The following is a 54,546-nucleotide window of genomic DNA, read 5'->3' as shown; positions in this document are numbered from 1 at the left end:
TCCGTCGCGCTCCCGGCCAGATTGCGGCCGGCGTGGTGATCGGCCTGCTGGTCGTCGCCGGCTGGCTCACCACCGGTTACTTCGGCGCCGACGACTTCAACCCGATCCCGGCGACCTCGCTGAGCTTCGTGGCGCCGCTGGCTGATACGCTGCAATACGTGATGTTCTCCACCGGCCTGACACTGAGCTTCGGCGTCGCGCTCGCCGTCGGCGTGCTCGCCGGCAGCGCCACCACCGCGCTGCTCACCGGCCGCTTCGCGCTGGAGGGCTTCACCTCGGCGCCGCATATGCTGCGCTCGACGGTCGGCGCCGTGCTGATGGGCTCGGGCGGCGCGATGGCCTATGGCTGCTCGGTCGGGCAGGGCCTCACCGGCCTGTCGACGCTGGCGCTGCCGTCGTTCATCGCGGTCGCCGGCATCGTCGGCGGCGCCGCACTCGGCATCCGCCGCTTCGCACCGGTCGCGGCGCTGGCGACGCGCTGAGTGTCTCACGCCAGAGTCATTCCGGGGCGCGAGCGCAGCTCGCGAACCCGGAATCTCTCTTCGAGCCATCTCGGGATTCCGGGTTCACGCGTTTCACGCGTGCCCCGGAATGACGAGCCTGAGTTTCCCTTTCGACCTGACGGCAACGTGATCACTTGGTCCCGCTGATCCTTTGGTGACAGCGGCGATCGCGGTGGTTAGTTTGCACGTCAAACAACAACCGGGGAGGATCACGATGAAGTCGCTGTTCAAGGCCGCCGTCGCTGTGGCGTTGCTGACGGTCACCGCGGTGCCGGGTTTCGCTGCCGACGCCAAGGCGCACCGGGTCGCGATCCAGGTCGATCAGAACGATCCGGCGGTGATGAACCTGGCGCTGAACAACGCCGCCAACATCATCGAGTACTACAAGGCCAAGAACGAGGACGTTCAGGTCGAGGTCGTCACCTTCGGCCCCGGCCTGCACATGCTGCGCGCCGATTCATCGCCGGTGAAGGACCGCATCAAGCAGATCGCCGAGGGCGCGTTCCCCTCCAGCATCGCCTTCGCCGCCTGCGAGAACACCAAGACCGGGATGGAGAAGCGCGAGGGCCACGCCGTCAATCTCATTCCGCAAGCGAGCGCGGTGCCGTCCGGTGCGGTGCGTCTGATGGAGCTGCAGGGGGACGGCTGGGCTTATTTGCGGCCGTAACCGCCGGCTGCGGCCGCCGCTGCAGCCATTCGCGCCAGGCGTCGAACCGGCGCCGCAGCAATTCGCGCGGCGAGCCGTCGACCAGCACCGCGATGCCGATCCGGGCGCCGAGCATCATGCCGAGAATCGCGATCGGCCACGACAGCGCCAGCATCGAGCCTGCGGTGATGCCCTGGCCGATGGTGCAGCCGCCGGTCAGAATGCCGCCGAACCCCATCAGCGCCGCGCCGGCGACGTGGCGGCGCATCTCGTGATCGTCGTCGAACGCCTCCCAGCGCAGCTCGTCGGCGCGCCAGGCGGCGAGGAACGAGCCGGCGACCACGCCGAACACCGTGCCGACGCCGAAATCGGCGAAATTGCCGGCGTTCAGCAGCCCCGCATACACCGCCTTGCCGATGGTCGAGACGAAGGTCAGGCTCTGCGGATGCACCGGCCCGGCGAACGGATCGGCGAGCCGGGTGGTGGCGAGCCAGCCGACCACCGTCAGCACGCCGAGCGCGACCCCGGCGGCGAGCAGCCGCGGCGTCCGCCGCAGCCGTTTGTCGCCGAGCGCGATCAGGCACAGCACGCCGCCGCCGAGCGCGGCGATCAGCGCCCGCAGGTCGATCCCGGTATAGTACCGGGTCAACGCGGCGAAGTCGGTACTGACGCCGTCCGGCATCGTCACGGCGAACCGTTCCAGCACGGTGATGCGGAAGCCGGACAACATCCCGCGCAGCGTCGCATAGGCGGCGCCGCCGAGCACCAGGATCACCACGAAGCTGCGGAGATCGCCGGTGCCGAGCCGCACCAGCGAGCCGAACCCGCAGGTGCCGACGAACGCCATGCCGACGCCGAACAGCACGCTGCCGATCGCGATCGAGACCAGCGGCAGCGCCGGCGCCGTGTAGTTGGACTGGTCGGGGTCGAGCTGGCCGGCGATCACCAGCGCCTGGGTGCCGAGCAGCGCGATGCCGAGCGCCAGGCCGAAAATGCGCAGGCGGCGGGTGTCGCCGCCCATCAGCGCGTCCTCGACCGCGCCGAACGAGCACAGCCGCGCCAGCCGCACGAAGAAACCGGCGACGACGCCGACGCACAGGCCGGCCAGCGCGAGCATCCAGGCGGATGCGTCCTGCATGGAGTTTCCTCGTTGGCGCGCAGGCGTGCGACAGCCGCTTGCGTCAGCTTATTGTCTTATCGGCGCGCCGCGAGGGATCGCTTACTTCTGGCCGTCCCGCGCGGACGAACAGAAGATATCATAGATCACCGAGATCACGCGACGGACGTCGTCGTTGGCGAGGCTGTAGTAAATAGTCTTACCGTCCCGCCTGGTGTCGACCATGCCGTCGTAGCGCAGCCGGGCGAGCTGCTGCGACACCGCCGACTGCCGCAGCGACAGGATGTTCTCCAGTTCGCTGACCGAGCGTTCGCGTTCGGCGAGCAGGCACAGCAGCAGTAGCCGGTTCTCGTGCGACACCGCTTTCAGGAAGTTGCTGGCCTTGCGCGCCCGGCGCATCAGCATATCGAGCTCGGGCGAGTACTCCGCGCCGTCGCGGAGTTCGTTCTCGATGTCGGGTTCGAGGATCGAGGTCATGGCGATCAGCTATCGTTTCAGTTGGCGTTGCAACATGTCATCTGCGGCATATGCACGATATCAGGTGTGGCCGCGCCGCGGCGGCGGCGTCACCTTGGCGGCCAGCGCGCCGAGCAGGCCCCAGAACGAATCGTCGTTGATATAGCCGGTGATGCGGCCGACCTCGCGGCCTTGGTCGATCACCACGAAGGTCGGGGTGAACCGCACCGGGCTCGCAAGGCCGAGGCCAGGCTCCTTGGCGTGGTCCATATTGATGCGCCGCAGCGGCAGCAGCCTGGCTTCGTCGGTCTTGGGATAGATCTGGCCGACGTCACGGTCCCAGCGCGCGCACCAGACGCAGCCGTCGCGTTCGAACATCACCAGCTCGGCCGCGTGCGCCGCCGCAGCCGATAGCTGCGCTGCACACAACAGAATCGCGCCGATGAGAGTCGATTTCAGCATCTTCTGGCCCATGATGTGATACATATAGACGAATTCGCATGTATCTTCTAGGGGCGGAAACGCGGTGGTCTCCAATATCTCGATGGTCGGCGCCTTCGGGGCCGGGGTGCTGTCGTTCCTGTCGCCCTGCGTGCTGCCGCTGGTGCCGCCGTATCTGTGCTTTCTGGCCGGCGTCAGCCTGGACCAACTGACCCGCGGTGGCGACCAGCCGGTCAAGGCGATCGATTGGCGGGTGGTGGCGTCGTCGGCCGCCTTCGTGCTCGGCTTTTCCACCGTGTTCGTCGCGCTCGGCGCCTCGGCGTCGGCGATCGGCAAGGCGGTGACCGATCATTTCGACACCCTCGGCATCGTCGCCGGCGTCGTCATCATCGTGCTCGGACTGCACTTTCTCGGTGTGTTCCGGATCGGCCTGCTGTATCGCGAGGCCCGGTTTCACAACGTCCGCCGCGGCGTCGGCTTTGTCGGCGCCTATGTGGTCGGGCTGGCGTTCGCATTCGGCTGGACGCCGTGCGTCGGCCCGGTGCTGGCGACGATCCTGCTGGTCGCCGGGGTCGAGGGCTCGGCGGCGCACGGCGCGGTGCTGCTCGGCGCCTATTCGCTGGGGATCGGGCTGCCGTTCCTGCTGGCCTCGCTGTTCTCCGGCGCGTTCATCCGGCTGATGGCGCGGCTGCGGACGCAGATGGCGACGGTCGAGAAGGTGATGGGCGGGGCGCTGGTGCTGACCGGCGTATTGTTTCTCACCGGCGCGATGCCGAGAATCTCAGGATGGCTGCTGCAGACCTTTCCCGCGATCGGCGAGATCGGCTGACGGCGCCCGGCAACAGGGAGGACAGGTGATGACGAAGGCTTGGTTGTCGCGCCGCGGCGCCATCGCGCTCGGCCTTGGTTCGCTCGGCGCGCTGTCGCTGCGCACCGCGCCGGCGGCCGCAGCAGCGCCGGTGCTCGGCGACGACGGGCTGTATCAGCTCGACTGGTATCTGCAGAGCTTTCTCGACGTGAAGGAAGATCTCGAAGCCGCCACCGCCAAGGGCAAGCGCTTCGCGATTCTATGGGGCCTCAAGGGCTGCCCGGCGTGCAAGAAGCTGCACGAGGTGCACATGCGCGATCCGGAGATCGAGAGCTACATCCGCGACAATTTCGAGGTGCTGCACCTCAATCACATCGGCGCCCGCGACGTCACCGATCTCGACGGCAACAAGCTGCGCGAGAAGGCGTTCGCGCAGGCCTACGGCATCCGCTTCACCCCGACGCTGCAGTTCTTCCCCGAAAGCTCCGCCGGCCTCGCCGCCAGGAAGCCGCAGGACCGCGAAGTCGCCCGGATGCCCGGCCTGCTCGAGCCGCCGGAATTCCTGGCGATGTTCAAATACGTCCGGCAGAAGGGCTATCAGTCGATGCCGTTCACCGACTGGCTGAAGAAGCCGGTGTAGCAACTCGTCATTCCGGGGCGCGCGAAGCGCGAGCCCGGAATCTGATGCGGGCACGGCTTGGCCGCCGCCCCGCACACGAACCTCGAGATTCCTGGTTCGCGCCTGACGGCGCGCCCCGGAATGACTCGGTGTGGCGTTTAGAAATCCAACTTGTCCTTGATCGCCTCGACGCCGGCCTTGGCGCAGGCTTCGTCGGCTTCGCCGCCGGGGGCGCCGGAGACGCCGATGCCGGCGACCAGCGAGCCGGCGGCTTCGATGATCAGGCCGCCGCCGAGCACGACGACGCCGGGCAGGTCGCGCAGGCCGGATTGCGGCATACCGGGCTTGGTCATGTTGGCCAGTTCGCCGGTGGCCGTCTTGAACGACACCGCGGTCCACGCCTTGCCGGTCGCGGTGCTGGGCGTGTGCGCGCCGGCGAAGCGGTCGCGCAGCATCGCCTGCGGCAGGCCGCTGCGGTCGACCACCGCGACCGCGACCTGGAAGCCCTGCTTGCGGCATTCGCCGAGCGCCGCCTTTGCGGCGTCGAGCGCCAGCTCCGGGCTGAGCGACTTGGTGGTCACCAGCGCGTCGTCGGCGCGGGCGAGGGTGGCGAGCGATACGCCGACGATCAGTGCGATCGCCGGGAGCATGTATCTGGTCATCGGATCGAGCCCTTACTGTCCGCTATTCCTTGTTCACCGGGGATTCCGGATCGAACAGGAACGCCATCACGTCCTTGATCTGCTGTTCGCTGAGGAAGCCGTTGCTGCCGAACCGCGGCATGTTCGAGCACGGCACCACCGCCTGCGAATTGTAGATCTTGGTGTAGGCCTGCTTGATCTCGGCTTCGGTGTAGTTGCGGTCCTTGCCGTAGTGGGTGAGGCTCGGCCCCAGCGTGCCGAACGACACTTCCGATTTCGCCATCTGGTGGCAGGCGTAGCAATTGCCGCCGTTGATGGTGTCGGGCTTGTCGGAGAACTGGCCGCCGCGGCCGTTGTTGGCGATCTTGGCGCCGGCCTTCCAGTCGCCGAGGAATTTGCCGTCGGCCGGATACACCACCTTGGTGATCTCGCGCTTCATGATCGCATCGGCGACGTCGGTCGGCACCTCGTTGCGATATTGGTTGCAGGCCCGCATCGTCTCGTCGGGGACGATCCGCTTCTGCCAGTCTTCCGGCGCCTTGCCGAACGTCGCTTTGATGTAGGCGTCGACGGTTTCGGTGGAGACCTTGTGGGCCGGCGTCGGCTTGGCGGCATCGGCGGTCTGCGCCGCAGCCTTGCTCATCGCGTCCGGCTTCTGCGGGACCGCCTTGTCGGCCGCATGGGCCGCGATCGAACCGCCGGCCAGCGCGCCGAGCGCGAGCGCCAGCACCGAGACTTTCATCCTCGTCATGCTTCGTCCTCCCTCAGCGCTTGATCGACGGCACGGCGAGCTCGCCGCCGGCCGCGATCTTGTTGAGATAAAGCGTCAGCGCGGTGATGCCGTCGGAGCCGTAGTCCGGCGCCGGCCAGCGCTGCTGGCGATAGCAGTCCCAGATCCGGTGCTGGAAGGTCCGCAGCGCGCTCTGCGACACGCGGTAAGTCGGCCAGCTCGCCATCGTCAGTTGCGCGTCCTTGCCGGGGCCCGCAAGGTAGGGCAGCCCCTGCAGGCGGATGCGCTTGCCTTCGGCGCCGTGGCAGGTCGAGCAGGAGAAATCCATCACGCCGCCGCGGCGGTGGAACAGTTCCTCACCGACCGCCGCCATCTCCTGCTCCTTGGGATGGCTGAGCTGCGGCTGGATCTTCATGCCGCTGGATTTGTTGGCAATGAACGCCACCAGATCCTCCATGTCGGAGGTCTTGCCGGGACCGGAGAAGCGGCGCGCCACCACGTCCTTGGTGTCGAGTCCCTGGATGTTCTGCATGCACCACAGCAGGCGCTGCTCGAGATCCATCACCCGGTCGGCGTCCTTGAAGTAGCGCGGCAGTTGCGCGAACGCGCCGTCCAGCTTGCCGGCGCCGAGGCCGAGATCGCAGCTTTCCAGCGAGACGTTGTTGGTGCCGCGCTTCTCCGCCCAGAGCTGTTCACCGCGGTCGACCGCGAGGAACCCGGGGTTCGACATCGGATCGGAGATCATCTCGCGATAGCGCTCGATCTCCTTTTCGCTGGCGTCCTGCGCTTTGGCGACGATCGGCATTGTGCAGAGCACAATGGCGATCACCGCCGATACAGCGGTGATGGGTCTCATGGTTCCTCCCTCCTCCGATGACCGTCTTGTGAGTTGCGGTCGGTGATACCTCGGCGCGGGCCTGGCATCTTTACATTCAAGAAAAACAATATAATGATGTTTGCGGATCATGACCGATCGCGCTTGCAATCGTCAAGCGTTACTATGGCAAGGGAAGCGAAAGACTCCCAGATGGAGGAAGTCCAATGGTGTTCATGAAGACCGAGACGAGCCGTCGCGAGGCGTTGGCGCTGGCGGGCATCGCCGGCCTTGCCGCACTGCTCGCGCCGCGGATGTCGTTCGCCGACGCGGCGATGGTCGATGCCGAGATCAAGAAGCTGTACGGCGACAAGAAATTCGACAGCGGCAAGATCAAGCTCGACGTGCCGGAGATCGCCGAGAACGGCCTGGTGGTGCCGATCACCGTCGACGTCGAAAGCCCGATGACCGATGCGGACTACGTCAAGGCGGTGCACGTGTTCGCCGACGGCAACCCGCTGCCCGGCATCGTCAGCTACAAGTTCACCCCGGCCTGCGGCAAGGCCTCGGCCTCGACCCGGATGCGGCTGGCGCAGACCCAGAACATCATCTGCATCGCCGAGATGTCGGACGGCAAGCTGTACTCGACCAAGTCGAGCGTGAAGGTCACCATCGGCGGCTGCGGCGGCTAATCCGGCAACGGCAACAAAACCAGGCGAGGAAATTCCAATGTCCGTCAAACCGACCCCGCGCGTCCGCGTCCCGACCCAGGCCAAGCCGGGCGAACTGATCGAAATCAAGACGCTGATCTCGCACGAAATGGAATCCGGTCAGCGCAAGGACGCCTCCGGCAAGATCGTGCCGCGTAAGATCATCAACACCTTCACGGCGCAGTTCAACGGCAAGACCGTGTTCGAGGCCGAGTGGAATCCGGCGATTTCCGCCAATCCGTATCAGTCGTTCTTCTACAAGGCGTCGGAGAGCGGCGAGTTCGCCTTCCTGTGGAAGGACGACGACGGCTCGGTGTACGAATCCAAGCACAAGCTGACCGTCGCCTGATCGCGGCGAGCCTGGCGACGTTCTGTTAGTTGGTCGCAGACCACCGGGAGCCGGTTCGGCTCCCGGAACGCGGACCTGCGACCCGAACCAACGGCCGCGCATCATCGCGGCGGTGCCCGACGCGGCGCGAAGCAAGGGATGAAACGATGATCTCGAGGCGGGAATTCCTGCAGGCGACGGCGGCGGCATCGGCGCTGACGGTCGCCGGCGGCCTGGGGCCGATCGGGCGGGTGGCGGCACAGCAGCGGCTGACCCAGAGCGACATCCTCAAATTCGATCCGCTCGGCACGGTGACGCTGCTGCACATCACCGACACCCATGCCCAGCTGGTGCCGCTGCATTTCCGCGAGCCCTCGGTCAATCTCGGGGTCGGCGAGGTCAAGGGTAAGCCACCACATCTCACCGACGCGGAATTCCGTAACTACTTCCACATCGCCACCGGCACGCCGGAGGCGTTCGCGCTGACCGCCGACGATTTCACCGCGCTCGCCCGCAACTACGGCAAGATGGGCGGCTTCGACCGGATCGCGACCCTGGTCAAGGCGGTGCGCGCCGAACGCGGCGACGACAAGGTGCTGCTGCTCGACGGCGGCGACGCGCTGCAGGGCAGCTGGAGCTCGCTGAAGAGCAACGGCCAGGACATGGTGGATGCGCTCGCCGGGCTGAAGATCGACGCGATGACGGCGCATTGGGAGTTCACCTACGGCGCCGATCGCGTCAAGGAGATCGCCGAGAAGGCGCCGTTCGCGTTTCTGGCGCAGAACGTCCGCGACGTCGAATGGCAGGAGCCGGTGTTCGAGGCGCGCAAGACCTTCGAACGCGGCGGCGTCAAGGTCGCGGTGATCGGGCAGGCGCTGCCGCGCACCGCCGTCGCCAATCCGCGCTGGATGTTCCCGAACTGGGAGTTCGGCATCCGCGAGGAGGACATCCAGAAGCAGGTCGACGAGGCCCGCGCCGACGGCGCCGCGGTCGTGGTGCTGCTGTCGCACAACGGGTTCGACGTCGACCGCAAGCTCGCCGGCCGGGTGAAGGGCCTCGACGTCATCCTCACCGGCCACACCCACGACGCGATGCCCGGCGTGATCAAGGTCGGCGACACCGTGCTGGTGGCGTCGGGCTCACACGGCAAATTCGTGTCGCGGCTCGACATCAAGGCCGAGGGCGGCAAGGTCGCCGACATCCGCTTCAAGCTGATGCCGGTGTTCGCCGACGCGATCGCTCCGGACCCCGAGATGGCAAAGCTGGTCGAGAAGCTGCGCGCGCCTTACGCCAAGGATCTCGCCCGAATCGTCGGCAAGACCGACTCGCTGCTGTACCGCCGCGGCAATTTCAACGGCACCTTCGACGACCTGATCTGCGATGCGATGCTGAAGCAGCGCGACACCGAAATCGCGCTGTCGCCCGGCTTCCGCTGGGGCGGCACGCTGCTGCCGGACGAGGGCATCAGCTGGGAGGCGATCACCAACGCCACCGCGATCACCTACCCGAACTGCTACCGCACCGAGATGACCGGCGAGCAGCTCAAGAACGTGCTCGAGGACATCGCCGACAACATCTTCCATCCCGACCCGTACTATCAGGGCGGCGGCGACATGGTGCGCACCGGCGGCATGGGCTACGCGATCGACGTCTCCAAGGAGATGGGCTCGCGCATCTCCAGCATGACGCATCTGGCGACCGGCAAGCCGATCGAGGCGTCGCGGAAGTACACGGTGTCGGGCTGGGCCAGCGTCAACCAGGGCACCGAAGGTCCGCCGATCTGGGAGGTGCTGGAGAAGCACGTCGCCGGCGCCGGCGCGGTGAAGATCGAACCCAACAGCGCGGTCAAAGTCTCCGGCGCGTAACCCGCGCCGCGACGGCGCACAGCCGTGTTCCACATATTCACGTATCTCGATAGAAAAGAGGCAAGCGGCATGAGTGAGAAGCCCAAATCCGACGTCCTCGATCGCCGGCGGTTTCTTGGCGCGGCCGGACTTGGTGCAGCCGGCCTCGCCGGCGCCGGGGCGATGCTGCCGTCGCTGGCCAAGGCCGGCCCGGCCCCGACGCCGGATCCGGCGATCACCGAGATCCAGGACTGGAATCGCTATCTCGGTGACGGCGTCGACCGGCGACCTTACGGCGTGCCGTCGAAATTCGAAAAGGACGTGATCCGCCGCGACGTGTCGTGGCTCACTGCCTCGCCGGAATCCTCGGTGAACTTCACGCCGCTGCATGCGCTCGACGGCATCATCACCCCGTCCGGCGTCTGCTTCGAGCGGCATCACGGCGGCATCGCCGAGATCGATCCGGCGCAGCACCGGCTGATGATCCACGGGCTGGTCGACACCCCGCTGGTGTTCACCATGGACGACATCAAGCGGATGCCGCGCATCAACAAGATCTACTTCCTGGAGTGCGCGGCAAATTCCGGCATGGAGTGGCGCGGCGCGCAGCTCAACGGCTGCCAGTTCACCCACGGCATGATCCACAACGTGATGTACACCGGCGTCACGTTGAAGACGCTGCTGGAGCAGGCCGGCGTGAAGTCGAACGCCAAATGGCTGCTGCTCGAAGGCGCCGACAGCGCCGGGATGGACCGCTCGCTGCCGCTGGAGAAAGCGCTCGACGACGTGATGATCGCCTATGCGATGAACGGCGAGGCGCTGCGCCCGGAGAACGGCTATCCGCTGCGCGCGGTGATTCCCGGCTGGCAGGGCAATCTCTGGGTGAAATGGCTGCGCCGCATCGAGGTCGGCGACATGCCGTGGCAGACCCGCGAGGAGACATCCAAGTACACCGACCTGATGCCGGACGGCCGCGCCCGCAAGTACACCTTCGTGATGGACGCCAAGAGCGTGATCACCTCGCCGTCGCCGCAGGCGCCGCTGAAGCACAAGGGCCGCAACGTGCTGACCGGCATCGCCTGGTCCGGACGCGGCACCGTCAAGCGCGTCGACGTGTCGATGGACGGTGGCCGCAACTGGGTCGAGGCGCGGATCGACGGCCCGGTGCTGAACAAGTCGATCGTGCGGTTCTACGTCGATTTCGACTGGAACGGCGAGGAACTGATGCTGCAGTCGCGCGCGATCGACGAGACCGGCTACGTGCAGCCGACCAAGGCCGAGCTGCGCAAGATCCGCGGCGTCAACTCGGTCTACCACAACAACGGCATCCAGACCTGGCTCGTGCATCCCGACGGAGTGACGGAAAATGTCGAAATCGCTTAAGGCTCTCGCTGGCCTCGCCGTCGTCGCCGCGATGACTCTGCCGCTGGCGCAGGCCGGCGCCGAGCACAAGCCGGGGCACAAGGCCGCCAAGGAGGCGGCCAAGGAGGCCAAGGCGAAAGCGCCCGCGGCGCCGGTCAAGCTCGGTCTCGGCCGCCCGGCGCTGCCGGAGGAAATCGCCGCCTGGGACATCGACGTGCGCCCCGACGGGCAGGGGCTGCCGCCGGGCCGGGGCACCGCCCGCGAAGGCGATGCGCTGTTCCAGGAGAAGTGCTCGACATGCCACGGCGAGTTCGGCGAAGGCGTCGGCCGCTATCCGGTGCTGTCCGGCGGCCACGGCACGCTGAAGGCGGACCGGCCCGACAAGACCATCGGATCGTACTGGCCGGACGCCACCACGGTGTACGACTACGTCCGCCACGCGATGCCGTTCGGCAACGCGCGCTCGCTCAGCAACGACGAGATCTACGCGCTGACGGCGTATCTGCTGAACATGAACGACGTCATCAAGGATCAGGACTTCGAACTGAACCAGGACAACCTCGCCAAGGTGAAGATGCCGAACGCCGACGGCTTCTACGAAGACGACCGCGACGTCGCGGAGAAGTCGTTCTGGAAGAAGGACCCGTGCATGAAGAACTGCGGTCCGGCGCCGAAGGTGATCGGCCGCGCGATCGCGATCGACGTCACGCCCGACGACAAGGCCGGCCCGAAGGTGGATTGACGCGCGGAAGCGGACGCCGCGGTTGTCGCGGCGCCCGCCAAGTAATCATACCAGCGGAGAAGGCTGGTCGATTAGTTCGGTTGCGCCAGATCAATGTCGATCGGCGCGTGCGGAACGACAATCCGCCGTTCCGCGGCCCCTATGGAAGATCGAGGACGAACCGACGACGGGTTGCAGTCGAGCGCGCCGCAATGACGAGGAACGCTTCTTTTGGATCTCGACCTGCTCATCGAGCGTTTCGGCGAAACCACGCTGCTGACCGCGGGCGGTCTGTTGGTGGGGCTGGCGTTCGGCGCCGCCGCCGAACGCAGCAGGTTCTGCCTGCGCTCGGCGGTGATCGAGTTCTCCGAAAGCTCGTTCGGTCCCAAGCTCGCGGTCTGGCTGCTGACCTTCTCGGCCGCGGTCGCGGCGACCCAGATCGCGATCACCTCCGGGGTGCTGGACGTCTCCGAAGCGCGCCAGCTCGCCGCCACCGGCAGCCTGTCGGGCGCGATCATCGGCGGCCTGATGTTCGGGGCCGGCATGATCCTGTCGCGCGGCTGCGCCAGCCGGCTGCTGGTGCTGTCCGGCACCGGGAACTTGCGCGCGCTGGTCACCGGGCTGATCCTCACCATCGTGGCGCAGGCGTCGCTGCGCGGCGTGCTGTCGCCGGCGCGCGAATTCCTCACCTCGCTGTGGACGCTGCCGGGCGGTGCATCGCGTAACCTGCTCACCGTGGTGCATGCCGGCCCGGTGATCGGCGCCGGCTTCGGCGTCGCCGTGCTGGTGTGGGCGGTGTGGCTCGGCTGGCGCAACCGGATCGGCATCGTTACGGGAATCGCGGCGATCGGTGTCGGCGTCGCGGTCACCGGCGGCTGGCTGGTCACCTACATCCTGGCGCAGCATTCGTTCGAGCCGACCCAGATCAAGAGCGTCAGCTTCACCGGGCCGTCGGCCGACACGCTGATGGGGCTGATCAACTCGCCCTCGGTGCCGCTCGGCTTCGACATCGGGCTGGTGCCCGGCGTGTTCGCCGGTTCGCTGCTGGCGGCGCTGATCGGCCGAGATTGGAAGTTGCAAGGATTTCACGACGGGCTCAGCATGGGGCGCTACGCATCGGGTGCGTTCCTGATGGGGTTCGGCGGCATGCTGGCGGGCGGCTGCGCGGTCGGCGCCGGCGTCACCGGCGGCGCGATCTTCGCGGTGACCGCCTGGCTGGCGTTGGGGTCGATGTGGCTCGGCGCGCTGGCGACGCACATGCTGCTCGACGCCAAAGCGGAACTCGAGGTGAAGACGGCCCCGGCGATCGAGCCGGCTCTTTCGGCGAAACAGACCGGCAATTAAGCCGGCACGCCGATAACGACTGAAGATGTCTCGGGAGGATGACGATGGCCGTGCCCGGCCGATATTTCGACCGTTCGGATTGTGCCCGGTTTCCGGCGCGGCAGGCTGCTGTCGCGTGGCGCGCCGTGCTGGGCGCCGCGGCGATGCTGCTCGGCTGCGCGGCCGCGGGCTCGGCGGTCGCCGGCGGCGACCGCGAGCTCGGCGAATATCTGTCGAGCGAATGCGTCACCTGCCATCAGATCAGCGGCCGGTTCGACGGCATCCCGTCGATCGTCGGCCGCGACGAGCCGGAGCTGGTCGCCGCGCTCACCGAATATCGCGACAAGGTCCGCGACAATCAGGTGATGCGGGCGATCGCCGCCAAATTCAATGACGAAGAGATCGCCGCGCTCGCGAGCTACTTCGCCAGTATCGAAAAACAACAAATCGAGCGCACCGCGGACCGGAGTGGAGACATCCGGTAGTCGACGACACACAACCCGTTTTGGAGGGGACGACATGAGGATCAATCGACGCCAGTTCTCGGCTGGCTTTTTGGCGGCGGCCGGCGTGGTCGCGATGCCCGGCGTGCTGCGCGCGCAGGCCAAGCCGCGCGTGGTGGTGATCGGCGGCGGTCCCGGCGGCGCCACCGTGGCGAAATACGTCGCGCGGGATTCGCAAGGCGCGGTCGAGGTCACCATGATCGAGCCGCTGGAGACCTTCGTCACCTGCTTCCACTCCAACCTGTATCTCGGCGACATGCGCTCGTTCGAGTCGATCAGCCACGGCTACAAGCTCGGCGGCTACGGCGTGAAGCACGTCCGCCAGTTCGCTGCGGCGATCGATCGCGACAAGAAGGAGGTCAAGCTCGCGGACGGCTCCACCGTGCCGTACGACCGGCTGGTGGTGGCCCCCGGCATCGACATCAAGTTCGACTCGGTGCCCGGCTATTCGGAAGAAGCCGCCGAGATCATGCCGCACGGCTGGAAGCCCGGCGCCCAGACCAAGCTGGTCAAGAAACAGCTCGACGCGCTGCAGGACGGCGCGACCATCGTGATGGTGGCGCCGCCGAATCCGTATCGCTGCCCGCCGGGCCCGTACGAGCGCGTCTCTGTGATGGCCAAGGTGCTGAAGGCCAAGGGCCACAGCAAGTCCAAGATCATCGTGCTCGATCCCAAGGACAAGTTCTCCAAGATGGCGCTGTTCCAGGAGGGCTGGCAGAAGCACTATCCCGGCATGGTCGAATGGATGGACCCGAAGATGCACGGCGGCATCAAGGGCGTCGATCCGAAGGCGATGACCGTCACCACCGATTTCGAGACCATCAAGGCCGACATGGTCAACGTCATCCCGGCGCAGATGGCCGGCAAGATCGCGCGCGAGGCCGGCCTGGTCAACGAAACCGGTTATTGCCCGATCGACGCCACCAACATGAAGTCGTCGATCGATGCCAATATCTACGTGCTCGGCGACGCCTCGATCGCCGGCGCGATGCCGAAATCGGCGTTCGCGGCCAACAGCCAGGCCAAGGTGGTGGCCAATGCGGTGCGCGGCGAACTGACCGGATCGCGCACCTTCCCGGCGCGTTATGCCAACACCTGCTGGTCGGTGGTGGCGCAGGACGATACGGTGAAGATCGGCGGTCGCTACGAACCGAAGGACGGCAAGATCGCCGAGATCGAAGGTTTCGTGTCGAAGACCGGCGAAGACGCCGGCATCCGGCTGCAGACCTCGGAAGAGAACCTGGGATGGTATGCCGGCATCACCGCCGACATCTTCTCCTGACGCCCTCGCGGGCCGGCGCCTCGGCGTCGGCCCGCTGCCAATTGCGGAGCGATGACGTGTCCAAGCCGAACCTGATCAGCCGCCGCGGCGTGATCCGCGCCGCCGCGGCGGCAACGGCGATGTTCGCCTGTCCGGTGATCGCCAAGGCCAAGCCGCGGGTTGTGGTGGTCGGCGGCGGCGCCGGCGGCGCGACAGCGGCGAAGTATCTGCGTCACGGCAGCGATGCGATCGACGTGACGCTGATCGAGGCCAATCGCCGCTACGTCACGCCGTTCACTTCGAACCTGTATCTCGGCGGGCTGAAGCCGTTCGAGACCCTGTCGTTCGGCTACGAAGGCGTCGCTGCCCACGGCGTCGGCCTGGTGTTCGATCAGGTCGCGGCGATCGATCGCGCCAACAAAGAGGTGCGTACCGCCGGCGGCGCTCGGCTGGGTTACGACCGGCTGGTGCTGTCGCCGGGCATCGATTTCCGCTGGGACGCGGTCCCCGGCTATTCCGAAGCCGCCGCCGAACGGATGCCGCACGGCTATCGCGGCGGCGCGCAGTTTCAACTGCTGAAGAGCCAGCTCGATGCGCTCGGCGACGGCGCGCTGATCGTGATCATCGCGCCGCCCAATCCGTATCGCTGCCCGCCGGCGCCCTACGAGCGCGCCTCGATGATGGCGCATGCCCTGAAGAGCCGCGGCGTGAAGAACGCCCGCATCGTGATCCTCGACGCCAAGGATCACTTCGCGATGCAGACCTTGTTCATCGACGGCTGGGAGCGACACTATCCCGGCATGATCGAATGGCAGGACCCGACCATCCACGGCGGCATCAAGGCGGTCGATCCGAAGGCGATGACCGTTACCACCGATTTCGAGACCCACAAGGCGGCGCTGGTCAACGTCATCCCGCCGCAGATCGCCGGCAGGCTCGGCCGTGACGCCGGTCTGGCCGATGACAGCGGGTTTTGTCCAGTCGACGCCGGCACCATGGCGTCGTTGATCGATCCGGCGATCCACGTCATCGGCGATTCCGCCACCGGTGGCGAGTTTCCGAAATCCGGCTTCGCCGCCAACAATGAAGGCAAGATCGCCGCGATGATCATCCGCGCCGATCTGGTCGGCGACCGCCGGATGCCGGTGCGCTTCACCAACCACTGCTGGAGCGATCTCGCGCCCGACGACGCGATCAAGAACGGCGCCCGCTACACGCCGCAGGACGGCAAGATCGTCATGTCGGACCCCTATACCTCGCAGCTCGACGAAAGCCCGCAGCTTCGCGCCAAGCAGGCGCGGGAGGCGGCCGGCTGGTATATCGGCATGACCACCGATATATTCGGCTGACCGAATGTCCGCCGACGAGTTGCAATGACCGGTTCCGAGGGCGCCCGCCCGAACAGACTGCCGTGGCCGCCGATGCTGCTGGCGATCGCGGCGATGGCCGCGGTCGGGCTCGGCGTGGTGCTGCCGTTGCCGCTGCCGCGGCACGATTCGGTGGTGTGGGCCGGTTATCTGGTCGCCGCGCTGGGCCTGTCGATCGACGGCTGGGCGATCCTGACGATGCGCGCCGCCCGCACCAACGTGCTGCCGCACCGCGCCGCCGACCGGCTGGTGACCTGGGGACCGTTCCGGGTCAGCCGCAATCCGATCTATCTCGCCAATACGCTGCTGCTGCTCGGCATCGGCCTCGCCTTCGGCAACGGCTGGTTCGTGCCGCTGGCGCTGCTGACGGCGGTGCTGGTCGACCGGCTGGCGATCCGCCGCGAGGAACGCCATCTTGCGATCAAATTCGGAAACGCCTGGATCGAATATGCGGCGGCGACGCCGCGCTGGCTGATCCGCTGAGCCATCACCGAGGGAGAGTTGAATGACGACGTTGAAGCAGATGATGGAAGCCGCCAACGCCGCGGTGCCGCGGGTGAGCGTCGACGACGCGCGCCGGCTGATCGAGCAGGGCGCGCTGGTGGTCGACGTTCGCGACGCGCCGGAGGTCGGCAACACCGGCAAGGTCGCCGGCTCGCTCAACATCTCGCGCGGCATGCTGGAATTCCGCGCCGATCCGGACTCGCCGTTCCACGACAAGCACCTCGCCAAGGACCGCACGGTGATCGTGTACTGCGCCTCCGGCGGCCGTTCGGCGCTGGCCGGCAAGGTGCTGAAGGATCTCGGCTACGAAAAGGTGTTCAACCTCGGCGCCTTCAAGGACTGGGCCGAAGCCGGCGGCGCCGTCGAACAGCCGATCGAACGCGGCATGTAGGCGGGGATCGCGCCTGCGCAGAAGGCTGGGCAGGTCGGCGACAACTCCGTCGTTGCGAGGAGCGAAGCGAAGCAATCCAGCTCAGTGCAGCACGCTGGACTGCTTCGCTTCGCTCGCAATGACGCTGAGCTTGAGGCGCCGGCCTCTCACCGCTTCTTCGTTTTTGCGGTCTTCGCTTTTGATTTCGTCGCCACGGACGTCGTCGTTTTTGACGTCGCGCTCTTAGCCTTCGCCGTCTTTTTCGTCGGCGTCTTTGGCTTCGGAGCTTTGGCCTTTGCAGCCTTGGCCTTTGAAGTCTTAGTCTTTGAAGTCTTCGCCTTTGCAGCCTTGGTCTTGCCGGCCGCCGACTTCCCTGCGGTGCTTGCAGCCTTCTTCGCACCCGACGTCGCGCCGGCCTTCGCAGCTGTCCTGCCCTTGCCCCGTGCCGGCTTGGCCAGAGGCTTGGTGAATTCGGCCAGACCGGCGCGCGCTGCGGCTTTGGTCACGGTGGCTTTGACCGGGCCCGCCACCAGCCGGCGCACCGCGCGCTTGGCGGCGACCTTGGTGATCTCGACCGCGCCGTCCACCACCATGTCGATCAGATTGTCGACCAGCGGCACGCGCTTGTCGGAGGATTTGCGCGGCGCCGCCGCGGCCTTGTCCTGGTTCGGCGCCTGATCACGCCTGCTGTCGTCGCTCACGCTGTCGTCCACGTTGCTGTCTCCCGCGCTCGGCCCGGCTAGGAACGTTTCAGTCGACCTGCCTTTGACCTGGATTGCAAAGGTGTCGGCAGATGACGGGCGAAGAGCTGAATTGGTTCCAGATCGCGGTCCGCGTTTTGTTCCTCGCGGCGCTGTTCGCCTATGCGGCGATCGTCGGCGTCCGGCTGCTCGGCCGGGTCGCCGGCCTCTTCCGCCGCGGCCCGCGCGTGGTGCGCCTGCGTAAATATCGCGCCCTGGTGCGGCAGCGGGATTGACGTCCCGAATTGCAAAATATGATGTCTGTTGTAAGTTGTCGCTCCACGAACTATAGTTCGTGGAGCGATATCCGTGCGCGTCTTCAAGACCAAGGCGTTCGCCCGGTTTGCTCGCCGGGAGCGGATTTCCGATCCGCGCTTGCTGGATGCCGTACAGCGCGCCGAGCGAGGGCTGATCGATGCCGATCTCGGATGCGGCGTGATCAAGCAGAGGATCGCTCGGCCGGGGGAAGGACGGTCCGGCGGGCTCCGCGTCTTGGCTGCTTGGCGACGGACGGCGCGAGCGGTGTTCTTGTTCGGCTTTGCCAAGAGTACGCGCAGCAATATCGACGACGACGAACTTGCGACCGCTCAGGAGATCGCTCAGATCTGGCTCGACGCTGATCCACGGGCGATCGCCAAGGCCCTTGCGGATGGGATCATTGTGGAGATCGACATTGACCACGAAGAAGAAGGTTAGTCCCCTCACCAAGGTGCTGCTGGAAACCGCCGGCGACATGCGGGGATCGGGGCTGATGGACGAGGCCAGCTACGACAAGATCACCGTGCGCCACCTCGGAGAGACCGATCTACCGGCGCTTCAGCCGATCAGCGGCGCGCAGATCAAGGCGATGCGCGAGCGCGCGCGGCTCAGTCAGGCGGTGTTCGCGCGCTATCTGAATTTGACTGTCGGCTACGTGTCGCAGCTCGAGCGCGGGGCCAAGCAGCCGACCGGCGCAGCGTTGGCGCTGCTCAATCTGATCGAGCGCAAGGGAATCGATGCGATCCGCTGAGCGGTCGCCGGCGGCGTTACTTGGTCAGAAACTTCCACGCCACCACGATCGCGCACAGCGCGGCGAAGATCAGCAGCGCCGGCACCGGACGGCGGGCGCCGCTCGGCGACACCGGGCGGGCGCCGCGGTCGGCGGTCCGGGTCACCTTCGGCTTCTGCGGCTTCTTGAACCGCACTACGTTGTCGACCGCTCCCTCGCTGCGGTCGGCAGGCGCCGGCGAGCGCGGCTCCGGCTCCGGCGCATCGCCGGTGCCGCCCATGTCGCTGTAATAGGCCTGATAGGTTTCGCGCACAGCGATCGCCTTGGATTCGATCTCGCTCATCCGGTCGAGCCGTTCGCGATAGCCGTTCAGCACCTTCTGGGCGTTCTCCGGCAGGGTGTCGAAGCTGCCGAGCTTGGCCATCATCAGCCAGGTCGCGAAATCGGCTTCGGCCCGGGTGCGGGCCCTGCGGGCGATGCTGGTACTGGACTTCGAGGCCATGGCGATCCGGGTTGAGCGTCCTGCTGGGGAAGCGCTGAATGTGACGGCGATCGTGGGACTGCTCTTGATAGCCGAAACGGTTGTCCACGTCAGGTGGTTCGTCGGGCCGGCGAATTCCAGCCATGCGGGCTGGCGAACCGGCGGTATGATCGCTACATTGGCTGGGCGAAGCTGCGGGACGCGTCAGGAGCCATATATCCCCGGGGCCTTATCGATCCTTTCGGGAACTGTCCCTGGCCGGGTCCGTGGACCCGGACATATGGTGCCCACCTACTTTCGTAGGGAACTCCGGGATCGAGTGCTTCAACGGTCGCCGCGGCCTCGCACTTTCCCGTTTTGTCCGGCGGATTGCTGCCTGACGGTCGCCCGAGCTTCATGCGCCGGCTCCGGCCGCCTATAACCCGCCGATGTCCGAGCTGTCCGAATCCTCCAGCGAGACCAAGACCACGCTGCGCGCTGCCGCTTTGGCGCGCCGCTCCAGCTTGAGCGAGGACGATAGGAGCGCCGCTGCGGCGGCGGTCGCCTCTCACGGCCTGCCTGTGCCATTGCCGGAGGGCGCGGTGGTCGCCGGCTACGCGCCGATCCGCGGCGAGCTCGATCCGTTTCCGCTGATGCAGGCGCTCGCCGCGCGCGGCGCCCGGCTGGCGCTGCCGGTGGTGGTGCGGCAGGGCACGCCGCTCACCTTCCGCGCCTGGCGCGATGGCGATGCCTTGCCGCGCAGTGCGCTCGGCATTCCTGAGCCGTCCCCGGATGCGTCGGAGCTGACGCCCGATATCGTGCTGGTGCCGCTCGCCGCATTCGACGCGAACGGTCACCGCATCGGCTACGGCGCCGGGCACTACGACTGCACGCTGGAATATTTGCGCGCGCAGGGGCCGGTGGTGGCGATCGGGCTTGCCTTCGCAATGCAGCAAATCCCCGTTGTTCCGGCCGCGGCCCACGACGTGGTGCTGGATTATGTGCTAACCGAGCAGGGCCTGCTCACCTTCCGGAGTCGATAGTTTGCGCATTCTGTTCATCGGCGACGTGGTCGGAAAATCCGGCCGCACCGCAATCGCCGAGCATCTGCCGGGTCTGATCCGCGACTGGCAGCTCGATTGCACCATCGTCAACGGCGAGAATGCCGCCGGCGGTTTTGGTATCACCGAGGCGATCTACAACGATTTCATCGACGCCGGCGCCGATGCGGTGACGCTCGGCAACCACGCCTGGAATCAGAAGGAGGCGCTGGTGTTCATCGAGCGCGCGCCGCGTCTGGTCCGCCCGATCAACTTTCCGCGCCACACGCCCGGGCGCGGCGCCGCGCTGGTCGAGACCCGCAGCGGCGCCCGCGTGCTGGTGATCAACGCGATGGGCCGGGTGTTCATGGAGCCGCTGAACGATCCGTTCGCGGCGATCGGACGCGAACTCGAAGCCTGTCCGTTGCGCGACGCGGCGGACGCCATCGTGGTCGATTTCCACGGCGAGGCGTCGAGCGAGAAGCAGGGCATGGGCCATTTCTGCGACGGCCGCGTCAGCCTGGTGGTCGGCACCCATACGCATGTGCCGACCGCCGATCATCAGATCCTGCCGAACGGCACCGGCTACATGACCGACGCCGGCATGACCGGCGACTATGATTCGGTGATCGGCATGCACAAGGACGAGCCGGTGCACCGCTTCCTCACCGGCATCCCGCAGGGCCGGTTCGAACCGGCCAATGGCGACGCCACGCTCAGCGGCGTCGCGGTCGAGACCGACGACAGCACCGGCCTCGCCGTCAAGATCGCCCCGGTCCGCATCGGCGGCAGGCTGGAGCCCGCCAAGCCGGCGTTCTGGACGGCGAACTAATAACTTCGGTCGCCAGCCATTTCCGAAGTCATTCCGGGGCGCTCACGCAAGTGAGCGAACCCGGAATCTCGATCCTATAAAGTTCTTCTCCAAGTCCGGAATCCATACTCGCCGGACTCGCCGTAAAGCGCCGCGCGTCAGGCGCCGTGCCTCACCGCCAGCGCGGTGATTATGGAATCCGGGCTCGTCGCTGCGCGGCGCCCCGGAATGACGACAGAAGCTCAATACCTTTCCGGCACGTACATCTCCGCCGGGATCGGCGTGCGGTGATAGTCGGGGTGATGGATCCGCGGCGGTAGCACCACCGGGCTGTAGGGCACTTCCTCGTAGGGAATTTGATCGAGCAGGTGCGCGATGCAGTTGAGCCGCGCCTTCTTCTTGTCGACGGCCTGGACGACGTGCCACGGCGCCTCGGCGATACTGGTGCGCTCCAGCATCTCTTCCTTGGCCTTGGTGTAGTGCTCCCAGCGCGCCCGCGACTGCACGTCCATCGGGCTCAGCTTCCACTGCTTGAGAGGGTCGTTGATGCGCATCATGAAGCGCAACTGCTGCTCGTCGTCCGTGATCGAGAACCAGTACTTGATCAGCACGATGCCCGAACGTACCAGCATCCGCTCGAACTCCGGCACCGAGCGAAAGAACTCTTCGACCTCGGCCTCGGTGCAGAACCCCATCACCCGCTCGACGCCGGCGCGGTTGTACCAGCTCCGGTCGAACAGCACGATCTCGCCCGCGGCCGGCAGATGCGACACGTAGCGTTGGAAGTACCATTGGCTGCGCTCGCGCACGCTCGGCGCCGGCAGCGCCGCGACCCGGCAGATCCGCGGATTGAGCCGCTGGGTGATGCGCTTGATGACGCCGCCCTTGCCGGCGGAGTCGCGGCCCTCGAAGATCACCACCACCTTGAGGCCCTGATGCTGCACCCAGCTTTGCAGCTTGACCAGCTCGCCTTGCAGGCGGAACAGTTCCTTGAAATACAGGCGGCGGTCCAGGGTCTCGGCCGGCGAGTGGCCGGCGAATTCATTGGTCATCGCATCGATGCGATCGTCGTCGATTTCGAGTTCCAGTTCCTCGTCGAAACTGTCGAGCATTTCTGCGGCGATCCGCTGCTTCATCGTGAGGTCGTCACCGGCGGTGCGGGAGGTGCGCTTTTTGGCCTTGCGAACGACCTTCTTGACGGGCTTGGGCGCGGGCTTGCGGGGCATCGATGTCTCCAGAATGGGGCCGTCGGAAAATGCCGCCGCGTGTTTGTCACGCGTATGACGGGCACCGAGGTGCGATGATTTGGCGCGTTCAGGTCCGTGTTCCGGAGTGTGCAGCACTGGCCGCGGAGGGCAGCGCGGGCACTGACTCAGCAACCACGGAGAGGAGGGCCCTCACCCGCCGCGCTTCGCGCGTCGACCTCTCCCGCACGCGGGCGCGGCGGGGTGATCAGCCTACCCGCTCCGCTCCGAATTTCATCGCCGCATCGACCATCCGGTCGACATCCGCAAACGTCGTGCGGTGGTTGACGATCGCGGCGCGGATCGCCAAGGCGCCGTCGATCGTGGTCGAGGACGGCGCGGCGATCCCGGATTCGTGGAGGTCGGCGACGATCTCGGCGTTGAGCGCGTCGACCACGTCCGGTGCGGCGCGATAGCGGAAGCAGACGATGTTCAGCGTCACCGGTGCCAGCACCTCGAGCTCCGGCTCACGCGCGACGCGGGCTTCGAGATGGCGCGCCACCTTGCAGGTGTGGGCGATCATCGCCCCCATGCGGTCGGCGCCGAAGGTCTTCAGCGTGAACCAGGTCTTCAGCGCGCGGAAGCCGCGCGACAGATCGGGGCCGTAGTCGCACGGCCACGGCGAGCCGCCGGCCAGCCCGCGGGTTTCGCGCCGTAAGTAAGCGGCCGGCGCCGCAAACGTGTCGCGATGCTGCTCGCCGTCGCGCACGATCAGGAAGCCGGCGTCGTAATTGACCTGGCCCCATTTGTGGAAATCGAGCGCGATCGAATTCGCCTCCGACAGTCCCTTCAGCTTCGGCGCGATCTCGTCGGACAGCATGCCGAGAGCGCCGTAGGCGCCGTCGACGTGAAACCACAGCCCTTCGTCGCGGCACAGCGCGGCGAGCGCCGCCAGATCGTCGATCGCGCCGACATCGACGGTGCCGGCCGATCCGGTCACCAGGAACGGCAGGCACCCGGCGGCGCGATCCTCGGCGATCCGCCGCTTCAGCGCCGCCAGATCGATGCGGTGATCCTTGCCGAACGGAATCCGCCGCAGCGCGCCGCGGCCGAGGCCGGCGAGATCGGCGGCCTGCACCACGCAGCCGTGCGCGGCTGCGGACGCGTAAGCCGTGAGCCGTTCGCCCGGCAGGCCGCCCTCGCGCACCTGCGGACCGACCGCCGCGGTGCGCGCCACCAGCAGCGCCATGAAGTTGGCCATCGACGAGCCGGTGACGAACACGCCGCTGGCTGTTTGCGGAAAGCCGAACAGTTCACGCAGCCAGCGCACGATCTGGCGTTCGACTTCGATGCCGATGTGATCGCGGCCGCCGCAATTGGCGTTGAGCCCCGCTGCCAGCATCTCGGCCAGCATGCCGACCGCGGTGCCGCCGCCATGCACCCAGCCCATGAAGCCGGGGTGGACGTTGCCGGTGGCGTAGGGCGCGATGTCCTCGGTGAAGCGGCGATAGACGTCGGGCAGCGGCGTGCCGCCGCGCGGCAGCGGTTCGGCGAAGCCGGCGCGGACCTTCGGCGGGATCGGCTGCCACACCGGGCGGTCGCGCACGCCGGCGAGGTAGTCCAGCATGTCGTCGAGCATGTGGTGCGCGTCGGCGCGCAGCGCGTCCCAATCGTCGGGATCGAGGCTGGTTGCGCCGGCATTCGCGCCGGCGCGGACCGCGTCGCTCACGCCACGCTCGTCAGGCGGGATCCGACGCGCCGCTCCAGCATCGACGCGAAGGCGTCGAAGATCTTGTGCATCTGCGGCGGCTTGTAGGGATAGAGCTGCGGGCTGTCCATGTCGTGCACCACAGAGGTGTTGTCGATCTCGAACACCAACAGGTCGCCGCTCGGCATCTGGGCGCAATCGATGGTGAAGTAATCGAGACCGATCCGCGCGATCATGCCGTCGAGCGCGGTCTTGTGGCGCAGTGCGAAACCGAAATCGAAGGTGTGGAAGAACGCCGCTTCCTCCAGCCGCTTGACCTCGTCCTCGGCCATGCCGGCGTTGAGGTACCAGATGTCCCAACGGTCGGCGATCGCCATGTGGCAGGCGTAGGGTCTGCCGTCGACCACCACCACGCGATATTTGCGGAACTGGCTGTCGTCGCTGGCATAGTCGACATAGCGGGCGATGAAGTAGTCGCTCTCCTGGCGGTCGCGCAGATAATCGAGCAGCGCGACGCTGTCGGCGACCCGGGCGAGGCCGAAGCCGGCGTGCGAGCCGCGCGGCCGGACGATGATCGGGAAGTCGAGGCCGCCGGCGACCTCGGGCAGCGCCGCCGAGCCGTTGGCGGCGGCCATCAGCGCGTCGCGGCCGACCGGAACCGTGGCTGGGATCACCAGCCCCTCGACGTCGCCGATCAGCCGGTACAGCTTGTCGCGGTCGAGATGGCGGATCAGATGCGGCGGATTCAGCAGCGGCGCCGGCCAGTCGGCGGCGCGCGCCTCGATCGCCGCCAGCGCCGCGCGGCATTCGTCGGAATCCGAGGCGATCACGATCGCGACGTCGTGCGCCGGCAGCGGATCGGGCAGCGGCACGCCGTCGACCACGTACAGCGTCGACAGTTCGATGCCGGACTCCTGCAGCAGGAATTCGATCGGGGTGTTGCCGCCCATGTCGATGTCGGCGGCGAGCGCCAGCACCCGCAGCCGCGGCTGATCGCTGGCGCAGGGCGAGCGGAACAACTGCTGCTGCTTCAGCGTCTCGGTCTGGATCGACAGGCCGGCCTGCTTGTGGCCGAACAATTGGGTGATCAGCGCGAGGTCGAGCTGTTCGCCGGCGCTCGCGGTGCCGGCGTCGACCTTGGCCATCAGCGCCTGCCACAGCGGATACAGGTTCTCGCCGTCGAAGGCGCGCTTGGTCAGGCTGGCGAAGCCGATCCGGTCGGCGGCGACGAGCGCGGAATTATCAGTGGACATGGTGTTCCTTGGCGGCGTTGTCGGTGGAAACGGAGGGCTGCAGCAGCAACGCTTCCAGCGTAGCCATCGCGGCTGCGGCCTCGGTGAGAATGCGGTCGCGCGCACCGGCATCGGTGTGAACGTCGACAACATGGCGGGCGCTGATGCACAGCCGCAGCGCCGCCACCGCATCGTCGGCGCGGCCGCGCCAGCCGACCGGCTGGCCGAGCAGGCACGGCGGCCGGTCCGCGGCGCCGTCGGCGAGGGCGCGGTGCAGCACGCGGCATTCGGCGAGCGACAGGGCGCGATCACCGCGCTGCAGCGTGAAGGCGAAGATCGTCGGCAGCGCGAATTCGTCGGCATTGGCGGCGCGTGACTGCGGTGGCAGCAGCCGTGCCGACGGCGAGCCGGCGATCAGCTCGGCGAGGCCGGCGCCGAGCTTTCGGACCACGTCGCGGCGGACTTTCGCCGGCACCGCCGTATAGGCGCGGATTTCCTCGAGCGCTGCTTCCCAGCGCAGCCACTGGCCGAAATTCGGCTGCGCGGGGAATTGCTCGCGCAAGCTCCGCCATCGCTGCGGCCAATCGCTGCGGCCCAGATAGTCGGCGAGCCCGGGCGCCACTCGCCGCAGCGTGCCCACCGCTTCGGCGATCTGCCGCGGCAGCAGCACCGCACCGCTGAACGCCGGGCCGGCGAAATATTTCGAGCCGGTCAGCAGCACCATGAAGCCGCGGTCGAGATAGCCGGTGAGACGGCGGCTGCCGAGCCGCGCCTGACAGGCGTCGATCACGATCTGCACCCGGCCGGGCCAGCGCGCCGCGATCTCGGCGAGGCAGCGGTCGCTCGGCGCAGCATGGCCGAGCTTGGAGCAGTCCATCGCTTCCAGCATCACCCGCGCGCCTTGCGCCACCAGCGACTCGACCACGTCCAGCGTCTCGGCGTCGAGCGCCGAGGGCGAGCGGAGCCGTCCCTCTGTTTCGCGCAGCCGCAGCCCGACGCTGCGCACCGGGCCGAGCCCGGCGATCGGCGCGCCGCGCGTGGCCGCGATGCCGCCGGCACTGCGCGCGCCGAAATGCTGGCCGTGCGCCGTGAAGGCGGTACCGGTGCCGGTCTGGTCGGCGGCCATGACGACGGTGACGAGGTCGTCGCCGAGCAGGGCGCGGCTGATCGCCAGCGCCGCGAGTTGCGCATCGGTGCCCGACGAGGCGAACACGATCTCGGCGCCGGTCGGCTCCGTTCCGAGCAACGTCTTCAGTTCGTCGCGCATCGCCTCGACGCGGTCGTCGAAGCATTCGATCAGGCCGTGCAGCATTGCCGACGACATCAGCGCGTCGCGGGCGCGGCCGGCGGCCTCGTAGCCGCGCGGTGAGATCGTGCTGGCGGTGCAGGACGAGAAGCTCGGCAGCTCCGGCGCGGGACAGGGGCCGCAGCCATAGGCGTTGCGGCCGGTCAGGGGATCGAGGTCGATCCGGGCGTCGCCGCCGCAGGCGAGCAGTTGGTCGAGCGGGGCGAACAATTCGCGCAGCGGCGATTGCGGCCGCTGGGCCGGGTCGATCGCGGGCCGGCGGTCGTCCGCCGGGCGGATGAGACTTCCGGGATGGGCCATCGCTCGCTTACCTCGCCCGGCGCTGGTCCGCCGTCCTGCGCTGAGGCCGACGGGGGAATCTGACCAATCTGTAAACGGACTTGGTTAATGCCGGCTTTACCAAGACCTCGTGCGGCTACGGGTGCGAGGCGCCGGCCCCCTCGGACGCAAATGGCCGGCGCCCTTGGAGGACGCCGGCCATTGCAACTGGATCGGAGACGGTTACGCGGCGCGGACCGACTCCAGGAAGTTCGAGACTTCGACCTTCAGCCGGGTGGAATCGCCGGACAGCGACTGCGCCGCCGCCAGCACCTGGGCCGAGGCCGCGCCGGTCTCCGTGGCGCCGCGCTGCACGTCGGTGATGTTGGACGACACCTGCTGGGTGCCGAGCGAGGCCTGTTGGACGTTGCGGGAGATCTCTTGGGTCGCCGCGCCCTGTTCTTCGACCGCCGAGGCGATCGTCGAGGAGATTTCCGACATCTTGGCGATGGTCTCGCCGATCTCCTTGATGGCCGCCACCGACTGGTCGGTGGCCGCCTGAATGCCGTTGATCTGCTGGGTGATCTCGCCGGTGGCCTTGGCGGTCTGCTCGGCCAGCGCCTTGACCTCGCTGGCGACCACCGCGAAGCCGCGGCCGGCTTCTCCGGCACGAGCCGCCTCGATGGTGGCGTTGAGCGCCAGCAGGTTGGTCTGGCCGGCAATGTTGCTGATCAGCTCGACCACGTCGCCGATCCGCGACGCCGCCTTGGCGAGTTCTTCGACCCGGCCGTTGGTCTGCCGCGCCTGATCGACCGCCTCGTGGGCGATCCGGGCGGATTCTTGGACCTGGCGGCTGATCTCGTTGACCGACGAGCTCATCTCTTCGGTCGCCGACGCCACCGACTGGACGTTGGTGGAGGCTTCCTCCGACGCGGCGGCCACCGCCGTCGCCAATTCCTGCGATTGTTCGGCGGTCCGCGTCAGGGTGGTGGCCGAGGCTTCCAGCTCGTTGGAGGCCGACGACACCGTCTCGACGATCTCACCGATCGCGCGTTCGAAGCTGTCGGCGAGGTGGCTCGCATGGGCCTTGCGCTCGGCGGCGAGGCGCGCCTCGGCTTCCTTCTGCTCGGCTTCGAGCCGCTGCCGCTCCAGCGCGTTGAGCTTGAAGACCTCGACGGCGCCCGCCATCTCGCCGATCTCGTCGTGGCGGCCGATGCCGGGCACCTCGACGTCGAGACGGCCGCCGGCGAGATGCTTCATCGTCAGCGTCATGGCGTGGATCGGTTTGGTGATCAGCCGCGCCATCACCACCGAGGCGATGATGGTGATCAGCAGAACCAGTGACGCCGCGATCAACGAGCGCTGCATCGAAGTCCAGGTCTGCGCGTCGAGGTCGTCGATATAGACACCGGTGCCGACGATCCAGTTCCAGGGGCCGAACCCGGCCACATAGGTCAGCTTCGGATACGGCTGGTCGGAGCCCGGCTTGGCCCAGACGTAGTCGACGAAACCGCTGCCGTTGCGGCGAACGGTGTCGACCATTTCGGCGAACAGCATCTTGCCGTTGGGGTCCTTGGCGTTCGATTGATCCTGGCCGATCAACTGCTTGGCGATCGGATGCATCAACATCCGGCTCTGCATGTCGGTGATGAAGAAGTAATCGTTGCCCCCGTACCGCAGCTTCGAGATCCGCGCCTGGGCGCGCTTCTGCGCCTCCTCGGTGCTGATCTCGCCGCGCTGCGCGGCATCGTACTCGTCCTTGATGAAGCTGATCGCCAGCTCGGTGAGGTGCTGCAGTTCGATCTGCTTCTGTTGCTTCAGACCGTTCGCCAATTCGCGCGAATCGAGCAGCGAGATGCCCAGAAGACCGGCGAAGCCGAGGCCGATCAGCAAGTAGATGCGGCGGCCGATGGTCATACGAAATTTGGACAGCATGTGTTCACGTCTCCAGACAATCGCGGTCGCGCAGGGGCGAGCCCCGTCCACGCCTTCGCGTCGATTTCCGATGGGTGGTGTCGCGGGCCGCAACGGACGGCCAGCGTTTTGCCTGTCGTCCTCTGTCCGGACGCACCGACCTCGTGGTGCTGATCCGATCCGCCTGCACCGACCGCGCCCTGCGCTCTGCCCGGCCGATGTAGTCGAGGACTCACCCGCGCCACCCATGGGTGCCAGCAGGTCGGCTACTGCTCCGCATCCGCGTCGCAGTCGCCGTCATCTGCATGGAACCATGCGTTCCAAAACTATCGTTTTAGTAAAGACGGCTTACAACCTGCGAGAGGCGTTGCTCATTCCCGCCTGACAGCGATAGCAAATCCAGCACAAGAATACCGGGCAGCAGCAAGATACCTGGGCATTCTACTAAGTGATACCATTGGCCGCAGCCTTGCCCGCCCCGCGAAGGAAATCCGTCGTGCCTCCGTATTCCCGACATCGGCCCGCCAGGACGGGCCACGCTCCGAACAGGAAAGGATGTCGTGATGCGCAAATGGATGATCGCCGCGTCGCTTGCCGTCGCTTCGCTGGCCCCCATCGGTTCCTCCGCAGGCGCGGCGCCGCTGGCTCCGGCGGCTTTGAATGCGACCGCCGCGGCGGCGCTGCCGGTCGAGACCGTCGCCTGCGTCCGCGGCGGCTGGCGCGGCGTCGGGGTCTATCCGGGCTGCGGCTATTATCGCCGGCCGTATTACTATCGGCCGTATCCGTACTACGTGGCGCGGCCTTATCGGGTGCCGCCGGTCTATGTCGCGCCGCCGGTGGTGGTCGCCGGGCCGGCGGTGGTGCCGGCGCCGCGGCGCTGCTGGGTCGCCGGCGCCTGGCGGCCGTGCTGATCGGATGCCGGCGGGGCTTGCCGGGCCGGACCGCCGCCCGGCGGCGTCGCCCGGCGGATCGGAATCGGTGAGCGTCGCGGACGACAGCGACGAGGCGCTGATGGCGGCGGTGGCGGCGCGCCGCCAGCAGGCGTTCCGGGAGTTGATGACCCGGCACATGCCGCGCGCCATCCGCCTCGCCCAGCGCATCGTCCGTGATCCCGCCGAAGCCGACGATATCGGCCAGGAAGCGTTCCTGCGGGTCTGGAACAAGGCGTCGTCGTTCGATCCGGCCATCGCCCGGTTCACCACCTGGCTGTACCGGATCGTGCTCAACCTCGCCTTCGACCGCACCCGCAAGCCGCGGCACGCGCCGATCGAGGATGCCGCCGAGGTGGCGTCGGCCGATCCGCCGCCGGTCGAGACGCTGATCGCCGCGCAGCAGCGCCGGTTGTTGGAAGCGGCCCTGGCGGAGCTGCCGGAGCGGCAGCGCGGCGCGATCGCGCTGTTTCATATGGAAGGCCTGTCCGGCGAGGACGCCGCTCGGGCGATGAATCTCAGTCCCAAGGCGTTCGAGTCGCTGCTCGGACGGGCACGGCAGACGTTGAAAAAAGAAGTCGAGAAACGACAACACGACAGGAGGCGGGCATGACGCTCGATGAGTTCAGGCGATTGGCGGAGACCTGGGGCGGCGACATCGCGCGCTGGCCGGCGCCGACGCAACGTGCCGCACGAGCGGTCGCCGCCACCGAACAGGGCGCGGCGATTCTGCGTACCGCGTCGGAGTTCGACGCGCTGCTGGCCGCACCGCCCGAGGTCGCGCCGGCGCGTTCGGGGAGGGCGGCTCTGGCGGTGCTGCAGCGGATCGCCGCCGACGAGGCGCGGCCGCCCTGGTATCGGCGGCTGCTGCAGCCGGCTTCGCTGCTACCGGCCGGCAGCCTCGCCTGCTCGGCCCTGGTCGGGCTGTGGCTGGCGGTGGCGCTGCCCTATCATCCTTCGCAGCAGGCGCTCGCCGCGGTCGACGCGGTGTTCGACGCCTCTGCGGTCACGCTGTGGGAGTCGCCATGACCGTCCGGTTCGGCCGCATGACAGCGGGACGCCTGCTGCTGCTGGCGTCGCTCTGTCTCAACGTCGGGTTCGGCGCCTATGTCGGCGCGCAATGGCTCGAGCCGCCGTCGCTGCCGCAGCCCTCCGGCGTTCCGATCCGGCTGATCGAGCGGGTCGCCGCGCGGCTGCCGCAAGCCGACGCGGACATCCTGTGGCGCAACTACCGCGCCAAGGAGGCGACGATGCGGCCGCTGCAGCGCGACTACATCGCGGCGCTGATGGCCACCCTGAAGCTGGCGTCGCAGCCGGAGCTCGACAAGCCGGCGCTGCGCGCCGCGGTCGAGAACGCCCGCGACAAGCGGATCAAGGTCGGCGACGTGGTGATCGACACCTTCGTCGAAACGCTGGAGCAGATCTCGCCGGAGGGACGCCGGCGCCTCGCCGGCGGGCTGTTTCGCTGAGCGGCGCAGCGAGGGATCGAACCGGCTCGAACGTATCAGCTACATTCGCCTCGACGGCGCCCATCTCCAACCCAAGGACACGCCATGGTGCAACGAATGACCGCCTCCAAGCCCTCCGCCCGGCCGGGCCCGCTGTTTCGCACGCCCGACGTGCTGGTGCGGGCGACGCTCGCCGCCGCCTGTGTGGTCGCGGGCCTGATGCTGACCCTGTCGGCGGCGAGCGCCCAGGACAGGGGCGCGGCGCGCGAAGCCTGCAAGGCCGACTATCAGAAATTCTGCAACGGCGTGACGCCGGGCGGCGGTCGCATCAAGAAGTGCCTGAACGACAATTTCAGCGCGCTGTCGGAGCCGTGCAAGCAGGCGATCGGCGCCGCCGACAAGTGACTCAATGCGGGCGGGCCGTGGACGGCTTCCACCGCCCGGTTATTTCCTGGCCTTGGCCGGCGGCTTCGGCGCCGGCTCGGGCTTCGGCGTCGGCGCGTTCTCGGCCGCGGTGGTGATGTCCTCGCTCAGCTTGGCGATCCGCGCCGCGTTGCTGCCGAGGTCGCTTTCGAAATAGCGCGACGACGAACGGATATCGATTCGCGCGCCGTCGCCGTCCGGCAGCAGCCGGATCACCACGTCCTCCGGCAGGCTCAGGATGGTGGTGCGCGCCACCGCCTCGATGTGGCCCTCCCGCTTCGGCGGTTGCGGCGGGCGTTCGTCGACCACCCGCCATTTCCGCCGGTTCACCAGTTGCAGCACGATGTCGTAGGCGCGCTGCACCGGCAGGTCGACCTGCACGGTCTCGATGTTCGGATAGGCGGCGCGCTGCTGCTCGGCGGAGTACAGCCCGGCATAGACCGCGGTGTTGACGTCGTCGCCGACCCGGAGCCGCGCCAGGGTCTCGAATTTCGGCGGGTCGATCGAATCGGTGGTGATGTCGTGGATCGCCGGCAGGGTGCGATACTGCCAGGCGAGGTAGCCCGGGTAGGCCAGGATCAGCGCGTCGATCAGCAGCGCCAGCAGGATCCGCGGGATTCCGCGCGAGCCGTTCTGCCAGATCGCCGCAAAGCCGGCGAGCGCCAGCAGGATCGACAGCCCGGCGAGCGTCAGCGCGCCGAACCAGGTCGCCATCGCCGGGCGCATTTCGAGGAAGCCGAATCGCACCACGGCGATCGAGCTCAGCGTCGCCACTGCCGAGAACACCGCAAGATTGCGCGCCCAGGTGGCGAGTCCGGAGACGGGCTCCTTCTGATAGGGAGCGTAATATCTGCGCGCCATGGCCTCGATTTCGCCGTTCGATCGCGGCCGAGATCGCGCCGCAGCCCGTCGTTGAGATCACGGCCGGCTGCCGAATTCAAGGCCGGAGAACGACGCGGCAGGCTGCCTTGCGAACGCGCTGGTCGACTTGTGAATCCGGTAACCTTTCGCCCGGGGGTGACGGCCGGGCAGGGCATCGATCCAGATGCGCGCTCAGCTCGGGGCGTCCGGAGCGATCTCATCCTGTAGCGCGGCCGCAATGACGTCGAGGACGCCTGCGACATTGCCGAGCACGTCGTTGTTCCAGAACCGCAGCACGCGATAACCCAGCGTGCGCAGGAAGTCGTCGCGCACCGCGTCCTTGGACGACTCCGCATGTTGGCCGCCGTCGACCTCGATCACCAGCATCCGTTCGCGGCAGACGAAATCGCAGATGTACGGACCTATCGGACATTGCCGGACGAATTTGTGCCTGGCGATCTGTCGGTTGCGCAGCCGATTCCACAGCATGGTCTCGGCGTCGGTCTGATTGCCGCGCAGCCGCCGTGCAAATCCGATAGTCTTCCGGCTGGGCCCGCGCATCGCCATGCCCCTCACCCGGCTCGCATCTGACGATGCGATCCTTCCTCTCCCCGCGAAGAGCGGGGAGAGGTTAGGAGAGCCGAGAAGCTCATTCAATACGCAGACGTCGGCGAGTGGAGGTAATCGTTACCAAGCGCACAGCGCGCTCCCTCTCCCCGCTCTTGGCGGGGAGAGGGCTGGGGTGAGGGGCCGGGCAGGCCGCGGCCAGTTTTGCGGTGATCGTAGGATGGGAAGGCGAAACTCGATAGGTCGGGTGCGTTGCGGCTTCGTGCCAAGCCCCTCACCCGACCCGGCTGCGCTGCGCTACGCCGTGTCGACCTCTCCCCGCACAGGGCGGGGAGAGGTTGCGCCGTGCACGGCGAGACGACGTGCTTGGCAGCCAGTTCTTACGCCGCCGCGCCGGGCAGCGTGTAGGTCTTGAACTGATCGCGCAGTGCGGTTTTCAGGATCTTGCCGGTCGCGGTGTGCGGGATCGCTTCGACGAACACGATGTCGTCGGGCATCCACCATTTGGCGATCTTGCCGTCCATGTACTGCAGGATCTCGTCGCGGGTGCAGGTGACGTCCGGCTTGAGCTGGCAGATCAGCAGCGGGCGCTCGTCCCATTTCGGGTGATACACGCCGATCACCGCGGCTTCCGCCACCTTGGGGTGGCCGACCGCGAGATTCTCCAGATCGATCGAGGAGATCCACTCGCCGCCGGACTTGATCACGTCCTTGGAGCGGTCGGTGATCCGCATGTAGCCGTCCTGGTCGATGGTGGCGACGTCGCCGGTGTCGAAGAAACCGGCATCGTCGAGGATCTCGCTGTCGACCCGGTAGTAGTTCTTGGCGATCGCCGGACCCGACACTTTCAGCCGGCCGAAGGTCTTGCCGTCCCACGGGACTTCCTTGCCGGCGTCGTCGGTGATCTTCATCTGCACGCCGAACGGCGGATAGCCCTGGGTCGCCAGCACGTCGAGCCGCGCGTCGCCGGTGGTCTGGTCGAACGGCGGCTTCAGCGTGGCGAGCGTGCCGAGCGGGCTCATCTCGGTCATGCCCCAGGCATGGCGCGCCTCGGCGCCCATGTCGACGAACGCCTTGATCATCGAGCGCGGCATCGCCGAGCCGCCGCACACCACCATCTTCAGATGCGGCAGCGTCAGCTTCTCCTTCTGCATGTATTGCAGCAGCATCAGCCACACCGTCGGCACGCCGGCGGTGTGCGTCACCTTCTCGGTCGACAGCAGCTCATAGACGGACGCGCCGTCGAGCTTGGCGCCGGGCATCACCAGCTTGGTGCCCATCGACGGCGCCGAGAACGCGATGCCCCAGCTGTTGGCGTGGAACAGCGGAACCACCGGCAGCATGGTGTCGGCGGCGCGGGTGCCGAGCGCGTCCGGGTTGTTGGCCATCAGCGCGTGCAGCACGTTGGAGCGGTGCGAATACAGCACGCCCTTCGGATCGCCGGTGGTGCCCGAGGTGTAGCACATCGCCGCCGCGGTGTTCTCGTCGAAGGTCTTCCATTCGAAGTCGCCGTCGGCTTCCTTCAGCCACTCCTCATACGCGACCGCGTTCTTCAGCGTGGTCGGCGGCATGTGCTCCTTGTCGGTGAGCACGATGAAGCGCTCGACGCTCGGGATCTGGTCGGCGATCTTCTCCAGGATCGGCACGAAGGTGAGATCGGTGATCATCACCCGGTCCTGGGCGTGGTTCACGATCCAGGCGATCTGGTCCGGAAAAAGCCGCGGATTGACCGTATGGCAGATCGCGCCGATTCCCATGATGCCGTACCAGCATTCCAGATGCCGGGCGGTGTTCCAGGCGATCGTCGCGACGCGGTCGCCGAGCTTGATGCCGGCGCGGTCCAGCATCTGGCTCACCTTCAGCGCCCGTTGATGGATCTGCGCATAGGTGGTGCGGACGATCGGACCCTCGACCGACCGGGTGACCACCTCCTGGTTGCCGTGGATCCGGGCCGCGTGCTCGATGATCCGATGACACAGCAAAGGCCAGTCTTGCATCAGTCCAAGCATTCGAAATTTCCTCCTGTTCGTTATCCCCTTGGGATTGGTGCCGACTTTAGCGCTTACCCGCTTTGCGGAAAACGGTCTTGTTTTCAGGCGCTCCGCGGCAAAGCGCCATTCTGGACGGTGCTGATCGCGCTGGTTGCAGCCGGGACGGTGTCCGCCGCCGCGCGGGACATCGTACCGCTGCCGAAGCCGCGTCCGTCGGCGGCGCCGGGACCGGTCGAGCGCGCCGCGACGCCGGCCGAGGACGAGTCCGCGCCGGATGCCGAGTCGCCGGAAGCTGCACCCGCGGCCGCGGCTGAAGCGCCCGCCGCCAAGCCGCCATCGGCCTGCCGTGCCGCCCTGACCGAGGCGATCGCGATCGCGCCGAGCATTCCCGACATCACCGGGCCGGGCGGCTGCGGCGGCACCGATCTGGTGCGGCTCGAAGCGGTGGTGCTGCCGGACGGCGCGCGTGTCGCGGTGTCGCCGGCCGCCACCGTGCGCTGTGGCATGGCGCGGGCGCTCGCCGACTGGGTGCGGGCCGACATCGCGCCGCTCGCCGCCTCGCTCGGCAGCCGGGCCGCCGCCCTGGACAATTTCGACGCCTATGAGTGCCGCGGCCGCAACCGGCAGCGCGGCGCCAAGCTCAGCGAGCACGGCCGCGCCAACGCGATCGACCTGCGCGGCTTCAAGCTGGCGGACGGCCGGATGATCTCGCTGACCGATCGCGAGGCGCCGCGGCAGGTGCGCGAGACCGTGATGCAGTCGGTGTGCGGGCGCTTCACCACCGTGCTCGGCCCCGGCTCGGACGGCTATCACGAGGACCACATCCATCTCGATCTCGCCGAGCGTCGCGGCGGCTACCGGATGTGCCAATGGGCGCTGTACGAGGGGCTGCCGCCGATCGCCCCGGCGATGCCGCTGCCGCGCCCGGACGAAGCGCCGCCGCGCGAGGTCGCGGCCGACGACGACCGCGCGCCGCAGACGGTGGCGCCGTCCCGGCCCGAGGCCGCCGAGCCGGCGCCGGCCGAGGCGGCCGAAACGGAGCAGGCCGAGCCCGCGCCGCTTCCGCCGCCGAAGCCGGCCATACGCGCCAAGCCCAAGGCCGCCGCGAAGCCGGCCGCCAACAAACCGATCGACCTCACACCCTCGACTTCGCCGGCCACAAAGCCGCCGGCTCGCAGCAAGCCGGCGCAACCACCGACCTGACATCTCTCAGGCGTGAGGCTCACCTCTCCCCGCGCGCGGGGAGAGGTCGACCGGGTGAGCGAAGCGAAGCCGGTCGGGTGAGGGGGCGCGTCCGCAACGTCGAGCCATTGTGCTTGCGTCCGCCCCTCACCCCAACCCTCTCCCCGCGACGAGCGGGGCGAGGGAGCGCTCAGTGCCCGATGCGCTGCCGAGCTCGGCAGTAGATCAACGCGCAGCACCGATACAGGCGCCAGCGCCAGATCCCCGCAGAACAAAAAAGCGCCGGCGAACCGGCGCTTTTCGAAATTGTGGCGGGGTGAGGCGCGTCGCGGTTATTGGGTCGCGGTGCCGCTGCTGCCGCCCTGCAGGGCCATCTTCGAGTTGAACGGCGAGTCGCCGTGCTTCGGCTCCAGCACCACCACGATGGTGCCCATCTTGGCCCGGTTGTACAGGTCGATGACGTCCTCGTTGGTCATGCGGATGCAGCCCGAGGAGATCGAGGCGCCAATATATTCCGGCTGGTTGGTGCCGTGGATCCGGAACAGGGTGTCCTTGTTGCCCTGGTACAGATACAGCGCGCGGGCGCCGAGCGGGTTGTCGATGCCGCCGGGCACCGAGGACGGCAGGCCTTCGATCCGCTTGTGGATGTCGGCGGTCGGGGTCCATTTCGGCCATTCGGCCATGTTGCCGACCCGGGCGATGCCGGAGAACGCCAGCGCCTCTTCGCCCACGGTCACGCCGTATCGGATCGCCTTGCCGTTATCGAGCACGTAATACAGAAAGTGGTTGTCCGAATCGACCACGATGGTACCGGGAGCTTCCTTGCGATGATAATCCACGATCGCGCGGCGGAACGGCTCCGGCACCGACACCTTGGCGTAGCGCGCCTTGGCGAGCTGGGCCTTGTCGTTGGGTTTGAGGTTGGCTTCGGGGGCGGCCTGATAGGTGGTCTGCATGCAACCCGACAGCAGCAGGCCGGCGATGGCCAGCATTCCCAGCTTGGTTCCGTTCAACGCCATTCTGAATTCCAATCACGATCTGGCGCGCAACCACGCGCCGGGAGGCATCGCAAAACTCGACGATTCTGCTTGTTAGTATCTCGCAAACCGTTCCGTTTGCCAGCACTACAGCGAGCAGCTCGTAACGAGGCGCCGGTGTTGTTGCATTTCTGCCGCATAGAATACGGCCTCCGATTAATTTTCCGGCAACGGTTGCGGCGCCTGGGGCGGCATTGTCATGGCGCTGCCACGCCCGAGCCACAAAATGCGTCGGGTTCTGTGCCGTCCCTGTGCCACACTCCCATCGGCGGGCTCTGACCAGCGCCTCGTCCCCCTCCGCCCCGATCGCCTGCCCCAGCCTGGAGTCGCCATGCTTGCATTCTTCGCCCCCGCCGAAGCCATCCTGAAACGCGCCACCGCGGAGGATCTGGCGGCGCTGCCGGAAGATACGGTGTGGGTCGATCTCGACCGGCCGACCCCGGACGAGGACAAGGCGGTGGAACGGCTGGCGCGGATCGAGGTGCCGACCCGGGAAGACATGCAGGAGATCGAGATCTCCAGCCGTCTCTATATCGAGAACGGCGCCCGCTACATGACCGCCAGCTTGATGTGCGGCGCCGACACCACCTCGCCGCGGCTGTCGCCGGTCACCTTCATCCTGGCCGGCCGCCGGCTGGTGACGGTGCGCTACGACGAGCCGCGGCCGTTCGCGGTGGTGGAGAGCCGGCTGGCGCGGGCTCCGGGTTCAGGCGCCAGCGGCGAGAGCGTGCTGTTCGAACTGCTCGACGCGGTGATCGACCGCTGCGCCGACATCCTGGAGCGCGCCGGTGCCGACGTCGACGACGTCAGCCGCCAGATCTTCGAGCCGGAGGGCGCGGCCCGCACCGGCCACCCCAAGCGCTATTCCGACATCCTGATCGCGATCGGCCGCAAGGGCGACCTGGTGTCGAAGGTCCGTGAGAGCCTGGTGTCGATCGGCCGGGTGGTGGCGTTCCTGTCGGTCGAGGGCGACGGCGTCAAGCGCACCAAGGAGCTGCGCACCCAGCTCAAGACCATGCAGCGCGACGTGCTGTCACTGACCGACCACGCCAGCTATCTGTCGAACAAGATCACCTTCACGCTCGACGCCATGCTCGGCGTCGTCAATCTCGAGCAGAACAACATCATCAAGCTGTTCTCGGTGATGGCCGTCGTGCTGATGCCGCCGACCCTGATCGCCTCGGTGTACGGCATGAACTTCCGGATCATGCCCGAGCTGAACTGGGAGCACGGCTACCCGATGGCCCTGCTGATGATGCTCTGCGCCGCGATCGGGCCGTACATGTTCTTCAAGTGGAAGAAGTGGTTGTGAGCTTAGCAGCCGTAGGATGGGTTGAGCCGAAGGCGAAACCCATCGTACCACGTCTGTGGGTTTCGCTGCGCTCAACCCACGCTACGCTTTCTTGCCTGCTGCCTTCTTCCGGCTCATGTGCTGCTTCAGTACCTCACCCATCCGGGCTTGATAACCAGGGCCGGTGCTTTTGAACCAGTGCAGTACGTCGGGGTCCAATCTTAGCGATACCAGTTGCTTCGGCGCCTCCGCTTTCGGGCGGCCGCGCTTGATGAGCTTGCCGTCACGATGGTGATCGGCTGCGGCGAACCACTCGTCGGTGAGTTCGGGAATTTCCTCGTACTCTTCCGGCGTGATGACATGACGATCAAGCTTCGCCAAGTTGGTCCGCGAAACGCGCTTGCTCCCGGGCATTGGCTTTCCTCATTGATATAATGTGCCGCGCATCGCCGCGCGGTGTCCATGCGACGACAACCATCCGCCTGCGGAGCCGTCCGATCGTGATCATACGGACTTCACCATAGTCCTTGCGGAGGTCGGGATAGTCGAACGTGTCACCGGCAAACACCGCCTCGGCTTCGATGAAATCGATACCTCGCGACCGAATCGTCTCTTCGCGTTTGGCCGGATCGAACGTGATCCTCATGGCAATCAACGCCTAATTATTGTAGATACAAAAAATAAATTTACAAGGGCTCGGCGTTCGGTCCGCCCGCGCTGTCGGCGCGTCGCAATCTTCGCCATCGTCAGAGTGATAGGTCGCCGGGTCAAGCCCGGCGACGACGCGAGGGCGTGCAAAGGAGCCGCGACACTATTTCTATAAGGACTATCGTCCGTGTCGTCCTGTCCTACGGCGCCGCGAGAACGTAAGGGTGCGGTTGTTTGATGTTTGAATAGAGAGACGATACGGCGCAGAGCGCGCGCTCCACGCTCCACCGTCATCGCCCGGCTTGTCCGGGCGACCCAGTATTCCAGAGCGCTGGTTGATCCGCTGTGCGCCCGCTACCAGCTCTCTGCAATACTGGGTCCCCCGCCTGCGCGGGGGACGACGACAGAGAGATGGTGAAGTTGCCCGCTTACTCCGGCGCCTTGCCGAGCTGCTTGTGGCGGCGGCCGAAGTCCGGGGCGGCTTCGTCCTGGCCGATCTGCACGATGCCGCGGCGGATCGCGCGGGTGCGGGTGAAGTGATCGAACAGCGCGTCGCCGTCGCCGCGGCGGATGGCGCGGGTCAGTTTCGACAGATCTTCCTGGAATTCGCCGAGCATCTCCAGCACCGCGTCCTTATTGGTCAGGAACACGTCGCGCCACATCGTCGGATCGGAGGCGGCGATGCGGGTGAAGTCGCGGAAGCCGCCGGCGGAGAATTTCAGCACTTCCGACTGCGTCACGCCTTCGAGTTCTTCGGCGGTCGACACGATCGTATAGGCGATCAGATGCGGCAGATGGCTGGTCACCGCCAGCACCAGGTCGTGGTGCTCCGGCGTCATGATCTCGACATTGGCGCCGAGCGCGCGCCAGAACGCGGCGAGCTTTTCGGTCGCCTCGGCGTTGGTGCCCTCGGGCGGCGTGAGAATGCACCAGCGATTGATGAACAGCTCGGCGAAGCCGGAGTCCGGGCCGGAATTCTCGGTGCCGGCGACCGGATGCGCCGGCACGAAGTGGATGTCCTCCGGCAGATGCGGCGCCATCGCCTTCACCACGGCGCCCTTGACCGAGCCGACGTCGGAGACGATCGCGCCGTGCTTCAGATGCGGTGCGATCTCCTGAGCGACATCGCCGCAGGCACCGACCGGAATGCACAGAATGACGAGATCGGCGCCGTCGGCGGCTTCGGCGTTGCTCTCGACCACACCGTCGACGATGCCGAGTTCGCGCACCCGCGCCCGGGTCTCTGCCGAGCGCGCGGTGGTGACGATCTCGCCGGCGAGGCCGAGCGCTTTCGCGCCGCGCGCGATCGAGCCGCCGATCAGGCCGAAGCCGATCAGCGCGACTTTGCGGAACATCGGCGCAGCATTCATGGCTGGCCCATGAACTCGCGCAAGTTTTCCAGCACCAGCGCGTTGGCTTCGTCGGTGCCGATGGTCATGCGCAGCGCATGCGGCAGGCCGTAATTGTTCAGCGCGCGCAGCACCAGGCCACGCTTGGTCAGGAACGCGTCGGCGTCCGCCGCGGTCTTGCCCCTGGTGGTCGGGAAGTGGATCAGCACGAAGTTGCACACGCTCGGCGTCACCGTCAGCCCGAGCTTCGGCAGCTCTTCGGCGAGCTGGTTGCGCCATTTGTCGGTGTGGGCGCGCGAGCGCTCGACATGGCCGGTGTCCTGGATCGCCGCGACCGCCGCGAGCTGTGCCGGCACCGAGACGTTGAACGGCCCGCGGATGCGGTTGACCGCGTCGACAATGTTGGCCGGGCCGAACATCCAGCCGATCCGCAGCGCGGCGAGGCCATGCACCTTGGAGAAGGTGTGGGTCAGCACGGTGTTCTCGGTGGTCGACACCAGCTCGATGCCGAGCTCGTAGTCGTTCTTCATCACGTAGTCGGCATAGGCGGCGTCGAGCACCAGCACGACATGGCCGGGCAGGCCGGCGCGCAGCCGCTTGACCTCGTCGAACGGGATGTAGGTGCCGGTCGGGTTGTTCGGGTTGGCGAGCCACACCAGCTTGGTGTTCGGCGTCACCGCGGCCAGCATGGCGTCGACGTCGGTGGTCAGATTCTTCTCGGGCGCGACCACGTTTTTGGCGCCGTTCGCCAGCGTGGCGATCGGATACACCAGGAAGCCGTGCTGGCTGGAGATCGCCTCGTCGCCGGGCGCCAGATAAGTGTGCGCCAGCAAATTGAGGATTTCGTCGGAGCCGGCGCCGCAGATGATGCGGTCGGGATCGAGCCCGTAGGCCTTGCCGATCGCCTCGCGCAGCACCCGCGAAGTGCCTTCCGGATAGTCCTCGAGATGATCCGCCGCGCTCTTGTAGGCCGCGATCGCGTGCGGCGACGGGCCGAACGGGGTCTCGTTGGCCGAGAGCTTGAACACCTTGCGGCCCGGCTCGGGCACCGGGCTCTTGCCGGGGGTGTAGGGCGCAATATCGAGGATGCCGGGATTCGGCACGGGACGTGACATCGTCAACTCCGGAAAAATCGTCGGGCGGCTGAAGGCCGGTAATTACGCGGACTTGCCGCTCGGGGGCACCGTATAGCGCCTTGCGTGGCTGCCGACGAGGGCCGACGAACGGAGGGAGGCCCCCGCTGCGATCAGGGCAGCCTTGATCTGATCGAGGCCACCGGGCGCCGGGATCGACACCAGCAGCGCGGCGCCGTCAAAAGCGGTATCCGGCACCGCCACGACATCGGCCAGCGGCGACAGCGCCCGGGCGGTATCGGCGTTCCAGCCCGAGACCCGGATGCTCCAGGTCTCGACCTCGGTGACCATGGCGCTGTCGGCGACCCTGGACACCACGAACACCGGCAGCGCGGCCGGGTGGTCGGCGCGCTCGATGAAGGGCAGGCGGGCGATGATTTTCGGTGCGCCGTCGGCTTCCAGCGCCAGCCACCACGGAGTGTTGCCCGAAGTCGCCGATACCAGCGCCAGGTCGCCCTTGGACTTCGCCACGGCTTCGACTGCCGCGGAGGCGGAGAAGTGCGCGACGTAGGGCACCGTGAAGCCGAAATGGAAGCGGGCGGAATCCCGCATCGCCGACTCGCCCAGCGACTGGTCGGCGTGCACCGAGAACGGCGCCTGCACATAGGTAAAAGTCGCGATGATCACCCGCCAAATGCTCTCGACGGTGTCGAGCGGCAGGATGCCGTGGTGCCGCTGCACCAGCCGCCGCATCATGTCGGCCTCGCGCGCCGGGCGGAACGCCGAGCCGACCTCCTGGGTCTGCTTCACAGCGATCAGCCGGTCGATAATCTCGCCGCGCTGCATCAACAGCTGGTGCACCTGCGCGTCGATGCTGTCGATCTCCTGGCGCAGGTCGGCGAGCGACGGCGGCGAGGGCGGCTTGGTCATTGCTTTTAGAACCTTCAGGCGAAACGCGATGCGACCTTCTGCTTAGGAAACCAGACGATTGAACGCAAAGGAATTTGGATTTTGGGGCAGGGCGCGACCGCGAACCGCAGCAGGCTCCCTCTCCCGCCTGCGGGAGAGGGCTGGGGTGAGGGCGCCACAGGCAATGAGCCTGCGACTCGCGGAGCGGAGTGCCCTCACCCGGATCGCTGCGCGATCCGACCTCTCCCGCAGGCGGGAGAGGTGCGCTGCGCTCGGCGCACGCGCTATCCCAAATATTGACGGCCCGGCCCTTCATGACTACAGTCCACCCGATCCCGTGGTCATTTGAGCCGGCCGGCTTGCAGCCACGTTAAACAACTCGCTAAACAGGCCGGGGACAGTTCCGATCCCGGCCGAACCGATGTTCAGGCCGGGTTTTTTATTCGCCCTGCCGTTCTTATCTGAGGTCGAACCGGGCGTCCCGGGGTGTCGAGGCCGTTGGCAGGCGTATGATGAAGATCCATTCGGTGAAGGGGCAGAAGATCGCCGCCGGCGAGCGGGCCCAGGAGGCCGACCACCCCCACTCCCTGGTGGCCCAGTTCGGCCCCGACCAGCCGCTGCCGCTGGATTGCGGCATCGAGCTCAGTCCGTTCCAGATCGCCTACCAGACTTACGGCACGCTGAACGCCGACAAGAGCAACGCCATCCTGGTCTGCCATGCCCTGACCATGGATCAGCACATTGCCAACGTGCATCCGATCACCGGCAAGCCCGGCGGCTGGCTGACCCTGGTGGGCCCCGGCAAGCCGATCGATACCGACCGCTATTTCGTGATCTGTTCGAACGTGATCGGCGGCTGCATGGGCTCCACCGGCCCCGCCTCCACCAACCCCGCCACCGGCAAGCCCTGGGGGCTGGATTTTCCGGTCATCACCATCCCCGACATGGTCCGCGCCCAGGCGATGCTGATCGACCGGCTCGGCATCGACAAGCTGTTCTGCGTCGTCGGCGGCTCGATGGGCGGCATGCAGGTGCTGCAATGGTCGGTGGCGTTCCCGGAGCGGGTGTTCTCGGCGCTGGCGATCGCCTGCGCGACCCGGCACTCGGCGCAGAACATCGCCTTCCACGAGCTCGGCCGCCAGGCGGTGATGGCCGATCCGGATTGGCAGCACGGCCGTTACTTCGAGAACGGCTGCTTCCCGCATCGCGGCCTCGCGGTGGCGCGGATGGCCGCGCACATCACTTACCTGTCTGACGCGGCGCTGCATCGTAAGTTCGGCCGCAAGATGCAGGATCGCGATCTGCCGACGTTCTCGTTCGACGCCGATTTCCAGGTCGAGAGTTACTTGCGCTATCAAGGCTCGTCGTTCGTCGAGCGGTTCGACGCCAACTCGTATCTGTATCTGACGCGCGCGATGGATTACTTCGATGTCGCGGCCGATCACGACGGCGTGCTGGCGGCGGCGTTTCGCGGCACCCAGACGCGGTTCTGCGTGGTGTCGTTCACCTCCGACTGGCTGTTCCCGACCTCGGAGTCGCGCGCCATCGTGCATGCGCTCAACGCAGGCGGCGCACGGGTGTCGTTCGCCGAGATCGTCACCGACAAGGGACACGACGCGTTCCTGCTCGACGAGCCGGAATTCATCGATATCGCGCGCGCTTTCCTTCAGTCAGCGGGCACCGCCCGCGGCCTCGGCAAGGCGGAGCACTGATCATGTCGGTGCAGGAAGGCTTGCCGCTGGAAGATCACGCGCGTCCGCAACTGCGCGTGCATCGCGCCGATCATCTCTTGGTCGCCGACATGGTCGAGACCGGTTCGAAGGTGCTCGACGTCGGCTGCGGCGAAGGCGATCTGATGCAGCTCCTCGAATCCCGCGGCGTCGATTGCCGCGGCATCGAGCTGTCGCGCGAGGGCGTCAACCGCTGCGTTTCGCGCGGCCTCGCCGTGGTCCAGGGTGACGCCGACACCGACCTCGATCACTATGTCGACGATGCGTTCGACTACGTGATCCTGTCGCAGACGCTGCAGGCGACGCGGCAGCCCAAAGAAGTGCTGGAGAATCTGCTGCGGATCGGACGGCGCGCGATCGTGTCGTTTCCGAATTTCGGCTACATCAACATGCGGCTGCAGTTGTTGATTCACGGTCAGATGCCACGCACCGAGAACCTGCCGGCGACCTGGTACGATACGCCGAACATCCACTTCTGCACCATCAAGGACTTCGTCGGGCTGTGCGATGCGATCGGTGTGAAGATGGAACGCGCAGTTGCGCTCGACCGTTACGGTCGGCCGCTACGGCTGAACGCGCCGTGGTGGTTCTGGAACATGTTCGGCGAGCAGGGCGTGTTCCTGCTCAGCCGTGCGCAGAAGAAACCGCCGCTGCAGGCGGCGGGCTGCATCGCGCCTTAGCCTAGGTTAATAAGTAGTTAATGCGTGCGGTGATCAGCTTGCAGCACGCGATACGTGCAGAAATGTTGCGTATCATGAAATTTCCTCGAAATTTCCCCTAAATTCCGACTCTCGCTTTCTCAAAGCCATCCTCTCGCCATCCCCGATCGATTAACGCGTCGACCCCGATGTCGGCCCGTGCGGGTCGGCGCGTTCGAGGAGTTCCGGAGAGAGAGTCTGTATGGTTGTGTTTTCTGCGTTTGGATTGTTCCGCTTCGTCGCTGCCGCGCTGTCGCTCGTGGTGCTCGCGGCGATTGCCGCTCCCGCATCGGCCAAGCCGCTGCATCGTCATCACGCTCACGCGTCAAAATACTCGCACCACACCGCGTCTCGTCACGCGCACCATCATCGCCGCTCGCACGCCTGGCGCCGTCACGGCCGCATCGCGCAGCAGCAGGCGGAGGTTGCGCCGTCGGCTTTCGGTTTCTCCGGCCACGATCCTGCGATGAACGTCTCGGCCGCAATGGCGCAGCCGCAGTTGCAGCCAGTCACGCAGAAGCGCCACGGTCGTCGTCATCGCGTCGCCGCGCAGCAGCAGATGCAGAATTCGCAGTGGCAGTCGTGGAACGGCGGCGGCGGGTCGAGTCTGGTGGCCGCCGCGCGGAGCTACATCGGCAGCGGCAATCCGACCGGCCGGCGCGCGCTGTGGTGTGCGCGGTTCATGAACATGGTGTTGCAGCGGACCGGCCATCAGGGCACAGGTTCTGACATGGCGAGTTCGTTCGCGCGCTACGGCCAGCGCATCTCCGGTCCGCAAGTCGGCGCGATCGCGGTGATGTCGCGCGGCAAGCGCGGCGGCCATGTCGGCGTCGTCAGCGGCATCGATCCGAACGGCAACCCGATCGTGGTGTCCGGCAATCACGGTCGCCGCGTCGCCGAGGCGGTGTATTCGAAGAGCCGAGTCTACGCCTACGTGATGCCGTCGAGCTGATTGCTCGACGTGTCGCCCAAGGCACAACGTCATCCGCGGGCTCGACCCGCCTGCGCGGCCGAAGCCGCTTCGGCGCGGCGAAGGCCCGCGGATCCATCGCGCGCGAAGCGTGAGCTTTTCAACAGATGGATCGCCGGGTCGAGCCCGGCGATGACGATCCGAGAGCGGCGATGCCGCTGAGTTATCGACGTTCGGCCACTCACGTTCCGCGCGGGCGGTGCTACGCGAACAGCTCCGCCTGCTCGACCTGTATCGCATCGCCTTGCGCGATGTCGCCGGCTTCGATCACTTCGGCATAGACCCCGCAATCGGCGTGGCCGAGGTTCTGCTGCAGCGTCTCGGGGATCGCCATGTCGCGGGCGGCGGTCTGCGGATCGACATTGGTGGCGGCGCAGCGGACGATGCGCTTGACGACTTTCAGCCGGGCGCTGCCGATCGTCAGCACCCGGTCCATCAGGTCGAATTCGTGCCAGGCCGGCCAGCCTTCGACGTAGAGGTTGCCGCGGAAGCGCAGCGGATCGACCGGGCGGCCGATCATGGTTTCCAGCGCGGCGACGCTTGCTAGGTTGATGATCGACACCACCTTGCGGGCGACGTCCGAGAAGCTGTGGCCCTGACCGGCCAGCAGCTTCGGCGGTCCGCGCAGTTCGTCGGCGCAATAGCCGGCGAAGAACTGTTCGATCGCAGCGCGGCCGGTTTCGCTCCGAAGATCGCCGCGGACGGCTTCGGCGCCGTCGCGGGCGATGCTGAGCTCGCCGGTCGCGGCATCATAGCGGCTGCGCAAGGCGGCGAGCCGCTCGTTGCGCATCAGCATCAGAAACCTGATCTTGGGGAAGTAGCGGGGATGGGCCGGGTCGAACCCGATCGGTCCGTTCTCGATCGCGAATGCCCGGTCGCCGGGCAGGGTCTGGCCGCTGTCCAGAGCGACGGTCGGCAACGGCTCGGGCGACAGGCCCTTGACCGGATAGCGATAGATCGAAGCGACGGAGGCAAGGGCTGAGTCTGTCATGGCGGGTGTTTAGGGGATCGCGCCGGCTTCGGCAGCCCACGAAAATGTGAGCCGGGGCCTTCCGTTTGCCGGAACAGATGCCCACATTTGCGTCAAGCCGATGCGCTCCGCACGGTGACGACCGCCGCCGGCTGAGGAATGTCAGCGCGGCCGGCGGAACCCCAATGAAGATGCCGTCGCGCGTGCTTTTTCAAGGCGCCGAGGGCAGGCTGAGGGACCGAAACCAATGAACGTTGAAAAATACACCGAACGCGTGCGCGGCTTCATCCAGTCGGCGCAATCGCTTGCTGTCCGCGAGGGCCATCAGCAGTTCTCCCCGCTGCATATCCTCAAAGTGCTGCTCGACGATTCCGAAGGGCTGGCGGGCGGTCTGATCGACCGTGCCGGCGGCAATTCGCGTGCGATCCTGAAGGCGACCGAAGACGCGCTCGGCAAGATGCCGAAGGTGTCCGGCTCGGGCGCCGGCCAAGTCTATCTCGATCCGGCCACCGCGCGGGCGTTCGACGCGGCCGAAAAGGCGGCCGAGAAGGCGGGCGACAGCTTCGTCACCGTCGAGCGGCTGCTGCTGGCGTTGTCGCTGGACAAGGACAGCGAGGCTGGCAAGCTGCTCGCCAAGGGCGGCGTCACCCCGCAGAATCTCAACGCTGCCATCAACGCGCTGCGCAAGGGCCGCACCGCGGATTCGGCGACGGCCGAGAACGCCTATGACGCGCTGAAGAAATATGCCCGCGACCTGACCCAGGCGGCGCGCGACGGCAAGCTCGACCCGGTGATCGGCCGCGACGAGGAGATCCGCCGTACCATTCAGGTGCTGTCGCGCCGGACCAAGAACAACCCCGTGCTGATCGGCGAGCCCGGCGTCGGCAAGACCGCCATCGTCGAAGGCCTGGCGCTGCGCATCCTCAACGGCGACGTGCCGGAGAGCCTGAAGGACAAGAAGCTGCTGGCGCTCGACATGGGCGCGCTGATTGCGGGCGCGAAATATCGCGGCGAGTTCGAGGAGCGGCTGAAGGCCGTGCTCAACGAGGTCACGGCGGCCGAGGGCGGCATCATCCTGTTCATCGACGAGATGCACACCCTGGTCGGCGCCGGCAAGGCCGACGGCGCGATGGACGCCTCCAACCTCCTGAAGCCCGCGCTCGCCCGCGGCGAACTGCACTGCATCGGCGCCACCACGCTGGATGAGTATCGCAAGCACGTCGAGAAGGACGCCGCTCTGGCGCGGCGCTTCCAGCCGGTGTTCGTCAACGAGCCGACGGTCGAGGACACCATCTCGATCCTGCGCGGCCTGAAGGACAAATACGAGCAGCACCACGGCGTGCGGATCGCCGACTCGGCAATCGTCGCCTCGGCGACGCTGTCGAACCGCTACATCACCGACCGCTTCCTGCCCGACAAGGCGATCGACCTGATGGACGAGGCCGCGGCGCGGCTGAAGATGCAGGTCGACTCCAAGCCGGAAGAGCTGGATTCGATGGACCGCGAGATCGTGCGGCTGAAGATCGAGCAGGAGGCGCTGAAGAAGGAGAGCGACGTCGGCTCCAAGACCCGCCTGGTGGCGCTGGAGAAGGAGCTCGCCGAGCTCGAAGAGAAGTCGGCGGTGCTGACCCAGCGCTGGAGCGCGGAGAAGAACAAGCTCTCGAACGCCCAGAAGCTGAAGAGCGAACTCGACGCCCTGCGCATCGAACTCGCCAACGCGCAGCGCCGCGGCGAGTATCAGCGCGCCGGCGAACTCGCCTATGGCCGGATCCCCGAGCTGGAAAAGAAGCTCGCCGACATCGAAGCTCACGAGAATGCCGGCGAGATGGTGGAGGAGGCGGTCACCGCCGATCACATCGCCCAGGTGGTGTCGCGTTGGACCGGCGTGCCGGTCGACAAGATGCTCGAGGGCGAGAAGGAAAAGCTGCTGCGGATGGAAGAGCAGCTCGGCCAGCGCGTGGTCGGGCAGTTCGAAGCCGTGCACGCGGTCTCGACCGCGGTCCGCCGCGCCCGCGCCGGCCTGCAGGACCCGAACCGACCGATGGGCTCGTTCATGTTCTTAGGCCCCACCGGCGTCGGCAAGACCGAGCTGACCAAAGCTCTCGCAGAGTATCTGTTCGACGACGAGACCGCGATGGTCCGCATCGACATGTCGGAATTCATGGAGAAGCACTCCGTGGCCCGGCTGATCGGCGCGCCTCCCGGCTATGTCGGCTACGACGAAGGCGGCGTGCTGACCGAAGCGGTGCGGCGCCGGCCGTATCAGGTGATCCTGTTCGACGAGATCGAGAAGGCGCATCCGGACGTGTTCAACGTGCTGCTGCAGGTGCTCGATGACGGCCGTCTTACTGATGGACAAGGCCGCACCGTGGACTTCCGCAACACGCTGATCGTGATGACGTCGAATCTCGGCTCGGAGTATCTGGTCAATCAGCCCGAGGGCGAGGACACGTCGGCGGTCAGGGAGCAGGTGATGGGAATGGTGCGGGCGCACTTCCGCCCCGAATTCCTCAACCGCGTCGACGAGATCATCCTGTTCCATCGCTTGCAGAAGAGCGAGATGGGCCGGATCGTCGACATCCAGTTCGCGCGGCTCACCAGGCTGCTCGAGGACCGCAAGATCGTGCTCGACCTCGACGCGGCGGCCCGCGACTGGCTCGCCGAAAAGGGCTGGGATCCGGCCTACGGCGCTCGTCCCTTGAAGCGGGTGATCCAGCGCCACGTCCAGGACCCGCTCGCCGAGATGATCCTGGAAGGCTCGGTCAAGGACGGCGACCACGTCGCGATCTCGACCGAAGGCGGCGTGCTGACCTTCAACGGCGCCCCGCCGCACAGCGCGGACATCGAGCCGTTCACCGGACGGCCGCCGAAGCGGATGCTGAACTGATATCCGGTGTCCCGGACGCGCTGCGGCATGCTCATGCCGTAGCGCGAATCGCGATCGCTGCCACACAAGCCCCGGTCATCGCCCGCGCAGGCGGGCGATCCAGTATTCCAGAGCGTTGATGTTGCGGCACTGCGGCCCAAGATACGAGCAGTCCAAAGTACTGGATCGCCCGGTCGGAGCCGGGCGATGACGGCAGAGCTTTGAGCCGCTGCGCACCGCCGCAAGGCAGTGCGCAGCGCAGCGTCGAGGCAGGCCGTTCAGGGCGGAGAGGCGCAGCTACTTCTTCTCGATCTTGTAAATCGCGTTCTCGATATCGGACGACACGTAGATCGTGCCGCCGGCGCCGACACCGACGCCGGTCGGCATGTTGGTCGGCGGCAGGCCGGGGGCGGGGACGAGGCCGATCGGCAGATTGCCGGCGAGTTCGGTGACCTTGCCGCTGGCCGGATCGATTTCGATCACGCGCTTGGCGCCGGCTTCGGCGACGATCAGTTTGCCGGTCGGCGCCAGCGCGAGGCCCTCGGGCATCTTCAGGTCCTTGGCCACGATGGATTTGGCGCCGGTCGCCGGATCGATCTTGCTGATCTGGCCGGCGAACGCTTCGCTGACATACACCGCGTTGTCGCTGCCGAGCACAAGGCCGACGGGACCAGCGAGATCGGTCGCGATCGCCTTGCGGTCCTTGCCGTGCTCGCCCGAGACTTCGACCAGCGACTTGGTGCCGAGCTCGGCGACCAGCAGCCTGCTGTCGCCGAGCCTGATCGCATCGTAGGGCGCCTTGAAGCCGTGCAGCATGTCGCGACTCTTGCCGGTCTTGCGGTCGATCGTCTGCACTGTGCCGGTGAACCAGCTCGACAGGATCACCTCGTCGCCCTTGGCGGTGGCGCTCATCGGGTATTCGAGCGTGGTGCCGTCGGCATGCATCCGGGCCACTTCGCGCACCTCGCCGCTGCCGCCGTCGACGGTGCGATAGGCGAACACGTCGGCGACGTAGATGGTGTCCTTGCCGCCGTCGGAGACGACGCCGATGCCGCCGGGGAACGCAAGCTTGCCGATGATCACCTGCTTGGCCGCGCCGGTCGCCGGGTCGATTTCCTGGATGCCGTTGTCGGCCATGTTGGAGACGAAGATGCGGTCGTTCGCATCGATCGCGAGATTGTCGAGCGACGGTTTCAGCTGCGCCGCGACCTGCTTGGCGCCGGTCTTCGGATCGATTTTGACGAGTTGGCCGAGCGCGGTGTCGAGCGCCCACAGATTGCCCTTGGAGTCGAAATTCGCCGCCGCCGGAATCTTGAAGCCGTCGGCGACGACGCTGAGCTCGCCCTTGTCGACGTCGACCTTCACGATCTGGCCCTTGAACCACAACGGGCCGTACAGTCTGTCGTCGGGGCCGAATTCGAATCCGTTCAGGCCGCCCATCTTCTCCATGATCTTGCGCGGCGGCTTTTCGCCCGCGACATCGATTTCGTACAGCGCATCGCCGAGAAACACCTGGGTGGCGTAGAGCCGCCCGTCCTTGCGGAAGGCGAGCGAGTTGATGCCGGGCAGGCCCGAGGCAAGCTTCCTGATCGGGCCATCGCCCTTGCGGGCATAGAGATCTCCGGTGAGAAACGCCGTCCAGGCCATTGTGCCGTCCGGCGCGATCGCGATGTCGTCGGCCATGCCTTCCGGCGTCGGCACCGCAATCTTCGCCGTCCCCTTGTCACGATCGACCTCGTACAGCGCCGCGCCTGCGACGCTGCCGGCGAACAGTTTGCCGGCCTTGTCGACCGCGAGGCCGTGGACGCCGTGAAACGCCGAGCCCTGGACCAGCTTGGTGACCCGATAGCCGTCCGCGTGTGCGGCGGACAGCATCAGCAGGCCGATCGTCAACGCGCTCGCGCCGCGCGCAAGTTTGCCCTTCATTGCATTCCCTCCGAGATCTTCTCGTTGTTATGGCGAGAGTATTCGGCGGGGGGCGGAGGTTGGCAAATGGAATCGAAGCCGCGCTGCAGCAGATTCCTCGCCGCGGAATGCACGCGCGGGAGCGATCACCTTCGGACTAATCGAAGTTCAGCGTCGCGCCTGTGAGGTCGACGAGGTGCGCACCGGAGCCGAGGAGGTCAGGTCTTCGGCGAGCCGTCCACCGCCGCGGCCGGCCATCATCGTATCGAGCCGGTCGCGCTCTTTCTCGAATGCCGCCAGCATCTGGCCGTCGAGCGAGCGGCCGCGCGGCAGGCGGACGCGCATCGGATCTACGAACCGGCCATTGACGATGATTTCGTAGTGGACATGGGCGCCGGTCGACAGGCCGGTCGAGCCGACGAAGCCGATCACCTGGCCCTGGCGGACGCGTTTGCCGGGCTCCATGCCCTTGGCGTAGGCCGACATGTGGCCGTAGGCGGTCTCGTAGCCGTTGGCGTGTTTGATGCGGATGTATTTGCCGTAGCCGCCTTCCCAGCCGGCCTTCTCGATCACGCCGTTGCCGGAGGCGAAGATCGGCGTGCCGTAGGGCGTCGACCAGTCGACGCCGGTGTGCATCTTGACGTAGCCGAGGATCGGGTGGCGGCGGGCGCCGAAGCCGGAGCGCATGATCGCCTGGTTGACCGGCTTGCGCACCAGGAACTTCTTCGCGCTCTTGCCGGTCTCGTCGTAGAAATCGACCGCCGCGTCGTCCGGGGTCTGGAACCGATAGTATTTCTTGGTTTCGCCGCCGACGGTGAGCGAGGCAAACAGCACGTCGTTCTTCTCGACTGCGGTCGTGGTCTCGTCGTCGCCGGCGTAGAACACTTCGAACGAATCGCCGGCCTGTACCCGGCGCTGGAAGTCGACGTCGTAGGAGTAGATCCGGATCATGTCGTCGATCACGGTCTGCGGCACCTTGTTGCGGAGCGCGGTCTCGTAGATCGATTGATACAGCCGGACGCCGCTGCCGTCGTCCTCGTCGTCGTCGCTGTTATCGGCGGTGTCGCTGACGGTGTTGAGGCTCTGGACGTCGACCGCGACATAGCGGCCGAGATCGGACAGCGCCGCGACCGCCTCGACGACCGAATCGCCCGCCACGATCACCCGGAAAGGCTGCGGCGGTTTGCCGGGGCCGGACGGCTCCATCAGGATCCGCAGTTTCTGGCCTTCCTTCAGGCCGCCGTCGCGGCCGCGGGCGCCGAGCGCGGCGGCGACTGCGCGGGCGTCTTCCTCGGTGGCGCCCTGATCGCGCAGCACCGAGACGATGCTGTCGCCTTTCTTGACGATATGGGTGCGTTCGCCGGTCGGGTTGCCGCCGGTCACCTGCTCCTTGGTCTTCGGCAGCAGCGTGACGTTCTCCGGCACGATTCGGGTCTCGAAGCCGGCATAGGGATCGGCCGAGGGACCTTCGGGCGCATAAGCGAGTTTGACGTCGCCGCCGAAATCGCCGGCGGTGGCGCTGGCGTAGCGGACGCCGCTGTTGCCCTTCCAGTTCGCGGCGTCGCGGACCCGCATCAGGATTTCGTCGGGCGGGATCTGGCCGGAGATTTTGGCGCGCGGCAGCACGGTGCCGAGATCGCGGGTGACGAACGAGACTTCGGCGTCGGGTTCGACCGCGTCGGGATTCTGCGCGTCCTCGGCGGTCGGCGTCGGGGCGCCGACGTCGCTCAGCATCCGCTGGGCATTGAAGGCGGGGATCTTGGCCGACAGGTCGCTGGTCGTCAGCGACAGGTTGCCGGAAATCCTGATGAAGGGGCGGACCCGGACGACGTCGCGATGGCCGACCCGCGACACCGTCGAGACCCGAATCACGCTGCGGGCCAGTGCGGCTTCACTCGGGGGCGGCAGCCGGTCGCTCTTGTGCAGGGCGACGTTCTTGTCGGCCCCGAACGCGCCACGCAGCGCGGCCTGCACCAGTTCGGGTGCCTTGGCAAAGGTGGTCTCGCCGTCGAGCGAGGCGAACACCGCGCCGCCGATCAGCGCCGCACCGCACAGGCCCGTCAGAATCGTGCCGCTGAACCATTGCACCGAGACGCGCCGGCGATCGATCACTGCGGCCTCGGAGCCGTCGACGGAAAGCGGCGGCTCGTGGCCGAGGTCGATATAGCCGACCTCTCGCCCTGAGCTGCGCCCGCGTGACACCCTTTGGCTCAATCCGTCGTCCCCCGATTTCGCAATCGGCCGCATCCGCGACCGGTCGGCTAGTCTGAACGATCAGGCCGTCGGCCGATCAAACCTGCCCGCTCCGCGTCGCGGACCGGAGCCTTCTACCTGATTGCCGCCGTCTTGTCCGCCTCGGAAGGCGTACGCCATCAGCCGCAACTGTCCCTCCGTCGCCGACGGGCGGCCAAATTGCTGGCGGCCGCTGCCGGCGTCAATCGAAAGCGGCCTCCGTGGCCGTCGCGATTCTCGAGCGGGCGCATCGCCCCCGAGGACCTGATCGGAGGTCGAATGAACCCGTCCAGCGCCCCATCGGAGCCGAATAGTTTTCTTGATCCGATGGGGAGAACGCCCCCGGAATGTGGCCTGAGTGCGGCGTCCGGCATCAGAACGCTTTGGGAAAACTACAGAAAATGCGTCCCCGTAATCACACGACATTTTTCTGACGAGGCCGTTGACAGCTTCGAGGGGGCCGGCCTATAAGACGGCCACTGAGCGCGGCGCCGCTGAGCCCCACGGGCCCCAGCGAGTTTCCGTGCCTCTGGAACATCCATCGACCTCGATGAGTGATCAAGCAGCCGATCGTTGTCGGTTGCGAATTGCTGTCGGTTGAGGAATTCCAAACTCCTATTAAGTGTAGGAGATGAAGTCTTGGATCGCCACGATCCGGGCTTCGTGAGGTCTTCGGATCTCGGGCTGTTTGACAAGTGAAGAAGAAGAAAGAGAAACGTGGACGGCGAAGTCCTTGCGGGTCTCGATTTTGAGGGAGC

General features: G+C 66.8%; 56 protein-coding genes, 1 other RNA gene and 1 riboswitch (1 of these 58 only partly in view). Of the genes, 32 read left to right on the top strand and 25 right to left on the bottom strand.

Going from position 1 to position 54,546, the window contains the following annotated elements; genetic code table 11:
• A protein-coding gene (locus DWA33_RS09055; protein ID WP_114357906.1) for a YeeE/YedE family protein crosses the window boundary here: on the top strand, positions 1–482 show its final stretch. 574 nt of this gene lie to the left of the window's left edge; only the last 482 of its 1,056 coding nucleotides appear in the window; its start codon lies beyond the left edge, outside the window; its stop codon occupies positions 480–482.
• A gap of 235 nt (positions 483–717) precedes the next feature.
• Positions 718–1,170 carry a DsrE family protein gene (locus tag DWA33_RS09050; RefSeq protein WP_114357764.1) on the top strand — a complete coding sequence of 151 codons (453 nt, stop codon included), beginning with the start codon at positions 718–720 and terminating at the stop codon, positions 1,168–1,170.
• Here DWA33_RS09050 and DWA33_RS09045 read toward each other — a convergent pair.
• The 3 genes from DWA33_RS09045 to DWA33_RS09035 form a co-directional block, all read right to left on the bottom strand.
• A complete protein-coding gene (locus tag DWA33_RS09045; RefSeq protein ID WP_114357763.1) occupies positions 1,085–2,287 on the bottom strand; it encodes a YeeE/YedE family protein in 1,203 nt (400 codons plus the stop codon). The genes DWA33_RS09050 and DWA33_RS09045 overlap by 86 nt on opposite strands.
• Positions 2,288–2,368: 81 nt before the next feature.
• Positions 2,369–2,743, bottom strand: coding sequence for an ArsR/SmtB family transcription factor (locus DWA33_RS09040; protein ID WP_114357762.1), 375 nt, complete (start codon positions 2,741–2,743; stop codon positions 2,369–2,371).
• A 60-nt stretch (positions 2,744–2,803) separates the two neighbouring features.
• A complete protein-coding gene (locus tag DWA33_RS09035; protein ID WP_181902393.1) occupies positions 2,804–3,208 on the bottom strand; it encodes a thioredoxin fold domain-containing protein in 405 nt (134 codons plus the stop codon).
• 40 nt (positions 3,209–3,248) lie between these two features.
• On the opposite strand from DWA33_RS09035, the gene DWA33_RS09030 reads away from it, so the two are divergent.
• Together DWA33_RS09030 and DWA33_RS09025 are read left to right on the top strand one after the other, a co-directional pair.
• A complete protein-coding gene (locus DWA33_RS09030; protein ID WP_114357761.1) occupies positions 3,249–3,992 on the top strand; it encodes a cytochrome c biogenesis CcdA family protein in 744 nt (247 codons plus the stop codon).
• Between the two features lie 28 nt (positions 3,993–4,020).
• Positions 4,021–4,611 carry a SoxW family protein gene (locus DWA33_RS09025; RefSeq protein WP_114357760.1) on the top strand — a complete coding sequence of 197 codons (591 nt, stop codon included), beginning with the start codon at positions 4,021–4,023 and terminating at the stop codon, positions 4,609–4,611.
• A gap of 137 nt (positions 4,612–4,748) precedes the next feature.
• Here the strand turns inward: DWA33_RS09025 and DWA33_RS09020 are convergent, their stop codons facing one another.
• The 3 genes from DWA33_RS09020 to soxA are packed head-to-tail and all read right to left on the bottom strand — an operon-like array spanning position 4,749 to position 6,817.
• Positions 4,749–5,252 carry a GlcG/HbpS family heme-binding protein gene (locus tag DWA33_RS09020; protein ID WP_181902392.1) on the bottom strand — a complete coding sequence of 168 codons (504 nt, stop codon included), beginning with the start codon at positions 5,250–5,252 and terminating at the stop codon, positions 4,749–4,751.
• A 22-nt stretch (positions 5,253–5,274) separates the two neighbouring features.
• Positions 5,275–5,982 (bottom strand): sulfur oxidation c-type cytochrome SoxX, encoded by a 708-nt coding sequence (gene soxX / locus DWA33_RS09015; RefSeq protein WP_114357759.1) that lies wholly within the window; start codon positions 5,980–5,982, stop codon positions 5,275–5,277.
• Between the two features lie 13 nt (positions 5,983–5,995).
• Entirely contained in the window at positions 5,996–6,817 is an 822-nt protein-coding gene (gene soxA, locus DWA33_RS09010; protein ID WP_114357758.1) for a sulfur oxidation c-type cytochrome SoxA, read from the bottom strand.
• A gap of 185 nt (positions 6,818–7,002) precedes the next feature.
• Between soxA and soxY the strand changes: the two genes are divergently transcribed.
• The 11 genes from soxY (at position 7,003) to DWA33_RS08955 (ending at position 17,089) form a co-directional block, all read left to right on the top strand.
• Positions 7,003–7,467, top strand: a complete 465-nt coding sequence (gene soxY / locus DWA33_RS09005) for a thiosulfate oxidation carrier protein SoxY (protein ID WP_107356982.1) — start codon at positions 7,003–7,005, stop codon at positions 7,465–7,467.
• Positions 7,468–7,504: 37 nt separating this feature from the next.
• Positions 7,505–7,834 carry a thiosulfate oxidation carrier complex protein SoxZ gene (gene soxZ / locus DWA33_RS09000; protein WP_114357757.1) on the top strand — a complete coding sequence of 110 codons (330 nt, stop codon included), beginning with the start codon at positions 7,505–7,507 and terminating at the stop codon, positions 7,832–7,834.
• Between the two features lie 146 nt (positions 7,835–7,980).
• Positions 7,981–9,678, top strand: a complete 1,698-nt coding sequence (gene soxB, locus DWA33_RS08995; protein WP_114357756.1) for a thiosulfohydrolase SoxB — start codon at positions 7,981–7,983, stop codon at positions 9,676–9,678.
• A gap of 69 nt (positions 9,679–9,747) precedes the next feature.
• Positions 9,748–11,040, top strand: a complete 1,293-nt coding sequence (gene soxC, locus DWA33_RS08990; protein ID WP_114357755.1) for a sulfite dehydrogenase — start codon at positions 9,748–9,750, stop codon at positions 11,038–11,040.
• Positions 11,024–11,761 carry a c-type cytochrome gene (locus DWA33_RS08985; protein ID WP_114357754.1) on the top strand — a complete coding sequence of 246 codons (738 nt, stop codon included), beginning with the start codon at positions 11,024–11,026 and terminating at the stop codon, positions 11,759–11,761. The genes soxC and DWA33_RS08985 overlap by 17 nt, the downstream gene beginning before the upstream one ends.
• 210 nt (positions 11,762–11,971) lie before the next feature.
• Entirely contained in the window at positions 11,972–13,084 is a 1,113-nt protein-coding gene (locus tag DWA33_RS08980) for a YeeE/YedE family protein (protein ID WP_114357753.1), read from the top strand.
• 44 nt (positions 13,085–13,128) lie between these two features.
• Positions 13,129–13,548 (top strand): c-type cytochrome, encoded by a 420-nt coding sequence (locus DWA33_RS08975; RefSeq protein ID WP_114357903.1) that lies wholly within the window; start codon positions 13,129–13,131, stop codon positions 13,546–13,548.
• 34 nt (positions 13,549–13,582) lie between these two features.
• Positions 13,583–14,848, top strand: coding sequence for an NAD(P)/FAD-dependent oxidoreductase (locus DWA33_RS08970; protein ID WP_114357752.1), 1,266 nt, complete (start codon positions 13,583–13,585; stop codon positions 14,846–14,848).
• 56 nt (positions 14,849–14,904) lie between these two features.
• Positions 14,905–16,176: an NAD(P)/FAD-dependent oxidoreductase gene (locus tag DWA33_RS08965; RefSeq protein WP_181902391.1), complete on the top strand. Its 1,272-nt coding sequence runs from the start codon at positions 14,905–14,907 to the stop codon at positions 16,174–16,176.
• Between the two features lie 24 nt (positions 16,177–16,200).
• A complete protein-coding gene (locus tag DWA33_RS08960; protein WP_114357750.1) occupies positions 16,201–16,677 on the top strand; it encodes a methyltransferase family protein in 477 nt (158 codons plus the stop codon).
• 22 nt (positions 16,678–16,699) lie between these two features.
• Positions 16,700–17,089 carry a rhodanese-like domain-containing protein gene (locus DWA33_RS08955; RefSeq protein ID WP_114357749.1) on the top strand — a complete coding sequence of 130 codons (390 nt, stop codon included), beginning with the start codon at positions 16,700–16,702 and terminating at the stop codon, positions 17,087–17,089.
• A gap of 146 nt (positions 17,090–17,235) precedes the next feature.
• Here the strand turns inward: DWA33_RS08955 and DWA33_RS08950 are convergent, their stop codons facing one another.
• Positions 17,236–17,781: a recombinase RecQ gene (locus DWA33_RS08950; protein ID WP_114357748.1), complete on the bottom strand. Its 546-nt coding sequence runs from the start codon at positions 17,779–17,781 to the stop codon at positions 17,236–17,238.
• Positions 17,782–17,861: 80 nt separating this feature from the next.
• Between DWA33_RS08950 and DWA33_RS08945 the strand changes: the two genes are divergently transcribed.
• The 3 genes from DWA33_RS08945 (at position 17,862) to DWA33_RS08935 (ending at position 18,817) form a co-directional block, all read left to right on the top strand.
• Entirely contained in the window at positions 17,862–18,044 is a 183-nt protein-coding gene (locus DWA33_RS08945) for a cadmium ABC transporter ATPase (RefSeq protein ID WP_114357747.1), read from the top strand.
• 73 nt (positions 18,045–18,117) lie between these two features.
• On the top strand, positions 18,118–18,504 hold the full coding sequence (locus tag DWA33_RS08940) for a type II toxin-antitoxin system RelE/ParE family toxin (RefSeq protein ID WP_114357746.1): 387 nt from the start codon (positions 18,118–18,120) through the stop codon (positions 18,502–18,504).
• Positions 18,482–18,817, top strand: a complete 336-nt coding sequence (locus DWA33_RS08935) for a helix-turn-helix domain-containing protein (RefSeq protein ID WP_244601235.1) — start codon at positions 18,482–18,484, stop codon at positions 18,815–18,817. Before DWA33_RS08940 ends, DWA33_RS08935 begins: the two co-directional genes overlap by 23 nt.
• 16 nt (positions 18,818–18,833) lie before the next feature.
• Here DWA33_RS08935 and DWA33_RS08930 read toward each other — a convergent pair whose 3' ends face one another.
• Positions 18,834–19,298, bottom strand: coding sequence for a hypothetical protein (locus DWA33_RS08930; RefSeq protein WP_114357745.1), 465 nt, complete (start codon positions 19,296–19,298; stop codon positions 18,834–18,836).
• 165 nt (positions 19,299–19,463) lie between these two features.
• On the opposite strand from DWA33_RS08930, the gene ssrS reads away from it, so the two are divergent.
• The 3 genes from ssrS to DWA33_RS08915 all read left to right on the top strand — a co-directional run bounded on the left by ssrS (position 19,464) and on the right by DWA33_RS08915 (position 21,128).
• A non-coding RNA gene (ssrS, locus tag DWA33_RS08925) (6S RNA) lies at positions 19,464–19,624 on the top strand.
• An 81-nt stretch (positions 19,625–19,705) separates the two neighbouring features.
• The gene (locus DWA33_RS08920) at positions 19,706–20,299 is read left to right on the top strand and encodes a 5-formyltetrahydrofolate cyclo-ligase (RefSeq protein ID WP_114357744.1); all 594 of its coding nucleotides are present in this window, start codon (positions 19,706–19,708) and stop codon (positions 20,297–20,299) included.
• Between the two features lies 1 nt (position 20,300).
• Positions 20,301–21,128 (top strand): TIGR00282 family metallophosphoesterase, encoded by an 828-nt coding sequence (locus tag DWA33_RS08915; protein ID WP_114357743.1) that lies wholly within the window; start codon positions 20,301–20,303, stop codon positions 21,126–21,128.
• A gap of 221 nt (positions 21,129–21,349) precedes the next feature.
• Here the strand turns inward: DWA33_RS08915 and ppk2 are convergent, their stop codons facing one another.
• The 5 genes from ppk2 to DWA33_RS08890 all read right to left on the bottom strand — a co-directional run bounded on the left by ppk2 (position 21,350) and on the right by DWA33_RS08890 (position 28,730).
• The gene (ppk2, locus tag DWA33_RS08910; protein ID WP_114357901.1) at positions 21,350–22,243 is read right to left on the bottom strand and encodes a polyphosphate kinase 2; all 894 of its coding nucleotides are present in this window, start codon (positions 22,241–22,243) and stop codon (positions 21,350–21,352) included.
• A 316-nt stretch (positions 22,244–22,559) separates the two neighbouring features.
• Positions 22,560–24,020, bottom strand: a complete 1,461-nt coding sequence (locus DWA33_RS08905) for a pyridoxal phosphate-dependent decarboxylase family protein (RefSeq protein ID WP_114357742.1) — start codon at positions 24,018–24,020, stop codon at positions 22,560–22,562.
• Entirely contained in the window at positions 24,017–25,252 is a 1,236-nt protein-coding gene (locus DWA33_RS08900) for an ATP-grasp domain-containing protein (RefSeq protein ID WP_114357741.1), read from the bottom strand. Before DWA33_RS08900 ends, DWA33_RS08905 begins: the two co-directional genes overlap by 4 nt.
• Positions 25,242–26,837: a hypothetical protein gene (locus DWA33_RS08895; protein ID WP_114357740.1), complete on the bottom strand. Its 1,596-nt coding sequence runs from the start codon at positions 26,835–26,837 to the stop codon at positions 25,242–25,244. Before DWA33_RS08895 ends, DWA33_RS08900 begins: the two co-directional genes overlap by 11 nt.
• A 201-nt stretch (positions 26,838–27,038) precedes the next feature.
• On the bottom strand, positions 27,039–28,730 hold the full coding sequence (locus DWA33_RS08890) for a methyl-accepting chemotaxis protein (RefSeq protein ID WP_114357739.1): 1,692 nt from the start codon (positions 28,728–28,730) through the stop codon (positions 27,039–27,041).
• A 542-nt stretch (positions 28,731–29,272) separates the two neighbouring features.
• Here DWA33_RS08890 and DWA33_RS08885 point away from each other — a divergent pair.
• The 5 genes from DWA33_RS08885 (at position 29,273) to DWA33_RS08865 (ending at position 31,491) form a co-directional block, all read left to right on the top strand.
• Positions 29,273–29,620 carry a hypothetical protein gene (locus DWA33_RS08885; RefSeq protein ID WP_013504313.1) on the top strand — a complete coding sequence of 116 codons (348 nt, stop codon included), beginning with the start codon at positions 29,273–29,275 and terminating at the stop codon, positions 29,618–29,620.
• Positions 29,532–30,251 carry an RNA polymerase sigma factor gene (locus tag DWA33_RS08880; RefSeq protein WP_167443160.1) on the top strand — a complete coding sequence of 240 codons (720 nt, stop codon included), beginning with the start codon at positions 29,532–29,534 and terminating at the stop codon, positions 30,249–30,251. The genes DWA33_RS08885 and DWA33_RS08880 overlap by 89 nt, the downstream gene beginning before the upstream one ends.
• The gene (locus DWA33_RS08875) at positions 30,248–30,667 is read left to right on the top strand and encodes a hypothetical protein (RefSeq protein ID WP_114357738.1); all 420 of its coding nucleotides are present in this window, start codon (positions 30,248–30,250) and stop codon (positions 30,665–30,667) included. The genes DWA33_RS08880 and DWA33_RS08875 overlap by 4 nt, the downstream gene beginning before the upstream one ends.
• Positions 30,664–31,107 carry a periplasmic heavy metal sensor gene (locus tag DWA33_RS08870; protein ID WP_114357737.1) on the top strand — a complete coding sequence of 148 codons (444 nt, stop codon included), beginning with the start codon at positions 30,664–30,666 and terminating at the stop codon, positions 31,105–31,107. The genes DWA33_RS08875 and DWA33_RS08870 overlap by 4 nt, the downstream gene beginning before the upstream one ends.
• A 96-nt stretch (positions 31,108–31,203) precedes the next feature.
• Positions 31,204–31,491: a cysteine rich repeat-containing protein gene (locus DWA33_RS08865; RefSeq protein WP_244601234.1), complete on the top strand. Its 288-nt coding sequence runs from the start codon at positions 31,204–31,206 to the stop codon at positions 31,489–31,491.
• A 39-nt stretch (positions 31,492–31,530) separates the two neighbouring features.
• Here DWA33_RS08865 and DWA33_RS08860 read toward each other — a convergent pair whose 3' ends face one another.
• The 3 genes from DWA33_RS08860 to DWA33_RS08850 form a co-directional block, all read right to left on the bottom strand.
• Positions 31,531–32,370: a DUF1499 domain-containing protein gene (locus DWA33_RS08860; RefSeq protein WP_114357735.1), complete on the bottom strand. Its 840-nt coding sequence runs from the start codon at positions 32,368–32,370 to the stop codon at positions 31,531–31,533.
• A 192-nt stretch (positions 32,371–32,562) separates the two neighbouring features.
• Positions 32,563–32,931 (bottom strand): endonuclease domain-containing protein, encoded by a 369-nt coding sequence (locus tag DWA33_RS08855; protein WP_114357899.1) that lies wholly within the window; start codon positions 32,929–32,931, stop codon positions 32,563–32,565.
• A gap of 386 nt (positions 32,932–33,317) precedes the next feature.
• On the bottom strand, positions 33,318–34,946 hold the full coding sequence (locus DWA33_RS08850; protein ID WP_114357734.1) for a fatty-acid--CoA ligase: 1,629 nt from the start codon (positions 34,944–34,946) through the stop codon (positions 33,318–33,320).
• Between the two features lie 117 nt (positions 34,947–35,063).
• Here DWA33_RS08850 and DWA33_RS08845 point away from each other — a divergent pair, with 117 nt between their 5' ends.
• Positions 35,064–36,131: an extensin family protein gene (locus DWA33_RS08845; RefSeq protein ID WP_114357733.1), complete on the top strand. Its 1,068-nt coding sequence runs from the start codon at positions 35,064–35,066 to the stop codon at positions 36,129–36,131.
• A gap of 311 nt (positions 36,132–36,442) precedes the next feature.
• Here the strand turns inward: DWA33_RS08845 and DWA33_RS08840 are convergent, their stop codons facing one another.
• Positions 36,443–37,129 carry a L,D-transpeptidase gene (locus tag DWA33_RS08840; protein ID WP_114357732.1) on the bottom strand — a complete coding sequence of 229 codons (687 nt, stop codon included), beginning with the start codon at positions 37,127–37,129 and terminating at the stop codon, positions 36,443–36,445.
• 349 nt (positions 37,130–37,478) lie between these two features.
• Here DWA33_RS08840 and DWA33_RS08835 point away from each other — a divergent pair, with 349 nt between their 5' ends.
• Positions 37,479–38,459 (top strand): magnesium transporter CorA family protein, encoded by a 981-nt coding sequence (locus tag DWA33_RS08835; RefSeq protein ID WP_114357731.1) that lies wholly within the window; start codon positions 37,479–37,481, stop codon positions 38,457–38,459.
• An 81-nt stretch (positions 38,460–38,540) separates the two neighbouring features.
• On the opposite strand, the gene DWA33_RS08830 is transcribed toward DWA33_RS08835, so the two are convergent.
• From DWA33_RS08830 to DWA33_RS08810, 5 genes are all read right to left on the bottom strand, one after another.
• Positions 38,541–38,819, bottom strand: coding sequence for a BrnA antitoxin family protein (locus DWA33_RS08830; protein ID WP_244601233.1), 279 nt, complete (start codon positions 38,817–38,819; stop codon positions 38,541–38,543).
• Complete coding sequence (locus tag DWA33_RS08825) at positions 38,806–39,084, bottom strand: BrnT family toxin (RefSeq protein ID WP_114357729.1); 279 nt, start codon at positions 39,082–39,084, stop codon at positions 38,806–38,808. The genes DWA33_RS08830 and DWA33_RS08825 overlap by 14 nt, the downstream gene beginning before the upstream one ends.
• A 430-nt stretch (positions 39,085–39,514) precedes the next feature.
• The gene (locus DWA33_RS08820) at positions 39,515–40,456 is read right to left on the bottom strand and encodes a prephenate/arogenate dehydrogenase family protein (RefSeq protein WP_114357728.1); all 942 of its coding nucleotides are present in this window, start codon (positions 40,454–40,456) and stop codon (positions 39,515–39,517) included.
• Positions 40,453–41,550 (bottom strand): histidinol-phosphate transaminase, encoded by a 1,098-nt coding sequence (hisC, locus tag DWA33_RS08815; RefSeq protein WP_114357727.1) that lies wholly within the window; start codon positions 41,548–41,550, stop codon positions 40,453–40,455. The genes DWA33_RS08820 and hisC overlap by 4 nt, the downstream gene beginning before the upstream one ends.
• Positions 41,551–41,592: 42 nt before the next feature.
• Complete coding sequence (locus DWA33_RS08810; RefSeq protein ID WP_114357726.1) at positions 41,593–42,438, bottom strand: chorismate mutase; 846 nt, start codon at positions 42,436–42,438, stop codon at positions 41,593–41,595.
• Between the two features lie 306 nt (positions 42,439–42,744).
• A riboswitch (SAM riboswitch) is annotated at positions 42,745–42,824 on the top strand.
• 105 nt (positions 42,825–42,929) lie between these two features.
• Between DWA33_RS08810 and metX the strand changes: the two genes are divergently transcribed.
• From metX to DWA33_RS08795, 3 genes are all read left to right on the top strand, one after another.
• Positions 42,930–44,129 (top strand): homoserine O-acetyltransferase MetX, encoded by a 1,200-nt coding sequence (metX, locus tag DWA33_RS08805; protein ID WP_430707867.1) that lies wholly within the window; start codon positions 42,930–42,932, stop codon positions 44,127–44,129.
• A 2-nt stretch (positions 44,130–44,131) separates the two neighbouring features.
• Complete coding sequence (metW, locus tag DWA33_RS08800) at positions 44,132–44,827, top strand: methionine biosynthesis protein MetW (protein WP_114357724.1); 696 nt, start codon at positions 44,132–44,134, stop codon at positions 44,825–44,827.
• 220 nt (positions 44,828–45,047) lie between these two features.
• Positions 45,048–45,797 carry an NlpC/P60 family protein gene (locus DWA33_RS08795; protein WP_114357723.1) on the top strand — a complete coding sequence of 250 codons (750 nt, stop codon included), beginning with the start codon at positions 45,048–45,050 and terminating at the stop codon, positions 45,795–45,797.
• 220 nt (positions 45,798–46,017) lie between these two features.
• Here DWA33_RS08795 and DWA33_RS08790 read toward each other — a convergent pair whose 3' ends face one another.
• Positions 46,018–46,806 (bottom strand): MOSC domain-containing protein, encoded by a 789-nt coding sequence (locus DWA33_RS08790; protein WP_114357722.1) that lies wholly within the window; start codon positions 46,804–46,806, stop codon positions 46,018–46,020.
• 226 nt (positions 46,807–47,032) lie between these two features.
• Here DWA33_RS08790 and clpB point away from each other — a divergent pair, with 226 nt between their 5' ends.
• Positions 47,033–49,672 carry an ATP-dependent chaperone ClpB gene (clpB, locus tag DWA33_RS08785; protein WP_114357721.1) on the top strand — a complete coding sequence of 880 codons (2,640 nt, stop codon included), beginning with the start codon at positions 47,033–47,035 and terminating at the stop codon, positions 49,670–49,672.
• A 276-nt stretch (positions 49,673–49,948) separates the two neighbouring features.
• Here clpB and DWA33_RS08780 read toward each other — a convergent pair whose 3' ends face one another.
• Both DWA33_RS08780 and DWA33_RS08775 read right to left on the bottom strand, forming a co-directional pair.
• Complete coding sequence (locus tag DWA33_RS08780; protein WP_114357720.1) at positions 49,949–51,577, bottom strand: PQQ-binding-like beta-propeller repeat protein; 1,629 nt, start codon at positions 51,575–51,577, stop codon at positions 49,949–49,951.
• 147 nt (positions 51,578–51,724) lie between these two features.
• Positions 51,725–53,803 carry a M23 family metallopeptidase gene (locus DWA33_RS08775; protein WP_244601232.1) on the bottom strand — a complete coding sequence of 693 codons (2,079 nt, stop codon included), beginning with the start codon at positions 53,801–53,803 and terminating at the stop codon, positions 51,725–51,727.
• Positions 53,804–54,546 lie beyond the last annotated feature (743 nt).

The sequence above is a fragment of the Rhodopseudomonas pentothenatexigens genome (assembly GCF_900218015.1).
GTDB classification, from domain to species: Bacteria; Pseudomonadota; Alphaproteobacteria; order Rhizobiales; family Xanthobacteraceae; genus Rhodopseudomonas; species Rhodopseudomonas pentothenatexigens.
This window is presented reverse-complemented; position numbering and strand designations above follow the sequence as displayed.

Excerpts from the sequence above, each read along its gene's own strand:
- DWA33_RS09050 (WP_114357764.1), top strand. The coding sequence starts at position 718 with ATGAAGTCGCTGTTCAAGGCCGCCGTCGCTGTGGCGTTGCTGACGGTC.
- DWA33_RS09045 (WP_114357763.1), bottom strand. The coding sequence starts at position 2,287 with ATGCAGGACGCATCCGCCTGGATGCTCGCGCTGGCCGGCCTGTGCGTC.
- DWA33_RS09040 (WP_114357762.1), bottom strand. The coding sequence starts at position 2,743 with ATGACCTCGATCCTCGAACCCGACATCGAGAACGAACTCCGCGACGGC.
- DWA33_RS09035 (WP_181902393.1), bottom strand. The coding sequence starts at position 3,208 with ATGTATCACATCATGGGCCAGAAGATGCTGAAATCGACTCTCATCGGC.
- DWA33_RS09025 (WP_114357760.1), top strand. The coding sequence starts at position 4,021 with ATGACGAAGGCTTGGTTGTCGCGCCGCGGCGCCATCGCGCTCGGCCTT.
- DWA33_RS09020 (WP_181902392.1), bottom strand. The coding sequence starts at position 5,252 with ATGACCAGATACATGCTCCCGGCGATCGCACTGATCGTCGGCGTATCG.
- soxX (WP_114357759.1), bottom strand. The coding sequence starts at position 5,982 with ATGACGAGGATGAAAGTCTCGGTGCTGGCGCTCGCGCTCGGCGCGCTG.
- soxA (WP_114357758.1), bottom strand. The coding sequence starts at position 6,817 with ATGAGACCCATCACCGCTGTATCGGCGGTGATCGCCATTGTGCTCTGC.
- soxY (WP_107356982.1), top strand. The coding sequence starts at position 7,003 with ATGGTGTTCATGAAGACCGAGACGAGCCGTCGCGAGGCGTTGGCGCTG.
- soxZ (WP_114357757.1), top strand. The coding sequence starts at position 7,505 with ATGTCCGTCAAACCGACCCCGCGCGTCCGCGTCCCGACCCAGGCCAAG.
- soxB (WP_114357756.1), top strand. The coding sequence starts at position 7,981 with ATGATCTCGAGGCGGGAATTCCTGCAGGCGACGGCGGCGGCATCGGCG.
- soxC (WP_114357755.1), top strand. The coding sequence starts at position 9,748 with ATGAGTGAGAAGCCCAAATCCGACGTCCTCGATCGCCGGCGGTTTCTT.
- DWA33_RS08985 (WP_114357754.1), top strand. The coding sequence starts at position 11,024 with ATGTCGAAATCGCTTAAGGCTCTCGCTGGCCTCGCCGTCGTCGCCGCG.
- DWA33_RS08975 (WP_114357903.1), top strand. The coding sequence starts at position 13,129 with ATGGCCGTGCCCGGCCGATATTTCGACCGTTCGGATTGTGCCCGGTTT.
- DWA33_RS08970 (WP_114357752.1), top strand. The coding sequence starts at position 13,583 with ATGAGGATCAATCGACGCCAGTTCTCGGCTGGCTTTTTGGCGGCGGCC.
- DWA33_RS08960 (WP_114357750.1), top strand. The coding sequence starts at position 16,201 with ATGACCGGTTCCGAGGGCGCCCGCCCGAACAGACTGCCGTGGCCGCCG.
- DWA33_RS08955 (WP_114357749.1), top strand. The coding sequence starts at position 16,700 with ATGACGACGTTGAAGCAGATGATGGAAGCCGCCAACGCCGCGGTGCCG.
- DWA33_RS08945 (WP_114357747.1), top strand. The coding sequence starts at position 17,862 with ATGACGGGCGAAGAGCTGAATTGGTTCCAGATCGCGGTCCGCGTTTTG.
- DWA33_RS08930 (WP_114357745.1), bottom strand. The coding sequence starts at position 19,298 with ATGGCCTCGAAGTCCAGTACCAGCATCGCCCGCAGGGCCCGCACCCGG.
- DWA33_RS08920 (WP_114357744.1), top strand. The coding sequence starts at position 19,706 with ATGTCCGAGCTGTCCGAATCCTCCAGCGAGACCAAGACCACGCTGCGC.
- ppk2 (WP_114357901.1), bottom strand. The coding sequence starts at position 22,243 with ATGAAGCAGCGGATCGCCGCAGAAATGCTCGACAGTTTCGACGAGGAA.
- DWA33_RS08900 (WP_114357741.1), bottom strand. The coding sequence starts at position 25,252 with ATGTCCACTGATAATTCCGCGCTCGTCGCCGCCGACCGGATCGGCTTC.
- DWA33_RS08895 (WP_114357740.1), bottom strand. The coding sequence starts at position 26,837 with ATGGCCCATCCCGGAAGTCTCATCCGCCCGGCGGACGACCGCCGGCCC.
- DWA33_RS08890 (WP_114357739.1), bottom strand. The coding sequence starts at position 28,730 with ATGCTGTCCAAATTTCGTATGACCATCGGCCGCCGCATCTACTTGCTG.
- DWA33_RS08885 (WP_013504313.1), top strand. The coding sequence starts at position 29,273 with ATGCGCAAATGGATGATCGCCGCGTCGCTTGCCGTCGCTTCGCTGGCC.
- DWA33_RS08880 (WP_167443160.1), top strand. The coding sequence starts at position 29,532 with ATGTCGCGCCGCCGGTGGTGGTCGCCGGGCCGGCGGTGGTGCCGGCGC.
- DWA33_RS08875 (WP_114357738.1), top strand. The coding sequence starts at position 30,248 with ATGACGCTCGATGAGTTCAGGCGATTGGCGGAGACCTGGGGCGGCGAC.
- DWA33_RS08870 (WP_114357737.1), top strand. The coding sequence starts at position 30,664 with ATGACCGTCCGGTTCGGCCGCATGACAGCGGGACGCCTGCTGCTGCTG.
- DWA33_RS08865 (WP_244601234.1), top strand. The coding sequence starts at position 31,204 with ATGACCGCCTCCAAGCCCTCCGCCCGGCCGGGCCCGCTGTTTCGCACG.
- DWA33_RS08860 (WP_114357735.1), bottom strand. The coding sequence starts at position 32,370 with ATGGCGCGCAGATATTACGCTCCCTATCAGAAGGAGCCCGTCTCCGGA.
- DWA33_RS08855 (WP_114357899.1), bottom strand. The coding sequence starts at position 32,931 with ATGCGCGGGCCCAGCCGGAAGACTATCGGATTTGCACGGCGGCTGCGC.
- DWA33_RS08850 (WP_114357734.1), bottom strand. The coding sequence starts at position 34,946 with ATGCTTGGACTGATGCAAGACTGGCCTTTGCTGTGTCATCGGATCATC.
- DWA33_RS08840 (WP_114357732.1), bottom strand. The coding sequence starts at position 37,129 with ATGGCGTTGAACGGAACCAAGCTGGGAATGCTGGCCATCGCCGGCCTG.
- DWA33_RS08835 (WP_114357731.1), top strand. The coding sequence starts at position 37,479 with ATGCTTGCATTCTTCGCCCCCGCCGAAGCCATCCTGAAACGCGCCACC.
- DWA33_RS08825 (WP_114357729.1), bottom strand. The coding sequence starts at position 39,084 with ATGAGGATCACGTTCGATCCGGCCAAACGCGAAGAGACGATTCGGTCG.
- DWA33_RS08820 (WP_114357728.1), bottom strand. The coding sequence starts at position 40,456 with ATGAATGCTGCGCCGATGTTCCGCAAAGTCGCGCTGATCGGCTTCGGC.
- hisC (WP_114357727.1), bottom strand. The coding sequence starts at position 41,550 with ATGTCACGTCCCGTGCCGAATCCCGGCATCCTCGATATTGCGCCCTAC.
- DWA33_RS08810 (WP_114357726.1), bottom strand. The coding sequence starts at position 42,438 with ATGACCAAGCCGCCCTCGCCGCCGTCGCTCGCCGACCTGCGCCAGGAG.
- metX (WP_430707867.1), top strand. The coding sequence starts at position 42,930 with ATGAAGATCCATTCGGTGAAGGGGCAGAAGATCGCCGCCGGCGAGCGG.
- metW (WP_114357724.1), top strand. The coding sequence starts at position 44,132 with ATGTCGGTGCAGGAAGGCTTGCCGCTGGAAGATCACGCGCGTCCGCAA.
- DWA33_RS08795 (WP_114357723.1), top strand. The coding sequence starts at position 45,048 with ATGGTTGTGTTTTCTGCGTTTGGATTGTTCCGCTTCGTCGCTGCCGCG.
- DWA33_RS08790 (WP_114357722.1), bottom strand. The coding sequence starts at position 46,806 with ATGACAGACTCAGCCCTTGCCTCCGTCGCTTCGATCTATCGCTATCCG.
- clpB (WP_114357721.1), top strand. The coding sequence starts at position 47,033 with ATGAACGTTGAAAAATACACCGAACGCGTGCGCGGCTTCATCCAGTCG.
- DWA33_RS08780 (WP_114357720.1), bottom strand. The coding sequence starts at position 51,577 with ATGAAGGGCAAACTTGCGCGCGGCGCGAGCGCGTTGACGATCGGCCTG.
- DWA33_RS08775 (WP_244601232.1), bottom strand. The coding sequence starts at position 53,803 with ATGCGGCCGATTGCGAAATCGGGGGACGACGGATTGAGCCAAAGGGTG.